Origin of the sequence: Pseudorhizobium flavum, from assembly GCF_044142885.1 — a bacterium.
GTDB lineage: Bacteria > Pseudomonadota > Alphaproteobacteria > Rhizobiales > Rhizobiaceae > Neorhizobium > Neorhizobium flavum.
In genome coordinates, this window is the sequence record NZ_JBIOKZ010000009.1 from 1 (window position 1) to 54,337 (window position 54,337).

The following is a 54,337-nucleotide window of genomic DNA, read 5'->3' on the forward strand; positions in this document are numbered from 1 at the left end:
TGAACCGCCCCGGGTTTGCCGGAGACCGTTTGGTTTAAGTTATGCGGCCATAGCTGGTGCGTCCAGCATGGCGTAGTATCGTCGTTCTGCCTCTGCTGGCGGTATATTCCCGATGGGTTCCAGAAGACGGCGGTGGTTGAACCAGTCGACCCATTCGAGCGTGGCGAACTCTACGGCTTCGAAGTTGCGCCATGGTCCTCGCCGATGAATGACCTCGGCCTTGTAAAGACCGTTGATCGTTTCGGCGAGAGCATTGTCGTAACTATCGCCGACGCTTCCGACAGACGGCTCGATGCCCGCCTCCGCCAGCCGTTCGGAAAAGCGAATGGACACGTATTGCGAGCCGCGGTCGGAATGATGAACCAGCCCGCCACGTTTGACGGGCCGCCGATCATGCAGTGCCTGGTCGAGAGCATCGAGGACGAATCCCGCGTGCGCCGTTCGACTGGCCCGCCAGCCGACGATGCGGCGGGCGAAGGCATCGATGACAAAGGCCACGTAGACGAAGCCCTGCCAGGTCGCGACATAGGTGAAATCGGATAACCACAGCATGTTCGGCGCGGGAGCCTTGAAGTGGCGGTTGACGCGGTCGAGCGGACACGGGGCAGACTTGTCCGATACAGTGGTTTTGATTGGCTTGCCACGAATGATGCCTTGAAGACCCATCATTCTCATCAGCCTTGCGACGGTGCAGCGAGCGATATCGAAGCCTTCTCGCTGCAACTGTCGCCACACTTTCCGCACGCCATAGACCTGGAAGTTCTCGTTGAACACCCGGCGTATCTCGACTTTCATGGCAATATCATTCCGTTCGCGGGCCGATAGGCGACCCACGTCCGTGCGCTTGGCGACGACCTCATAATAGGTGGACGGGGCAATCGGCAGCAGCCTGCAGATCGGCTCGACCCCGAGCACCGAACGGTGTTCGTCGATGAAGGAAATCATCGCTTCAGTGGGCGGTCGAGCTCCGCCTGGGCAAAATACGCCGAGGCTTTGCGTAGAATCTCATTCGCCTGACGAAGCTCCCGGTTCTCCCGTTCCAGAGCCTTCATCTTCTCAGCCACGTCGCTTGGCAGACCTGCACGCTTGCCGCTGTTGACCTCGGCCTTCTTCACCCATTCATGGAGGGTATGCGCCGAGCAGCCGATCTTGGTCGCTATCGATGATACCGCCGCCCAGCGCGATGAGTATTCGGCTTCATGTTCCGTCACCATCCGAACGGCGCGGGCGCGGACTTCAGGAGAAAATTTGTTCGTCGTTTTGCTTGTCATAGACCCTACTTCTCACGAGTTGGGGTCTCCGGCAAACCCGGGGCGGTTCAGACCCGCCGCTCAATGCTCTTCAGAATTCATCGCGATGCAAATCTCGTCGCCAGCTGGCAAACAGTATCTTGATGACAATGCCGTTGGTGTCACGATGAAGAACCTCAACCAATTTGTGTTGTCGGGCATGCCTTTTGTGATGCCTGACATTGAAAACCAACAGGCCATCATTGCAGAAATCGAAGCCGAGCAGGCCCTCGTCAATGGCAACCGCGATCTAGTCGCCCGCTTCGAGAAAAAGATCGAAGCTGCAATTGCTCGTGTATGGGGTGAGGCCAAGGCCGAGGAGGTTGCCTGATGGATGAGGCGCTCGAACTCGGGAGCTATTTGCCCCAATCATTCGCTAATGCCAGTGAGCAGTCATATCTCGATTTTCTGTGGTCCGCCTTTCAGACGAACTACGATGTTGAACGTTTCGAGTTTGCCAGTCTCGCCTTTCATTTGCTCGACATGAGCTTCGTAAGCTTCTCGGTTTGGCAGATAAGGCTAGCTCGTCCCGAGCAATTCGCAATGGCTATGGTTGGGTTTCGTTCGGACGAGGAAGGCAGTCTGATGGATTGCGAAAGTCCGTTCAAGTTTTACGACCGTCTGAAGGAAAGCCAGATTTTCCGGTTTCTCAAGCTGATTGGTTGCTCCAACCAGCAGGTTGGGGAGTTCGCCAAGTTCGTAAAGCGGCGGAACAAGATCGCACATCCGACAGGGACGGTGTTCTTCAACGATCGCGCGGCAATTGATGCTGAAATCGCTGACATGATGAGGGAGGTACGCAATATTGAAGCGCACATGGAGCCGGTTATCCAGGAACTCTATCGGCGATTTCTGATATCGAGCGCGGACGTAGAAGAGCGCCAGTATACGGATCCAGCGGACGAGATCGTGGCAAACTTGGTTCATGCGAATTATATGTCGTCCGCTGATATCACTATCTGTTCCGGCTTTGACGTCTCGGCGTTGGCTGGAGTGGCACACCACGACGAAATTCAGGCTTTGCACGCCAAATTGCTTGAACTCTACCCCTCAGAAGAGATGGAGGACGCCGCATGAGTTCGCTCTACTCCATCGTTGACGGCAAATTGAAGCCAGCCACGCGACGCGCCTTGCTGAAGGAAAGCCTGATCGAGGATTGGGTCGCGGCCGATCCCTCGCTGCTCGGCCTGGACGCGATGGTCATCGGCCGGCAGGTTCCAACGGACCACGGCAAATTCATCGACCTGCTGGCGCTGGACGCCTCAGGGGCTCTCATCATCATCGAACTGAAGAAGGACCGCACGCCGCGCGAAATCGTGGCGCAGGTGCTGGATTACGCCTCCTGGGTTCGCACGCTGACAACACCCCAGATATACGAGCGGGCTGAACGGTATCTTCAGACGCGCCTGGTGACCGCCTTCCGGGAGAAGTTCGGCGAAGCCATTCCCGAACAGCTCAACGGCAGCCACTCCATGCTGATCGTGGCAAGCGAACTCGACCCGGCGTCCCGGCGGATTGTCGAATATCTGTCGGAAGAGCATGGCGTTGCCATCAATACCGTATTTTTCAACGTCTTCGAGGCCAACGGCCAGGAATGGCTGACGACAGATTTCCTGCTCGATCAGGAAGAGGTGGAAGAGCGCTCCGAGCGCAAGGTCCGCCCGCCGTGGTCCGGCTACTACTTTGTCAATGCCGGCCTCGGCGAACACCGCTCCTGGACCGACATGAAGCGCTACGGCTTCGTGAGTGCCGGCGGCGGCGAATTCTACACCAAGCGCCTGGAGCAGCTTGCCGTTGGCGACGAGATATTCGTGTACGACAAGGGCAAGGGCTATATCGGCTATGGGACGGTTACCAGCGAAGCCCAGCTTGCCTCTGACTTTATGACTCCAGACGGGCTACTCTTCGAACAACCGCTTGCCGAACCTCGAATGAAGCGGATCGGCGAACCCATTGACCGGGCGGAATATGTCGTTGGCGTCGAATGGCGCAAGACGGTAGAACCGTCCCAAGCCAAATGGTTCAAGGGCGCCTTCGCCAACCAGAACATCGTCTGCAAGCTGCGGGATCAGGCGACCGTGGATTTTTTGGTCGCGGAATTTAGAATGCCCGGTTTCAATCAACTGCAGGATTAGAGATAAATTTCTTGGTTGCAACGGCCTCCCCAGCGCCATCGAAGGTGAAAGCGAAAATCGCTGAACGCGGCTACCCAGTAGCGGAGGTTTTGTAGCGGCTCGGGGTCAGCCAGCATCGCTCGAATCTTCATAATCGGGATCAATGTAGATCTCGTCAAAGTCGTCACTGGGTTCTAATTCGAACGGAGGAAGGTCCTCAACGTAGAAATACGCACCTGACGTTTTAGATCTGCCCAATCGTGCAGACTGCAATTGGCGGTAACCGACGCGTCAGACGCTTCAAGAACGATATACCTCCGCCCACTCCTCCGCTTCCCTAAGCCCCTTGAATGAGGGATGCCGAAGTGTCCCAGTATGGGTCCAAGCGCGGTACTCCACCTCAGCCAGTAGCGAAGGTGATGTCAGCACCAAATTCTTACCCGGCAGACGCACAGGAGGAACATTCGTCCTCAGCTTGTCGAGCTGCATCTTGAGCGATCTCGCCTGATTCTGGCTGAAGCCTGTCCCCACAGACCCTACATAGACGTAGTCGGGCCCCTTGAGTGCGGCCAGAAGCAGGCTGCCAAGTGCACCGGGGACGGCCTTGGATGGCTCGTAGCCGATGATGGCGAAGGTGTCTCTCTGAACGCACTTGATCTTCAGCCAGTCCCCGGTTCGACCAGATCGGTATGGGCGATCGCGATGCTTCGCTATGATGCCCTCCAGTTCGTGGACACATGCGTGCCGCAACAGTTCGTCCGGGTCTTCTTCGAACTCCTCCGACAAACGGATCGCGCCCGTCTTTTCCGCGAGCACATCCTCAAGAAGCCTTCGCCTGGCGCTGTACTCCATCCGCGTCAGGTCGTGGCCGTCCAGATAGAGAAGGTCGAAGGCAAGCAGCACCGAGTTCCGGGAAGGCAATTTTCCGCCCCTGCCCCCAAGCGAGTTCTGCAGCATTCCGAAATCCGGGATGCCCCTTTCATTGAACATTACCGCCTCTCCGTCGAGGATCATCGTTGACGGGGAGAACTGTTTCGCCTCCTCCTCGATGCCTGAAAAGCGATGCGTCCAGTCGTGACCGCCGCGCGTGATGATCCGCACCCGCCCGGGTTCGATATGGACCGCGAGACGATAGCCGTCCCACTTCAGTTCATACGACCACTGATCCCCATGAGGAGGCTTGGTGACCAGCTTTGCCAAGCAAGGCTCCACGCGCTCCGGCATGGGATCAAACGGAAACTCAGGCTGCTTCGGGTCACGCCTTCTGACGCGCCCGCTTTTCAGCGGCAGGTCCTGCTCGTGGAGCAGCGGCGCAGCAGGTCTGCGAGGGCGCTTGGTCATCGAGCCATTGCAGCAGGAAATGCTTAATAAGAAATCGCATTGACTCCGCGTCGCTACAGAACATAATGAGAACAGGAGCCGCATGGCGGCCGAGCTCCCATCACAACCGACCCAGCAGACGCGCTTCGGCGCGAAGGAGAACCCGTGTCCGCATTGCCTGTAGAGCCGCCAGTAGAAGAAGACGCCATCGATGAAGTCGAGGCTGCTCTTGCCTGGCACGATGGAGATGCTCGCGCGGCTATCGCCACGCTGATCGATGATTGCAGATACCTGCGACTGCAATTGGCCTTGACTGAAGCCGCCATGAGCCGGGGTTTTACACGCGGGTGAAGCCCTTCGCCGGAGAGAGGCGAAGCATGACGAGTGACGCTGCCGGGACACTCAAGGAGGCCATCAGGCATCGCATCGCATGCATCGACCGGGTGACGATCAACGCTTTCGCAGGAACCGGGAAATCAAGGCGACGCGAACACCAGGCCACCCACGCCATTGCCAGACAGATCGTCGAGCGGGGACTGCACCCATTCTCGTTCCACTGGGAACACGGCAACCGCGAGCCTGCTACCAGCCACGACGTTTACTTGACCGTTTTCACCGCGTTGTTCGATATTGACGATGAGGATGCCCGTCGGTGGAGCAGCAAGACCGAATGGAACGCAGCCAGGGCAGAAGCTACCCGCGACATCGTGCGGGCACTGACACGGAAGTTCGTGGTCGGAGAACGCAAGATCGTCTCTGTCCGGCCAGAGGACTATGTCGGTTCTCACAGTCTGAGCGCCAGCAGATATGAGGATGAGCTGTAGATGTGCAACCTCTACAATGTCACCACCAATCAGGAAGCCATCCGGGCGATTACCAAGGCGCTCGACCGCCTGGGCAACCTCCAGCCATCACTCGACATCTATCCCGACCAGATGGCACCCATCGTGCGCAACATCGACGGCATCCGTGAGATGACATGGGTGCGCTGGGGGATGCCAAGTTCGCAGCAGGCACTTTACCAAGCAGCGACGAGGCGGGCCGACAAGCTGCGGGCCAAGGGAAAGAATGTCGACTTCCAGGAACTGCTGAAGATGGAGCCGGATGGGGGCACGACCAACATCCGGAACACGACCAGCAAGCATTGGATGCGCTGGACTGGCATCGAGAACCGCTGCGTCGTCCCGTTCACGCGTTTCGCCGAACCTGATCCCTCGAGCAAGGTCGAAGGCGGCCGGACGCCAAACGCGTGGTTCGCCCGCGATGAACGCGAGCCGCTGATGTTCTTCGCTGGTCTCTGGGTGCGGGACTGGGAATGCGTCCGGAAGGTGAAGGAAGGACTCATACGCTGCGATCTCTTCGCCTTCCTCACCACGGAACCCAATGCGGTCGTGGCTCCCATACACCCGAAGGCGATGCCCGTGATCCTCAGCAATGAGGTTGAGGTGGAGAGATGGCTGTCGGCACCTTGGGAAGAGGCAAAAGGGCTGCAGCGCCCATTGTCAGACAGCGATCTGATCCTTCTCCCGCCTCGTAAGGTGGAACGAGGAGCCGCCTCCACTGTTCAAGAGTCACTGTTGTGATCAGTGCGGTCGCCCAAACGCGCAGCGCAAATGGATATCATGTGAGGCCCCAACTCTTACCCGCGTCGATGATGGCGCGGAATGAGCCGAAGTCTAGGCGCTCTCAAGATCTTGGTTATCCGACTCGGCGATCTGCATACTGACCGACCGCGCCGGTCCCTCCTCGTCTAGTGGAACCAAGGGAACGAAACGGTGGACCGGCAGTTTCATGGTCGGGCGGACCGCCCTTCATTACGTTGGTGAAACGGGTGGCGTCATTACGGCCCGAATTGCCATGTCCGAAAGCGAGGCCGGCAGGCAACAGCAGCCTGACGCTTGCAATGGTCCACCCTCACCCCCACCTGCCGGGGGTCATCCATTCAGACGATCACATTCCCTGGCCCCGGCCTCGGCGGGATAGCACGTCCGGCAGTGCCGAACTCTCCCCCAAGAACAATAACAAGGAGAATATCATGGAAGCCGCCAAGACCCTTCACGAGATGAGCTCATATGAGCGCCTCGACCTGATCGAGACAGTCGCGGATGCGCTTGAATACAAGGCAGAGGAAGCTCTCGATGCCGGCCGACAGAAAGTCGCCGCAAACAACTTTAACCTCGCTGCCGCAATCCGCGGACTGGCCACCCTCGACACGAGGGGTGATCTGGCCTCTGCCGAACTCCTCCTGCAGATCGGGATCAACTACTGCGTGGCCGCCGAGCCTGACCTGAGCAAGCACATCTACCACTAGGGAAACGGAGCCTTCGCCAGCCGCTCGAGGCGATTGGCAGCGAGGTCGCGGAGAACGCTGTCACGCTTCCAGTCGTTCTCCCGCAATGTCGCCGGTGGCCAAGTGCAGTGGCGTCTGCGCGTCGCCCGCGTCAACGAACACCCTGTTTCGTCCGGCAGCCTTGGCCGCATAGAGTGCCCGGTCCGCCCGCTCGAAGGCAGCCTCCAGTCGAGTGTCTTCGGCTCTCACGGAAGCGACGCCGCAGGAAACCGAGAATTGCTCGCTCACATCGAAGGCCACCCATGCCCTCTCCCCGAAAGCGCGCCGCAGTGAATGCGCCAGGTCACGCGCCTTGATGACGTCAACTCCCGGCAGGAACGCCACGAATTCCTCACCGCCGTAGCGCGCCATGCATCCATGGGGGCCGATCACCTGAAGGAGGTCTTCACCTAGCCCCCGGATGACCTCGTCGCCGAACCCGTGTCCGTAGCCATCATTGATGCGTTTGAAGTGATCGATGTCGCATATGATCAATGAGCCATGCCGGGGGACGCTGTTCCCCCGCTCGACCGCATGCCGAAATCCACGTCGGTTTAGAAGCCCGGTCAGTTCGTCCGTCTCCGCCGCCCGTCGGTAACGCTCGAGCGCAGTGTGCCCCACGGCCGCGAGCGCGCTGAACGGGAAGAACATGCACACGGTAATGGTCGTGAGATGAACTGCGAGATTGTAAGCTGAGTCCGCAAAATCGGCGAAGTCGTTGCTCGCCCCCGTGAAGAACGTGAAGTAGGTCGCGCGCGATACCGAATCCAGCACGACGATGCAGCTTGTCACGACCAGGGCCTTGTCGATCCCGCTTGCGGCCTGTCTCCGGACCCTGAGGATTGCCCAGCCAAGCAGGAAGGCGAATGCCATATCCGTGAGGAACAGTTGAGAGATCAGGCTCTTCTCTACGAACACGAGGTAAGTGAGCGCCAGCGTATACAGTGCGACGAAGGTCAGGCGCTGCACGGTCTGCATGGGCACCCTGAAGTGAGACAGGAGCCCGCTGCCGTAGCAATAGGACGCCCCCATGAAGATCAGCCCCGACGCGAAGGCGTCGAAGGTCGGCTGGATCGAGAAGGTCGAGATCACGAAACCGAGCGCCGTCTGCGCAAAACCCGCGCCCCAGTACCAGGTGTTGCTCAGCCCCAGACGCCTCAACAGGAAGAAGCATCCGGCCACCAGGCTGAACAGCACCGGCGGCACGTAAACGATCAGATTGCTCGTCTCCATCCAGTGCAGCCCCCCAGCCGCTGTAGGTTGTCGATCTCACCCGGATGTAATTCTTCCGAGTTTAACGGTTGCTGAATGTCTTCGGTCAAGCATCTGCCGCTGAAGCACCAGTGTCCCTCCCCTTGGGTCCGTCTTGCTTGCCGCTCCAGACGAGGAAATAATTTCCGCCTGTGGCCGCCGAAACCCCAGAATACAAGGCGTTCCGACGTAGATTGTTTGTCGCGGGACTGGCAACAGGAGAGAGGGCAGCGCCCCAGTTCTCACCGGAGCACGGTGTTTCTACCGGTATTTTTACCCTCCCGGATTGGGATCGCCGTTAACCATTCGTCAACGATAAGAATCGCCATCGCCTCGACGGCATCATGATGATTCCGCTGGCTTTTGTGGGGAGAGCGAGCGTCCGATGACCAGCATACTGACGAACAACTCAGCGATGGCGGCGCTGCAGACATTGCGTGCCGTGGCAAGCAGTCTGGGCGAGACTCAGCAGCGGGTCAGTACCGGTCTGCGCGTCGGCACCGCCACCGACAATGCCGCCTATTGGTCCATTTCGACGACCATGCGCTCGGACAACATGGCGCTGGCCGCTGTTTCCGACGCCTTGGGTCTGGGGGCTGCCAAACTTGATGTCGCCTATGTTGCAACTGACGCGATTGTCGGACTCCTGGAGGCGTTCAAATCGCGCCTTGCGACCGCTCATGAAGAGGGCGTCGACCGAAGCAAAGTACAAGAAGAACTTGACCAACTAAAGCAGCAAGCAGCCTCCATCGTGGCGGGTGCATCCTTCAACGGGGTGAACTACCTGAAGGGCACCGAGGAAGCTTCCCTTCTTGATCTCGACGCGCTTACCTCCTCAGTCACATCGTCGTTTGTGAGAGCGGCGGGGGGTACAGTGTCCGTGCAAAGGACGAGCGTCGACCTGAAATCGACCATAATGCTGAACGCCGGCGGGGGCGGCATCCTTCAGAAAGAAGTGACAGGTGACTACCCTGATCTGCAGCCTCTTGGCATCGTGTCGTACTTTCACGAAGGCCACGAAGATCATACCTTCTCAGGTCCAGTTACATTTTCCGCGTCCGACAGCATCACATTTGATCTCGTGCTTGATCGGAGCCCAGTTGCGGCAGGAAATTCCTATGCAATAACTATCGACAAGGCATTGGTGGACGCTGCGCTCGGAACTGGAGACGGGATTGTTCATGACGCTTCGGACGTCCGCAAAATTCTGCAGAAGGCGTTCGATGACGTAGCTGCCCCTGCTGACGCCTATAGGGGCGGAGATACCAGTCTCACAACGTACGATGTTGCAACGCTTGAAACCACGGGAAACGTCGGTTCAAGCATCTACTTTGAAAATCTGTCCTCTACTCTGGCGGGCGGCAGTGTGCTAGGTCTCGATAGCAGCTCCGCTATCGACCATGACAACATGTGTACGGTAGGCGGAACGACCTTCACCAAAGCCTTCACAATGCCAAAGGACTTGGCAATTTCATTCGACGTGCAGATCGCAGGTGGCCCTCTAAACACCGTAGTCATCGACCGAGATACCGTAAATAACGCGTTGGGCGTGACGAACGCGCGAGTGGAAACCGCCGACGAATTTGCCGACGTGGTCAGGTATGCATCTGCCGGCCTCGGCCTTGCTCTCAGTGTCTCCGGCTCTGCCATATCCTTCTTTGCTGACCAATCAGTGCATCCCGGTTATGGTAATCAAGCTGTGGACTTCGTTGTGAGCGACTTTCGGACAAACAAGAGTTGGAGCCTCCGCTTCGACCTTGAAGAAATCAATATCACCGAGCAAGAATTCACCATCGAAGAATACCTCACCGGTGTCGAGTACATGCTGCAACGGTCGATCTCGAGCGCGAGTGGCTTGGGTTCGCTTCTGTCTCGTGTAGGAATGCAGCTGGAATTCACGGAAAGCTTGATAGCCAACATCGACAAAGGCATTGGCAGACTCGTTGATGCGGACATGAACGAGGAGTCTAGCCGCCTCAAGGCGCTGCAGACGCAGGAGCAGCTGGCCATTCAATCGCTATCGATCGCCAATTCCAATGCCGAATCCATCATGCAGTTGTTTAGGTGAGGTTAGTTGTTGGTCCGGTCTAGATGGGTCGCCACCAGCATTGCAGCCAGATGCACGGTGTTGCGCGCCCCCATGCGATCCTTCATCCGGCTGAGGCGGTGCTCGACGGTGCGGTGAGAAAGTCCCAGGCTCGCTGCGATCTCCTTGGCCGTTGCCCCCTCGATCAGCAGCTGCGTAATCGCTTCATCGGCCACATCAAGATTCTCCTCCTGACGCGGTCGCGTGAGAAGGAATCGCGCATACGAGGATGAGATTATCCACTCGGGGCTGGCAACGTTCTTCTGTGGCATCAGGATACGATCGTATCCCAGACTGAGACCCAGCAACTTCGTCTTCACGAGCTCGATCCGCGGCTGCTGTGTTGAAATGACCTCCCGGAGCCGCGGGATCACCGCCTCCTCCATGTAACGGCGGTCTTTAAACTCACCGATCTTACAGTCGGCGAACAGCTGATTTATGTTGAGCACTCTGGATGTGAACCCTGAGTGTCGTATGGCCTTCATCTCCCAGTTCCACGGATCGTCACCGACCAGGCGGAACACCGTAAGACGCATCTTTATGGAGAGGAGATCGAGCGCCGGCGCAAAGATCGTCTCTGGCTGTACGGGCTTTTCTGCACTTGTTGTGAGCCACCGGTCGAGCAGAACTCGGGTGACGGCGGAGAACGGCGTTTCACTGGGCATTCAATTATCAACAAATAAAACAGGACGCGCCAATTCAACCTGACATTGTTCAACGTGCAATAGCAGCCACGACAGAACATGTTGAAAAAGTATGCGGTGGATCAGAAGCCTGACGACGGTGAGTTCTGGATCGCTGGCACGTACATGCGACGCTTGAAGTATAGGAAACAAGATCATGCCCGAACCACGCTCGCCTCGCCTTGCGGTCCTGATCGACGCCGACAACGCCTCAGCCAAGATCGTCGATGGTCTATTTGAAGAGATCGCGAAGATCGGAGAGGCGAGTGTTCGCCGAATATATGGCGACTTCTCCAGCGCCCGCTCCAAGGCATGGACGGACGTCCTCGCGAAGCATGCAATCATCCCGCAGCAGCAGTTCGCCTACACCACTGGCAAGAACGCGTCCGACATCACACTGGTGATCGATGCCATGGACCTGCTCCACAGTGGACGTTTCGATGGATTTTGTCTTGTCTCCTCCGACGGCGACTTCACGCGGCTTGCGTCGCGTATCCGGGAGCAAGGCGTCGATGTTTTCGGATTCGGGGAACAGAAGACGCCCGAGAGTTTCCGCCAGGCCTGCCGGAGGTTCATCTACACGGAGAACCTGCTGCCCCAGGAGCCGGGGAACGGTGGCGGCGAGGCACAACAGGCACCATCACTGCAGAAGCCGAGCGCGGCGACGCCGATCATCAAGAAGGTCATTGCTCAGATGGAAAGCGAAGACGGGTGGGTGCCCCTTGGGGCCGTCGGCACCCAGCTCGCAAACCTGGCATCGGATTTCGATCCCCGCACCTACGGTTCCCGCAAGCTCAGCGATCTCGTCAAGAAGACGAATGCCTTCGAGATCGACAATGCAGAAGGAAAGCCACTACGCATTCGGATGAAGCAACCGGCGAGCAAGGCAGGTTGAAGTCTGCGGGCGTCGACCCTCGGCCTAAACGAGCGTTCCGCTGGAAGCAGCCGCCGAACAAATTGGCAGAAGTTGCGGAATTGGACCGAGATCAGGAATAGCGACGCTGATCGCGTTCACGATCTTCGATCGCATGCCGCATCGCTTGTTCTCGGCCACACTCGTACTTCTGCATGTAATAGCTGACGAGGGACTGGCGACGAGGCTCATCCATGATCGCGAAGACGTTCCGGAAGTGACGATCTATGGCAGACAGATGCGGCTGCGTGGATCGTAACCTCGCCGCGACGTAGGTGAGAAGTCGGTAGACGATGAAGCCTACAGCTAACGCGATCAGCAGTCCGATCTCCCACTGGGGATCAGCAGCTTTTGTCCCAGTCTGAAGGGATATTATCGAACCGTCCATGCTCGCGCCTCCAGCAGCAGCATGGCGAGCAGGACACGATGCTTCAAGGGGATTTCGGGGGAATGGTTTGGAAGATGTTTATAGGTTGAAACTCGTGCCCGGATTAGACTTGCCTTTGACGCGATCCGGCACCTCCCCACCCATCCAAATTCTGGAGCCCCAGCTAACGCCTACGTGGGCCTTTGGGTGCGGGACTGGGAATGCGTCCGGAAGGTGAAGGAAGGACTCATACGCTGCGATCTCTTCGCCTTCCTCACCACGGAACCCAATGCGGTCGTGGCTCCCATACACCCGAAGGCGATGCCCGTGATCCTCAGCAATGAGGTTGAGGTGGAGAGATGGCTGTCGGCACCTTGGGAAGAGGCAAAAGGGCTGCAGCGCCCATTGTCAGACAGCGATCTGATCCTTCTCCCGCCTCGTAAGGTGGAACGAGGAGCCGCCTCCACTGTTCAAGAGTCACTGTTGTGATCAGTGCGGTCGTCCAGACGCGCAGCGCAAATGGATATCATGTGAGGCCCCAACTCTTACCCGCGTATGATGGCGCGGAATGAGCCGAAGTCTAAGCGCTCTCAAGATCTTGGTTATCCGACTCGGCGATCTGCATACTGACTGACGCTGCATTCCTGCCCCGGGCCCAGGATGTAGCAGGAAATGTAGCAGATCTCGCCACAAACGATCTAACACACTGTTTTAAGAAGAGAAAAACATAAATGATGGCGGAGAGGATGGGATTCGAACCCACGATACGCTTTTGACGTATACTCCCTTAGCAGGGGAGCGCCTTCGACCACTCGGCCACCTCTCCGGTGCGGCCTGATTATTTCGGATGCCGGGCGATTGCAAGGTCTTTTCGAACCCGCCGACGAATTGCCGGCGGAAGGGGCGTGTGTGCGGCCGGAGGCTCGGCTCAATAGCCCGAGGAGCCGCCTGCCGCCGGGGTGCCGCGGCCGTAGCGGGCGGCGAGGCTGCGCAATGCGCCGGCAAATTCCGCCACGTCTGAGCCGACGGCGACGAAGCGGGCACCGAGGTCGATGTAGCGCAGGTTCAGCGCCTCGTTGAAAGTGAGGATGCCGGCCGCCTTGCCGGCTGCGGTGATCGTGCCGATCGCCTTCTCGATCACCTCCTGGACCTCCGGCGCCTCGATGCGGCCGATATAGCCCATGTCGGCGGAAAGGTCGGCCGGGCCGATAAAGATGCCGTCAATGCCGTCGACGGCTGCGATGTTCTCGAGATCGGCGATTGCCGCGCGGGTCTCGGCCTGCACCAGCAGGCAGATCTCATCAGCGGCGGTGTCGGCATAGTCGGGAATGGTGTTGAACGCCGAAGCGCGAGCGACCGCCGCGCCCACGCCGCGAATGCCATGCGGGGGATAGCGGACGGCACGCACCAGTTCGCGGGCCTGTTCGGCCGAATCGACCATCGGCACCAGCAGGGTCCGAGCGCCGATATCGAGAAGCTGCTTGATCATCCATGTTTCGCCCATGGGCGGCCGGACCACCGCCTCGGCAGGAGAGGCGGACAGGGCCTGCAACTGCGTCATGATGCTGCGCAGGTCGTTCGGGCCATGCTCGCCGTCGATCACCAGCCAGTCGTAGCCGGCCGTGCCCGCAAGCTCGGCCAGGAGCGGCTCGCCGGTATTGAGCCAAAGGCCGATCTGCGGCCTGCCGCCCTGTCGAAGGGCTGCCTTGAACTGGTTCTTCGGTGCTGGCATTCGAATTGTCCTAGGAGAGAAGTTGCTTCAGATCTGCGGCCGCGTCGGCGAGAATGGTGCGGTCCGGCTCGATGCCCATGTCGAGGAGTTTCTTTCCGGTGACATAGGCTTTGGCATCGTTGATGGCGTCGACCGCGACGAAGCGCCCCTCCCGGAAATACCAGATGGAGACGCTGCCCTCGCGCATGCCCGGCCGCACGAGCGTTTCGTCATAGCCGAGATTGAAGCCGGCGATCTGCAGCTTGACGTCATACTGGTCGGACCAGAACCACGGCTTCGGCCGATAGGGTTCGGCTCCGCCGGCGAGCACCGCGACGATGGCCTCTGCCTGATCGACCGCGTTCTGGACCGATTCGAGGCGGATGCGCTCCCCCTTCCACGGCAGTTGCGTGCAATCGCCCGCCGCATAGATGGCCGGGTCGGAGGTGCGCCCGAAGGCGTCGACGATGATGCCGTTGCCAACCTCCAGCCCGCATTGCTGCGCAAGCCCGTCATTCGGCGCGACGCCAATGCCGATGATGGCGAAATCGACGTCGATGACGCTGCCGTCGGAAAGTTCGGCGCCGCAGATCCGGCCGTCGCGGCCGATCAGCCGCGTCAGGCCGGTGCGCTCGCGGATCGTCACCCCATGCTGCAGGTGGATCGTACGGATGACATCGGCAGTCTCAGGCGCGGCAACGCGGCAGAGAATCCGGTCGGCCACTTCGATCAGCACCACCTCGACGCCGCGGGCGCGTGCCACTGCGGCCGCCTCTAGCCCGATATAACCGCCGCCGATCACCAACAGGCGCCGTCCCGGACGCATTTCATGGGCCAGTTCGTCGGCGTCGCGCTTGTCGCGCATCAGGTGGACGCCTTCCAGGTCGCCGCCGATCGCCGCTGGCAAGGTCCGGGGCGCAGCGCCGGTCGCAAGCACCAGCGTCTCATAGCCGAGCCAGGAGCCGTCCTGCATCCGGACCCGCCTGCCGCTCCGATCGATCTGCTCGACATAGGTGGAAAGCTGGATCTCGACATCGTTCTCGGCGTACCAGTTCTCCGGACGGAAGGTCAGGCGATCGAACTCCATCTCGCCGAGCAGGTATTTCTTTGAAAGTGGCGGCCGCTGGTAGGGCAGCACATCCTCGGCTCCAATGAGGGTGATCGGACGCTCGTCCTTCAGGCTGCGCAGCTTTGCCGCCAGCGCGAAACCCGCCTGCCCCGCCCCGATGATCACCAGCCTGCCCGTCAAAGACCTGCCCTTCCTCTGCCGCACCGATCCTTCTGCCGGCAGGGGTAGCCGCGAGCCGTCCGCACGTCAACCGGATGTCCCGATCGTCGGCCCAAGGCTTCAGGGAGCGGGTGCATCCTTTTCACGCGCATATCTGCAATTGCCGGAGGATCGTTCAGGATGTGTTAGTTGAAAAAGGCTAAGATCGTGCCGTGAGGAGACAGAAGGAGGGTGTCATGCCCTTGAACATGGACCGCGACCCGAGACAGAACATTCCCCGCGACCAGGCCTTCGAGAAGTTCACGATCGATCGCCCGGGCAAGATCATCTTTGTCGGCCACCATCTCAGCACCAAGACGCACCTGCGCTGCCTGATCCGAACCATCTCGCTCTATGGAGCCGATCTGGAGGTCAGCCCGCATGTGCCGGTGCCGAGCAATTTTTTCCTTGAAATCCTCGGCATCCATGACGAGATCGGCTGCACCGTCATCCGTCGGGAAGAGGAGAAGGTGACGGTTGGCTTCAACATGCTGATCGACCCGGAATTCCTGCATCACGTCATCCGGCTCGGCTTCGAGACCAACTAGTTACCTTCCGGCCAGCGTTCTCCACTGGGTCCGGTCGATCTGCCGAGCTGTGCTGGCGCAGCAGAAGCGCGATCAGCGGAATCGCCCAGCGGAACGGCTGCCACTCGCCCGCATCGAGGGGATCGTCGAGGCGCGACGCCTTTCTGCTCCTCGCATTCTCACAAAGGGTCACCCAGGTCACGGTCCAGTTCAGAAGCATGGTCTTCATCTCCAGCGGAACACGGCTCTCAGCTAGCTCCTGCCGGGCATCGCTTGTAGACGCGCAAACGAAAGCCGTTTTTCACCGGTGAATGATGCGGTTTGCGACAAGCGCGCTAGAATAAGCCCCGATGACTGAACCGGACTGGGATGACCTGAAGCTCTTCCTGCATGTCGCGCTGACCGGCGGCCTCAGCGGCGCGTCCGAGCGTACCGGCATCAGCGCACCGACGATCGGGCGCCGGATGCTGGCACTGGAGCGGGCAACCGGGCGGACGCTGTTTGTGCACAGCCAGCGGGGCTACCGGCTGGCGCCGGATGGCGAGGTGCTGCTAGCCCATGTGCAGGCCATGCAGACATCGGCGGAGAAGATTGCGGATTGGCGGGGACAGGCCTTCACCCTGCCGATCGTCTCGATCGGCGCCGATGCCTGGCTCTCGGGCCTGATCGCCGACGAGACGCCGTCTCTTCGCGGAGCCACGGATTCTTTCCGCCTCTGCTGCCAGATGCGCCATGCCGGCATCGACTTCACCTATCGGGAGACGGATATCGGCCTCATGCGCGAGCCTCCACAGACCGGCAATCTCGCGCTGCGCAAATCGGTGCCAGTAGCGCATGCCGCCTACTGCGCCAAAGGCTCGTCCCGCACTCCCCTCCCCTGGGTCTCGCTCGGGACGCAGAGCGCACATTCGCCTGCGGACCGGTGGGTCTTCGAGCATCATGAGGCGGACATCATGACCTGGGCGAATTCGCCGGACCTGCTCTTGCGGCTGATCCGGGCCGGCAATGGCCGGGGTGTGCTTCCATGCTTCGCCGGGGATGCCGATCCTGAACTGGAGCGGGACGGGCCGATCCTGGAGGAGCTTACCTATACGCTGTGGATTGTCGCCAATGATGACGACCGGCACCGGCCGGAGATACGGCTTGGGATGGACCGCCTGACGGCGATGTTCCGGCGGCTGGCGGACCGCATGGCAGGCTGAACCGGTTGACGCTCTCACGTACTTGCGTGCGTGGGATTCGGCCCTATGGTGAGCCGATTCTAGTAGCAGGTCCGCTTTCCATGTCCACATTCTCCCGCTTCACACCGCTCATCCAGTCGCTCCCCGCAACCGTACCTTTCGTCGGGCCGGAGGCGATCGAGCGCAACCGGGGCCTGGAGGTCAAGGCACGCATTGGCGCAAACGAGAACGGCTTCGGTCCTGCCCCATCCGTGCTTCGGGCCATCACCGAAGCGGCACCGGAAACATGGAAGTACAATGATCCGGAAAACCATGCGCTGAAGCAGGCGCTTGCCGCGCATCTCGGCTGCCAGCCGCAAAACCTTGCGATCGGCGAGGGTATTGATTCGCTGCTCGGCCAGATCGTACGGCTGGTGATCGACCCGGGCATGCCGGTCGTCACCTCCTTCGGTGCCTATCCGACCTTCAATTTCCATGTGAACGGCTTCGGTGGCCGGCTCGTCACCGTGCCCTACGTGAACGACCGGGAAGACCTCGATGGACTTCTGGCTGCAGTGCGAAGGGAAAACCCGCCCCTCGTCTATTTCGCCAATCCCGACAATCCGATGGGAAGCTGGTGGGACGCCGACAGCGTTGTCGCATTTGCGCGGGCGCTACCGGAAACGACACTGCTGATCCTCGACGAAGCCTATTGCGAGACGGCCCCTGAGGGTTCGACGCCGGACATTGATGGGCTGATCGACCAGCCGAACGTCATTCGCACCCGCACCTTCTCCAAGGCTTACGGGCTCGCAGGCGCGCGTATTGGCTACGCGATCTCGACGCCGGGGACGGCCGCAGCCTTCGACAAGATCCGCAATCATTTCGGCATGGCGCGCATCAGCACTGCCGCGGCGCTGGCTGCCCTGGAGGACCAGGCCTATCTCGGAGAGGTCCTGGAAAACATCAGGCTGTCCCGGGAGCGCATCGGCGGCATTGCCCGTGAAAATAGGCTCTTGCCGCTCCCATCGGCCACCAATTTCGTCGCCATCGACTGTGCTCGAGACGGCGCCTATTCCAGGGCCATCGTCGACGGCCTGATGGAGCACGGCGTCTTCATCCGCATGCCGGGGGTCGCACCGCTCAACCGGTGCATCCGGATCAGTGCCGGGCCCGAAGCCGACATGGCGCTGCTCGAAGAGGCGCTACCCCAGGTCTTGAAGACCCTCTGAGGTGGCGCCGCCGCAACGGCGGCCACTCATCAGTGCATCGTCATCCATTCGCGAGCGGCACGCAGTGCTGCTGCGAGTTCGGCCTTGCTCATGGTCTGGGCCAGATCAGCCCGCAATTCGGCCGCACGGTCCGAGCCCTTGATGGCGGCGATGTTCAGCCACTTGTGAGCGGCGACGAGATCGACCGCGCATCCGCGGCCAGTCGCATACATCAACCCCATTTCGCAGAAGGTATCGGCGCGGGTCTCGCCACCCATCGTCGCATATCCGGAATTCTGAATTTCGAAGCGTGCCATTGTCTTTGTCCCTGTTTGAAGCTGTTGCCGTTGAACTTGCCCTGTTTCTTGCCCCTTTCGGGATCCTTCCGGAGGCACCGTCTTCGGCGGCTTGTCTCCGTCAGGCCGGCGGATTTTTCCGCTCGTTTGCTGAGGAGGACTATGCGGCAGATCTTCAAACAGTCGGCTAAAAGGCATGATTAATTGCTAGAAAACAAAATACAAATGCTTGGTAAAATTGGCTTTTCGTTAAACATCGTGATGCCTGCAGCGCTTGGCCTCGAGGCGAAATTTTACGCAAAGTTGAGATTTCGGTTTCAACCCTCTGCTAACCATCCGCAAGGCTCCGATGGAGCGGCAGGCGGAAAGGCTTGCGCAGAAAAAGCCGCTCGCCGGCGCATCGCAACGTTTACCTTTACGTGCGCGTAAGCTAATCTGATGCCTGCTCGCCTTCCGGGCGGGCTGGAGGATGTGACTGTCGGTCCGGCCGACACAGGGATGGAGAAATTGATCATGCGTCATGTACTACTTGCTGCCGCCTTCTTGTTGTCGGCAGGCTTTGCTCATGCAGCCGAGCCGCTGGAGGGCAACTGGAAGACGGCGAGCGGCGAAACCGCGACCATCGGCAAATGCGGCAATGCCTTCTGCGTTACGCTGAAGACAGGCAAGCACGCCGGCAAGCAGATCGGCAAGCTGTCCGGAACCGGCGGTACCTACAAGGGGGAGATCACCGACCCCGCCGCAGACAAGACCTACAGCGGCTCCGGCACGGTCAGCGGAAACTCTCTGAAGATGAAGGGCTGCGTCATGGCGGTGCTCTGCAAGACGCAGACCTGGACCCGCCTCTGATCGTTCGGGAGCGACATCACGCTCCCCCTTCGTGGCTAGATTTCATCGCCAACGAATACGACGCCGAAGCTGCCGCGGCTCCCCCAAACGGAGTTGCGGCAGCTTTTTGATGGCGTAAAAAACTTGTGAAGGTGTGTGAATCGCGTTTCTTGGACGAGGCGCGGCCAAGAGTTGCTTTTCCTGGATCGTGACAATCCTGCTACCTGCGGTCACATGCAGCTTCGCTGATATTCCAGAGCTCTTAATTTTCAGGCGACAGCACGGCAAAAGTGCATCCGTCGCGGGGCGCTAAACGCAGCCATCCGCATCCCTCTTTATCAACCCTGCGCTGCACTCCCCGGCAGTTCGGTTTGGATTGTCAACGACGCGTTGACAGCGGATTCCATTTTCTGACCTTCCGAACCGATCGTTTCGATCCGATATGGCAGTCAGCAAGCAGCACTGCTTCGCTCATGCCGAAAGGAATACGAAATGACCAAGTTCAATCTGTCCGTCTTTGCTGCCGCCCTCGCTGGCTCTGCCGCGTTCGGTGGCGCAGCCCTCGCTTCTGGCGATTACTACCCAGGTGCATCCTCCGAAGCTCCTGCCGCGGTGGATACCTTCCAGACCAGCAGCATCAACAATGGGCCCCTGCTCGCGAACGACCGTTCGACCGTAGAGGTCGCCTCCCAGTCGCCCGACCACGGTGACTACTATGAAGGCGCAAACCGCCCCAACTAAACCGCAGTTCATTCAAGACCCCGACTTGTCGTGCCCCAGGTCGCAAACTCTCGGCACGCCAGCCTGACCAAAGAAGGAAAACTCCAATGACCAAGTCTCTTACCTCGACCCTCGCCGCAGCCCTGATCGCTTCCGCTACCTTCGGTGGCGCAGCTCTCGCCGACGGCGACTACTATGAAGGTGCCTCCAAGACGACGGAAGCATCCCGGATCGACCGTGTCCAGACGGGCAGCATCGGCGACCGCGCCGGTTACGCTGATCAGGACGTCCGCCAGACGCCTGACCGCGGCGACTACTACGAAGGCGCAAACCGCCCCAACTGACGCAGTTCATTCGACACACCGGCTGGCCGTGCCTCAGGTCGCAAACTTTCCGCACGGCAGCCCTATCAAAGAAGGGAAATCCACCATGACCAAGTCAATCACCACCCTCGCCGCAGCTCTCATCGCCACCGCCGCCTTCGGTGGCGCAGCACTCGCAGCTGGCGATTATTACGAGGGCGCAGCCAAGGACGCCCCAAACAGCCGGATCGACCGTGTTCAGACCGGCAGCATCAGCGATCGCGCTGAATTCGTGTCTCAGGATGTACGCCAGGCCCCCGACCGTGGCGACTACTACGAAGGCGCACACCGCCCGCAGTAATCGCTTACCCCGCACGGCTCATTGATCCACCGCCTGCTACGAGCCGTACGAGGCCGAACCTCTTACGAATACCGAAAGACCAGCCGCTCTCGCGGCTGGTCTTTGCAGTTCATTCAAGACACCGGCTGGACGGCGGGTCGCAATCGCCCTCCACCTGACACGATGAAGAAGCCTGCGGCTCGCCATCGCTTGGCTATGATAGAACAGCTGGCGACGCGAATCAACGAAGACTGCGGTTCAAGCGAGCGCCGGCGATACACCGGGTTCGCCCCACCGACGCCTCAAATCCAGATCACGCAGAAGATAACATCCGCTTGATGTTGCTCGCATTCTTTGTGAACGTCGATAATCATCTTTTGCGGAACGATGTCCTGCCGAGTGGGTTTCTGTCCTGCAAGCCGCCACACGGCGCGCTGGCAAAGGATAACCCAAAGAAAGGACAGGACATGAAAACCTCCCTTACCACCGGTTTTGTTGCCGCTCTCATCGCTTCTTCTGCTATTGCGGGCTCGGCATTAGCCCAGTCGACGCAGTACGAGCCTTACGCAGAGTCCCCGCCGAGCCTCGATGATACCCAGGTTGATACCATGTCGACCGGCAGCATCAACGGTGACCGCAACTGGATGATCCGTGATCGCAACATGGCCAACACCGACATCGACGGTACCCAGGACCGCGGCGACTACTACGAAGGTGCGCTCCGTCCGACCAACTGATCGGTTCATTCAAGCCACCGTTCCCGCTCGGGTCGCACTCTTCGAGCGGAAATCGAAAAAGCCGGCGCAACGCCGGCTTTTTTGCGTCTCGGGTAGAAGTACCGTCGACGGAATCTCGAGCATTACTTCGCTGAACCCCAGATGAACCGCCGCCTCAGGCGGAGTTCAGCCGGCATTGGTACTCTCTGCTCCCAATAGGGCTTGGGGAAAAGAGAATGTCTGCACTTGTTCGCCACTTCATCATCGTCATGCTGATCTGCGTGAACTTCGCGATCCTCTTCGGTGCGCTAGTCGGGAATGCCGGAAACTGGGCAAGGCGCTCGGATCTCGGCTTCGCTGGCCGGTGCACCGGGTTGTCTCCCTTCTGCGGAGCCCTCCTATGAGGACAAGCGAACAACCCAAAAAAACGCGTTCCCCGCGCCTGGCGCCGACGCTGCTGCGCATGACGCTTGCGGCCCTCCTTCTCGTCGGCCCGCTGGCTGCCGTGACCATTCACGCGAAGGCCGATGGTCTGGCACCCAAGCAAGGCGCAGGCTTCGTGCTGTTCGTCAGCTTGCAGCGCCAGTCGATGTCTTGACGCCTGTCGACGGGATGACGTCTTTTGCTTGTCAACGACTTCATCCTATAATGGCCCATGAGCAAGCGAATCTTTTCTCTTTCCCCTCTCCCCTTCATCAGCCCCAGTTCCTACGAGACACGTGTCTTCGACGATCCGGCTGAAGCCGTGGACGCGCTCACAGAGCTTTATGAACGCAACACCCGCTTCCTGATCGATGCCTTTGGAGCTTTGGCCAATGGCAGTCCGGTGACCGGGCGGTACCGCGCCTGCTATCCCCAGGTCAGCATAGAGACGACGTCGTTCGGTCATGCAGACTCGCGCCTTTCCTATGGACACGTCACGTCGCCGGGGATCTACACGACGACGATCACGCGCCCGAAGCTTTTCCGTCACTACCTGAAGGAACAACTCGGGCTACTGATGAGGAACCACAATGTCCCGGTCACGGTTTCGGAATCCGCCACGCCGATTCCGTTGCACTTTGCCTTCGGCGAGGGTGCGCATGTGGAGGCGTCGGCGACCGCCGGGCTTGCCGATGTCTCGCTTCGCGATCTGTTCGATACGCCGGATCTCAACAACACCGACGACCTGATCGCCAATGGCGAATACGACCAGGTAACGGGCGAGCCGGCCCCGCTCGCGCCCTTCACGGCGCAGCGCATCGACTATTCACTGGCCCGCCTCAGCCATTATACGGCGACCAGCGCCGAGCATTTCCAGAACTTCGTGCTGTTCACAAACTACCAGTTCTATATCGACGAATTCGCCGCGTGGGCACGTGAGATGATGGCCAGGGGCGGCGAAGGCTATGATGCGTTCGTCGAGCCGGGCAATCTCGTTACCTATCCGGGAGAGCCGCGCGAGGAAACTGCCATTGTCGGGCGCCTGCCCCAGATGCCCGCCTATCACCTGAAGAAGAAGGGGCATGCCGGGATCACGCTGGTCAACATCGGCGTCGGCCCGTCAAACGCCAAGACCATCACCGACCATATCGCCGTCCTGCGTCCGCATGCCTGGCTGATGGTCGGCCACTGCGCCGGCCTGCGCAACAGCCAGCGGCTGGGTGATTACGTGCTCGCGCATGCCTATGTCCGCGAGGACCATGTGCTGGACGACGACCTGCCGGTATGGGTCCCAATCCCCGCTCTGGCCGAGGTCCAGCAGGCGCTCGAGGATGCGGTCGAGGAGGTGACGGGCTATGAGGGCTTCGAGCTCAAGCGCATCATGCGCACCGGAACGGTCGCAACCATCGACAACCGCAACTGGGAACTGCGCGACCAGCGGGGTCCGGTGAAGAGGCTGTCGCAGTCGCGCGCCATCGCGCTCGACATGGAATCGGCGACGATCGCGGCGAACGGCTTCCGCTTCCGCGTGCCGTACGGCACGCTGCTCTGCGTTTCCGACAAGCCGCTGCACGGTGAGTTGAAGCTGCCGGGCATGGCGACCGCCTTCTACCGCACCCAGGTCAGCCAGCACCTGCAGATCGGCATCCGCGCCGTGCAGAAGCTCGCCGCGATGCCGGTGGAACGCCTGCATTCGCGCAAGCTCAGAAGCTTCTACGAGACCGCGTTCCAGTAAACTCGACAGACGTCGAGACTACTCCCTGACCGTGTCCCGCAGGTGGTCGAGCGCGTTGCGCAGCTTGTCGACCACCTCGTCCACCTCCGAACGGCTGATGGTGAAGGCCGGCGAGGCGAGCATGCGGTCGCCGGTAGCCCGCATGATCAGGCCGTTTTCGACGCAGTGGTTGCGCACCAGCGTACCGATGTCGTCGGGCTTTGCATAGCGCCGGCGAGTTGACTTGTCGGCCGCCAGTTGCAAGCCACCCATCAGCCCCACGCTCTCGGCCTCACCCACCACCTCGTGGTCCTCCAGGCTTTTCCAGGCGGCGGCGAAATAGGGCCCGATGTCGTCGCGGATACGTTCGACCAGCCCCTCTTCCTCGATGATACACAGGTTTTCCAGTGCCGCCGCGGCACAGACCGGATGCCCGGAATAGGTGAAGCCGTGGTAGAAATCGCCAAGCTCTTCCACCATCACGTCCGCCACCCGGTCGCTCACCATCACGCCGCCGATGGGCAGGTAGCCGGAGGAGAGCCCCTTGGCAATCGGCGCAAGATCGGGCTCCACCCCGTAGTGCAGGTATCCGAACCAGGAGCCGAGCCGTCCGAAGCCGCAGATCACCTCGTCGGAGACGAGCAGGATGTCGCGTTCGCGGCAGATGCGGGCGACCTCGGGCCAGTAGGTCTCCGGAGGTATGATCACACCGCCGGCGCCCTGGATCGGTTCGGCGACGAAGGCGGCGACACGATCTTCCCCGAGTTCGTCGATCTTCTGCTCCAGCTCGCGGGCCACTTGCAGGCCGAACTCTGCGGGCGAAAGATCGCCGCCCTCCGCATACCAGTAGGGCTGACCGATGTGGTGAATCCCCTCGATCGGCAGGTTACCCTGCTCGTGCATCCACTTCATGCCACCGAGCGAGGCACCGGCGACCGTCGAGCCGTGATAGGCGTTGCGGCGGGCTATGACCTGCGTCTTCTCCAGCTTGCCAAGCGCCTTCCAATAGACCCGCGCAATGCGGAACCAGGTGTCGGAGGCTTCGGAGCCGGAATTGGTGAAGAAGACGCGGTTCAGCTTGCCGCCGGCATGCGAGGCGATCTTCTGGGCAAGCAGGGTCGTCGGCGGTGTCGTCGTCCCGAAGAAGCTGTTGTAATAGGGCAGCTCGCTCATCTGGCGATGAACCGCCTCGGCGATCTCTCGCCGCCCATAGCCGACATTGACACACCAGAGCCCGGCAAAGGCGTCGAGATATTTCTTGCCGGTGCTGTCGAAGATGTGCACGCCCTCGGCCCGCTCGATAACCCGCGTGCCTGCCGCATTGAGTTTCTTCATGTCCGAGAAGGGATGCAGGTGGTGGGCGGCATCGATGGCGCCGAGATTGGAGAGGACTGTGGCAGAGGTCATTGGGGTCTTCCGGAGGCGAGATTGTCTGCCCAAGTCTTATCGGCTACGAACGAAGCTTCGCAACTCCCTTCTGAAGACTCCCATGACAGCCGAGAATGCCCCTCCCCGCATCGAAATCCTGCTCGTCGGCATGAATGGCGACCTGCGTGGCAAGCAAATCCCGCTGGAGGCGGAAAAGAAGGTTTGGGAAGGTACTGTCCGGCTCCCCTCATCGACGCAGTCGCTCGACGTCTGGGGTGACGACAATGACGACATCACCGGGCTGTCCCTGTCGATCGGCGACCCCGATGGCGTCTGCATTCCGGACCGCCGCAGCCTCGCGCCCATGCCTTGGGCGCCGGACGGATCGTTGCAGGTTCTCTCCACGATGCACGAGCTCGATGGCAGCCCGAGCTTCATGGACCCGCGCGCCAGCCTTGCCGCCCTGCTTCAACGATATGAGGAACGCGGACTCACACCAGTGGTGGCCACCGAGCTGGAATTCTATGTGGTGGAGGACGACTGGCGCGAGACCGGACGGCCGCGCCCGCCGGAACGCCTTGCATTCCGCGGGGAGCCGAACGGCTTTCAGCTCTACGACATGAGTGCGGTCGATGCGCTGGACGGTTACCTGCAGACGGTGCGCGCCTGGGCGAAGGCGCAGGGCCTGCCTGCGGACGCCACCACAGCCGAGTTTGGCCCGGGCCAGTTCGAGATCAACCTCCTGCACCGGTCGGATGCCCTCGCCGCCGCCGACGATTGCATCTACCTCAAGCGGATTGCCGAACAGGCGGCGAAGCATCATGGCCTGAAGTCCACCTGCATGGCAAAGCCCTATGCCGACCATGCCGGCTCAGGCCTGCATGTCCATGCGAGCATCATCGACCGCGACGGAAACAACATTCTTGACGCCAAGGGCGGCGAGCCGGCGCTCCTCAAGTCCGTCTGCGCCGGGATGCTGGACACGATGCGCGACGCGCAGCTGATCTTCGCGCCATTTGCCAATTCCTACCGACGCTTCCAGCCGGGATCCTTCGCTCCCGTCGACATCGACTGGGGCTATGGCCATCGCGGAACGGCCGTGCGCATACCCGACAAGGACGGGCCGGCAGCGCGCATCGAGCACCGGGTCGCCGGCGCCGATTCCAATCCCTATCTGTTGCTGGCTGCCATATTGGGAGGAATGCTGCTTGGCGTCGAACAGACGCTCGACGCGGGCCTGCCGACCGAACCCGGCCAGCCGGCGCCGGGCAATCGCCGCCTGACTCATGACTTCCTGACCGCTGTCGAAGACTTCGCCGCATCCGCCTTCATTCGCGACGTCTTCGGCGAACGCTACCAGAGGCTATATGCGGATACGAAGCGGAAGGAGGCGCTCACCTACCTGCGCACGGTCTCCGATTTCGACTACCGCACTTATCTTCCGCGCATCTAAGGGATCAGATGCCGCTTCCCGAGTCTTCCTGCTTAAGCTCGTCGGGGTCGCGGGGCACAAGAACCTTGAGTTCACCGGCGTGGATGCGCAGCTTGACGTCGCGGTCCATGGGGAGCAGTTCGCCGTCGATGACGCAGCGGACATCCTTGCGTTCGCGCGGGAAGTGCAACTCGACCTCGGTGGTGGTCATTGCAGTGACCGACTCGTTCTCCTTCAGGCGACCCCGCAGGATGTCGTAGGCGAGTTGGGCCACGCCCGCTGGCGTCAGCGGGTCGGCAATGTAGAAGCCGAGATGGCCGCCCGTCACATCCGGCGCTACGAGCAGCGGGTCCTGGCCGAACTCGTTGTTCGACACGGAAATGGCGGAGACCTTGCGGTGCCCTAACTTCCCTTCGGCATTAAACTCCACCTCGAATTCCGGGGGATTGAACATCACCCCCAGCACGGCCCGCGTGCTGGCGCGGATCTTCCCGAGACGTGACCCAAACGTCATGGAATTCCGGTAACGGACCATGCGTGCGTGAAGGCCGGCGGAAAACTGGTGGATGAAGCTCCTGCCGTTGGCGCTGGCGATATCGACATTCTCGATCCTACCTTGCGCCAGGACGTCGAGGACGTCCCAGATATCGAGCGGCAGCTTGAGGGATCGCGCGAAGAGGTTCATCGTCCCGGCCGGAACGATGCCGAGTGTCAGGGCATTGCGCCAGGCAATGTCGGCTGCCGCGGAAATGGTGCCGTCGCCACCTCCGGCGATCAGCCCTTCCACCTCGGGGATTGCTGCGACCCGCTGCATCGTCGAAACGACATCCTTGCCGGAGACCACGTGGCACTGGATCTGATGACCGGCGTTCTTGAACGTCTCGGCCGCCCGGGCGCAATAGGCGTCCATCTCGGTGGTCTTGAAGGTTCCGCCATCGCGGTTGAAGACGGCAACAAGGTTCATCTGGCGCTTTCGCTCTGCCTGCAGGTCAGCCCGCCGAACAACGAGCCATGGCAAAAATGGTTGCTCTGCTGCTCCTTCGCCAGCAGATGCCGGCAGATTTTCCGGTGACTGAGGCGCTTCTGAGAGGGGCCGGACAACTCTTCGCTCAGGCAGCTGCCGGCTGGGTCGCCGGCTCCGGCTTCACGACTGTCTTCTCACCGTTGCGGCAGAGGACATGCCGCTTGCCCCAGGCATGCAGTGCCGCCACCACGGGCTCGAGGCTCTGCCCCAGCGGGGTCAGGGCGTAATCGACCCGCGGCGGCACCACCGGGAAGATGGTGCGGGTGATGAGCTCCGCCTCCTCCAGTTCCCGCAACTGCTTAGTCAGCATGCGCTGCGTGACCGAGGGAATGCGGCGGCGCAGCTCGTTGAACCGCAGCGTTCCGTCAGTGAGGAGGTGATAGAGGATCACGCCCTTCCACTTGCCGTCGAGGAAGCTCAGGGTCGATTCCACCGGACATCCGGGGAAGTTGCCGGTCAGCTTGGCGCGGGGACGGGACATCGACAGTATCCTTTTCGGTACTATGTGCCGGAAATGTGCATTCTTGCGGTTCGGGAGCATAGGCTGCAACTATGGAGCACGCAATCAACGAACAGGGAGAGCCGCATGCGCGCCGTCGCCTTCAACAAGCCCCAACCCATCGACGCGGATACCGCGCTCATCGACATCGAGCTGCCCATGCCGCAAGCCACCGGCCACGATCTCCTGGTCGAGATCAGGGCGGTTTCGGTCAACCCGGTGGATACGAAGGTCCGAGCCTCGGCGGCGGTGGAAGACGGGCAATACCGGGTGCTGGGGTATGACGCGGCGGGGGTGGTCAAGGCAGTCGGAAGCGAGGTCACCCTCTTCGAGCCCGGTGACGAGGTCTTCTATGCAGGTGCCGTCAATCGGCAGGGCACCAATGCGGAGTATCACCTCGTGGACGAGCGCATCGTCGGCAGGAAACCTGCGAGCCTCAGCTTCGAGGAGGCTGCCGCCCTGCCGCTTACCGCCATTACGGCCTATGAAGCCATGTTCCACCGCATGAAGGTGCAGGACCCGGTTCCTGGTGCGGCCAATGCGGTCCTGATCATCGGCGGCGCTGGCGGCGTGGGGTCCGTCGCGATCCAGCTCGCCCGTCGCCTGACCGATCTCACCATCATCGCGACCGGATCACGCCCGGAGACAAAGGCCTGGATCAGTGAGCTCGGGGCTCATCATGTGATCGACCACAGCCAGCCGCTGGCGCCCCAGGTGGAGGCATTGGGCATAGGTTTCCCCGCTTTCGTCTTCTCCACCACGCAGACGGAAAAGCATGTGGCCGACGTTCTGGAACTGATCGCGCCGCAGGGGCGGTTCTCGCTGATCGACGATCCGAAGGAGCCGATGGACCTGCGTAGGTTCAAGCGCAAGTCGCTCTCCATCCACTGGGAGATGATGTTCGCCCGTCCGGTCTGGCAGACGGCGGACATGATAGAGCAGCACAAGCTGCTGAACCGTGTGGCAGATATGGTGGATGCCGGCGATATCCGCACCACGCTGAACGAGACTTATGGCGCGATCAATGCCGCCAACCTGAAGCGCGCCCATTCGATGATCGAGAGCGGTCGGACGAAAGGCAAGATCGTCCTTTCCGGCTTCTAGCCCCGCTCACGGACCGGCGGCAGCTTCAGCGCACCGCCGGTCTTGACGGCCCGGATGGAGAAATTCGACTGGATGTCGGTGACCTGCGGCAGGACGAGCAGTTTCTCCGTCAAGAGCCGCTCATAGGCCGCAAGATTCTCGACCACGACCTCAGCCAGGAAATCCGACTGCCCGGAGATCATGTGGCAGGCAATCACTTCCGGAATGTCGATCAGCGCCTGCTCCAGCGCCTGCGCATTTTCGCGCGTATGGCGGATCACCTTGAAGGAGACGAAGACCGTCAGTTCCAACCCGATCGCCTGCCTGTCGATGTCGGCGCGGTAACCACGGATGATTCCGCCTTCCTCCAGCATGCGCGTCCGCCGCAGGCAGGGCGAAGGAGAGAGGTTCACGCGTTCGGCGACTTCTACATTGGTTGCCCGGGCGTCCTGCTGCAGGGCCTCGAGAATGCCGAGATCGAACTTATCAAGTTTTGGCATGTTCGTCCGTTCTACACCATCTTATTGGCGCATCATGCCAAATTCTTGTCCTTTCCGGCGCAATTTAGCAAGGACGGGTCTCCTCTAACGGAGCTATGATCCGCCGTCGTCGTTGCAGAGGAAGACCGTGATGGCAGTGATCGAACGCCCGCCTGCATCCACATCGACGATGCTCGGTGCGGCAGCAGCGCTGTCCGTCGTCGGCATCTGGGCGACCTGGCTGATTTCGATGCGCTACAGCAGGGGCGGCATGCTGACGCCGCTCGACCTCAGCCTGCTGCGCTTCGGCATCCCGGCGCTCGTGCTTTCGCCATTTCTCCGCCGCACCGGGCTCTGGCCCCGCAGTGCCGGCACCCTACCGCTGGTCCTGATGATCGTCGGCGCAGGCGCGCCCTTCTTCCAGGTTGCCGCATTCGGACTGCACGCCACTCCCGCCTCGGCCGCGGGGGTCCTGTTGCCGGGGACCATGCCGCTCGCCACCGCCCTGATCGGAATGCTGGTGCTGGGGGAACGGCCGGATCGCCTGCGCAAGATCGGCATGCTGGCGATCCTCGCGGGCGGGCTGATGCTTTTGATCGGGACGGCATCCGGCGCGGCACTCACCTGGCGAAGCTATCTCGTCCTGCCGTTCGGCGCGGTACTGTGGGCCATCTATACCCATGCCTTTCGCAGATCAGGACTGGGCGCCTTCGAGGCCGGGGCCCTGATCTGCTTCTGGTCGACGACGATCAACCTGCCGCTGATCCCCTTGATGGGCTCGAACCTCTTCGTCGCTCCTGTCTCGGAGATTGCGCTGCAGATCGTGCCGCAGGGCCTGCTCTCCGGTTTGCTCGCGACTGTCCTCTACGGGATCGGCGTGCGGATGCTCGGTGCGACGAAAGCGGCGGCCTATACCGCCGTCACGCCCGTCGCCGCGGCGATCGGTGGAGCCGTCTTGCTTGGCGAAGCAGTGGACGCGCTGACGATCGCAGCGACATTCGTCACCGGGCTCGGCGTCCTGCTGTCAACGGGATTGCTGTCGCGGCGGCGCACGTAAAGGCACGCCGCCTCTCATCAGGCTTGCAGCACGACGACCCGGTCACCGACCTTCACCCGTTCGTAGAGATCGATGACATCGTGGTTCATCATCCGAACGCATCCGCTCGACATGGCGTAGCCGATCGTCTGCGGCTGGTTTGTGCCGTGGATCCGGAAGTGCGTGTCGTTGCCGTTGCGGTAGAGATAGATGGCGCGTGCGCCAAGGGGGTTGTTCGGCCCGCCTGGGACGCCACCAGCGTATTTCAGGTTCTTTTCCGGGTCCCGGCGGATCATGTTCGGGGTCGGGGTCCAGCTTGGCCATTCCGCCTTGCGCCCAACATAGGCACTGCCGGAGAGGGCGAGGCCTGCTCTGCCGACGCCGACGCCGTAGCGCATCGCCTGCCCGTTCTCCATGACGTGGTAAAGACGGCGAGCGGGCGTATCAACCACGATCGTTCCCGGCTTGTAGCTGGTTTCATAGGCAACGACCTGGCGGCGAAGCTCGGGCTTGATCTTGTCCAGCGGGACGCGCTTCAGCGGGAAAGCCTCATCTGGCAGAGCCGCATAATTGGCCTGGTGATCCACGCCGCTGGAGGCGCATCCAGTGACGAAAAGCGGCAGTCCGAACAGAAACCCGCGGCGGGAGATCGACATGAATCGTGTCCTCAATGTGTCGGTTTGATGGCACGAAACTACGGAGTTTATGGTTAATGAAGCGTTATTGTCACGGCGAAGTGATACCGCCCACCGCCTGCGCGCACCCACGCGCAAGCAGCTTGTTGAGAGAACTGTCCGGCGAGCTCAGTTCCACTGTTCGCTACGCCATTCCCATGGCGTGACATTGCCGTCCTTGTCGGCGTCGGCGCTGTCGTAATGAGCCTTGGCATGGGCGATGAATTCCGCCTGTGTAACAGTGCCGTTACCATCGCTGTCCATCTGGCCGAAGCGTTCTTCCTTGGCAGTCTGACGCTCGGCCTGGCGCTGCTGGTTCCAGCCCATCTGCGGGCCCATGCGGACGCTCATGTACTCGTCCTTGGTCAGTTCGGCATTGTCGTCGGCATCCATGGCCGCGAACACGCCTTCGGCTGCGGAGGCAGCTTCTTCGGCGCTGATCGTGCCGTTATGGTCGGCGTCGATCATGGCGAAGCGGCCGCGGCCGGGCATCATCTGGCCACCGCCCCACCCCATGCCCATGCCCCAGCCCATTCCAGGTCCACTGCCCCAGCCGGAACCCATGCCGGGTCCGCCTCCCCAGCCCGGTCCGCCGAAGGGCTGAGCGGAGGCAGCACTCGCAAAGAGCGCCGCAGCAACGACCAGTGACAGCCTCACATGCTCTCTCATGTTCATTCCTCCCAGAAGGTTCGAAATCGTTGCGGAACCTGTCTCGCACCGCATGGAACATCCTAGGCGTTATCGGGAGAGGAACTTTGCTGCAGGTCAAACCGGCGCCGTCCGCCGCGAGGCTCACCCCGGCCAAAACAGAAGGCCCTCCGGTCGGACTGACCGGAGGGCCTTCATGTCGGATTCAACGCGGTCTCACATGCTCGGATAGACCGGTCCTTCACCGCCCTGCGGCGGCACCCAGTTGATGTTCTGGTTGGGATCCTTGATGTCGCAGGTCTTGCAGTGGACGCAGTTCTGCGCGTTGATCACATAGACCTCCTCGCCATCCTTCTCGACCCACTCATAGACGCCGGCCGGACAGTAGCGGGTCGACGGACCGGCATAGACGCCGAGCTCGGAGCGCTTCTGCAGGTCCATGTCCTTCACCTGGAGGTGAACCGGCTGGTCCTCCTCATGGTTCGTGTTGGACAGGAAGACGGAGGACAGGCGATCGAAGGTCAGGACCCCATCCGGCTTAGGATAGGTGATCGGCTTGTGCTGGGTAGCCGGTTCCAGGCTCTCGGCATCGGTCTTGCCGTGCTTCAGGGTCCCGAAGAAGGAAAAGCCGAAGATCTGATTGGTCCACATGTCGATGCCACCAAGCCCGACACCAAGCGCGGTGCCGAACTTCGACCACAGCGGCTTGACGTTGCGCACCCGCTTCAGGTCCTTGCCGATATCGCCGTCGCGCCATTCATTCTCGATCTCGACCACCTCGTCATTGGCGCGGCCGGCGGCGATCGCCGTTGCGATCTTCTCTGCCGCCAGCATGCCGGAGAGGACGGCGTTATGGCTGCCCTTGATGCGCGGCACGTTGACCATTCCGGCGGAGCAGCCGATCAGCGCGCCGCCCGGGAAGGAGAGCTTCGGCACCGACTGATAGCCACCCTCGGTGATCGCACGGGCGCCGTAGGAGATGCGCTTGGCGCCTTCAAAGGTACCGCGGATCGCCTCGTGCGTCTTGAAGCGCTGAAACTCCTCGAACGGGTAGAGATAGGGGTTCTTGTAGTTCAGGTGGACGACAAATCCGACCGCCACGAGATTATGGTGCAGGTGGTAGAGGAAGGAGCCACCACCGGTCTTGAGCCCAAGCGGCCAGCCGAAGGAATGCTGGACCAGACCGCGCTTGTGGTTCTCCGGCTTCACTTCCCAGAGTTCCTTCAGCCCGATGCCGTATTTCTGCGGCTCGCGATCCTTCTGGAGATCGAACTTCGCGATCAGTTGCTTGGCGAGCGATCCGCGTACACCCTCGCCGATCAGCACGTACTTGCCGTGCAGTTCCATGCCGCGGGTGAAGGCAGGGCCGGGCTCGCCGTTGCGCTCGATTCCCATGTCGCCGGTCGCCACGCCACGCACGGCGCCGTTCTCGTCGTAAAGCACTTCCGTTGCGGCGAACCCCGGATAAATCTCGACGCCGAGAGCTTCCGCCTTCTCCGCAAGCCAGCGACAGACAAGACCGAGCGAGACGATGTAGTTGCCGTGATTGTTCATCAGCGGCGGCATGAAGGCGTTCGGCAGGCGGATCGAGCCCGCCGGCCCCAGGAAGAGGAATTGGTCGTCGGTGACAGGCGTGGTGAAGGGATGCCCCTCCTCCTCGCGCCAGCCGGGCAGAAGCCTGTCGATGCCGATCGGATCGACCACGGCGCCGGACAGAATATGGGCGCCAACTTCCGCCCCCTTCTCGAGCACGACCACGGTGAGGTCCGGATTCACCTGCTTCAGGCGGATCGCCGCCGACAGCCCCGCCGGACCGGCACCGACGATCACCACGTCGAATTCCATGCTCTCGCGCTCGGGAAGTTCCATTTGCTCGCTCATCACCTACTCCGCTTTGCCGGCTCCACTCCGGCACCTCGTTGTCTGACAACTCCATTGGCAAAAGCCACAGACATTGTCGACCTCCAAAGCGATACGCCCCCGGATTTGCGAACGGGGCGCCGCTTACCTTTACGTGAACGTAAGAATAACAAGGAGCACCCGAAAATCAAGTTGTAGGCGCAGAGGCATTGATCCGAACTTGCCGAACGCCCCCGCGCTGCTAAGACGGCCCATTCGCCTCCAACGAAGTCGACAGAATGACCCTAGCACAGTCCACAACTCTGACACCCCTCGAACTCCACCGCCGCCTGAGCGAACTTCATCCGGAACTGACGGTCCTTTCCCCCCAAGATCTCCAGGGCCGGCATCCGGGCGAGCATTTTCGGAATTTCGGCGCCGGCGTGATGGTTCAGCCCGCGACGGTGGAGGGTGCAGTCGCACTCGTCGGCTGGTGCGCGGAAAACAACATCGCGATCGTCCCGCAGGGCGGTCTCACCGGGCTGGTGGGCGGCAATGTCAGCGTCGCGGGAGAGGTCATACTGTCTACCTCGCGTCTCAACCGCATCCTGTCCATCGAGCCTGAGGGGATGACCGCAACGGTCGAGGCGGGAGTGACGCTGGAGGCCCTGCAGCAGGCTGCGGCGGAACACGGCCTCACCACCGGCATCGATCTCGGCTCGCGTGGCACGGCGACGATCGGCGGTATGGTGTCGACGAATGCCGGCGGCATCCTCGCCTTCCGCAATGGCGTGATGCGCCATCAGGTGCTTGGACTTGAGGCAGTCCTGCCGTCTGGGGATATCTTCTCTGACCTGACGCGTGTCGTGAAGGTCTCGGCCGGGCCGGACCTGAAACAGCTCTTCATCGGCGGCGAAGGCGCCTTCGGCGTCGTCACCAAGGTGGTCCTGAAGCTGGAGCCGCAGCGCCCGTACCGGGCGACCGCGATGCTGGGCGCTGCCGATGCCCGCACTGCATTGTCGGTCATCCGCCATCTCCGGACCCTGCCGGGCGTCACCCTTGAGGCAGCCGAGATGATGTGGCCGCGCTACATTCGCGATCATGCACATCTCAAGGGTCTCGATCTGTCATGGCTCGAAGAGGACGCCTCGGCACTGCTGGTCGAGATATCGGCAGAAAGCGTCGATGCCGCCGCGGCCACCCTGGAGGATCAGCTTGCGGAGCTCTGGGAGCCGCTCGACCTCAAAGGCGGCATCGTCGCCAAGTCGCTCGACCAGGCGCGGCGCTTCTGGGACATCCGCGAGGATTCCGGCTTCTACTATGCCGAGATTCCCGAAGCCGCCTCCTTCGACGTCTCCGTTCCGCCGACCCGTCTCGACGCCTATGTCGCCCAGTTGGAGAGCCGGCTGAAGGCGATCGATCCCACCTATGCGGCCTATGTCTATGGGCACATCGCCGACGGCAACCTGCACCTGACGCTGATCAGGCGCGGACCGCTGCCGCAGGATGAATTGCGTGCCGTTGAAGATGCCGTATACACCGGCATCCGGGAAGCCGGTGGCAGCTTCTCCGCGGAACACGGGGTAGGGCTCGAAAAGCGCTACGGCTACGAGACCTTCACCTCACCCGCAAAGCGGGCTCTGGCCCGTACGCTCAAGCAGGCGCTCGACCCGAAGGGGCTGTTCAATCCCGGGAAGGTGCCCTTCTGAGGGCACCATTCACCGGGCGCGGTCGTTCCCCTTGCCGAACTTCTTTGGACCGCCACCCGCCTTGCCCTTCGAACCGAACGGCTTGCCCGCAGTATCCTTGCCGGAAGCCTTGCCCTTGAACCGCTTGTCGCCGAACGCCTTGCCGGCGCTCTTCTTCTGCGGATGCCCCGCCGTATCGCCGCCACGGGCAGGCTTGCCCTTGCCGAAGCTCGCCTTCGGCTTCGGCTCACCCCAGACTTCGTCGTCGACGCTGCGCATGTCGCGCGGCGCGTCAGCGGACCTGCCCTTCGGTTTCCAGTCCCGTGCAGGCGCCTCGCCGGAAGGTCTCTCGCGGAACGGCTTCTCCCGCCGGGGCCGCTCGGCGGCATCGCCATCACCGGACTTCTTGCCCTTCCACGGCTTGTCCATCCGCGGGCCATCGCGGCGCGGGGCCTCGTCGTCACCACCTCGGCTAAACTTGCTGAAGTCCGGCGCCTGGTCGAGGCGGGTAACGCGGATGCCGCGGTCCATCATCCGGTCCTTGCCGAGCTTCGCCATGAAGCGTTCGGCATGGTCGGCGGCAATCTCCACATAGGTCTCGTCCGCCTGCATCTTGATCGCGCCGATCTCGTTCTTGGAGAGATCGCCGTTGCGGCAGATGGTGGGGATCAACCAGCGGGGCTCGGCGCGCTGCTTTCGGCCGACCGACAGCGAGAACCAGACGGCGGGACCGAAATCGCCGCGGGGCGTAAGCGGCCGCGAGGCGGGATCCCCCTGGTTCGCATCGCGCGGCTTGCGCGGGCCGCCATCCAGCGAAACGGGCAGCAGGTCTTCCGGCGCGGCATTCTTTGCCCGGTGCAGGTTGACGAAAGCGGCAGCGAGCTTTTCGGCGCCATAGGTTTCCACCAGACGGGCAATCAGCTCCTGCTCTTCCTCGCGCGGCGCCTCGTCGAACACCGGGTCGGCCAGCAGGCGCTCCTGGTCGCGCGCAATCACCTCGTCGGCAGACGGAGGATGCGCCCAGGTCGGCGTCACATCGGCGCCTGCCAGCAGGCGCTCTGCCTTGCGACGCTGGTTGACCGGCACGATCAGCGCGCTCACACCCTTATTGCCGGCACGGCCCGTGCGGCCGGAGCGGTGCAGCAGCGTTTCGGAATTTGTCGGCAGGTCGGCGTGGATGACGAGGTCGAGGCCCGGCAGGTCGATCCCACGGGCGGCGACGTCGGTGGCGATGCAGACACGGGCGCGGCCGTCGCGCATGGCCTGCAGCGCGTGCGTGCGCTCGTTCTGCGTCAGCTCGCCGGAAAGCGCTACGACGTCGAAGTTACGGTTGTTGAAACGTGCCGTCAGGTGGTTCACCGCTGCGCGCGTAGAGCAGAACACAATCGCATTCTTCGCATCATAGAATCGCAGCGCGTTGATGATGGCGTTCTCGCGGTCGGACGGAGCGACGAGCAGTGCCCGATACTCGATGTCGGCGTGCTGCTTTTCCTCCGTCGTGGTCGAAATGCGCACCGCATCGCGCTGGTAGCGTTTCGCAAGCTTGGCGATCCCCGACGGCACCGTCGCGGAGAACATCAGCGTCCGCCGGCCCTCTGGTGCTGCGTCGAGGATGAATTCCAGGTCCTCGCGAAAGCCGAGGTCGAGCATCTCGTCCGCCTCGTCGAGCACCGCGACCCGAAGCTCCGACATGTCGAGTGCATTGCGGCGGATGTGATCGCAGATGCGGCCGGGCGTGCCGACGACGATATGGGCACCGCGCTCCAGCGCCCGCCGCTCGCTGCGGATGTCCATGCCGCCGACGCAGGAGGCGATCACCGCGCCGGTCATCTCGTAGAGCCAGGTGAGCTCGCGGTTCACCTGCATGGCGAGTTCCCGAGTCGGAGCGATCACCAAGGCCAGCGGCGCGCCTGCTCGGTCGAAGCGCTCGCCGTCGTCGAGCAGCGTCGGCGCCATGGCGATGCCGAAGGCGACCGTTTTGCCCGAGCCCGTCTGCGCCGAGACCAGCGCGTCGGAGGTCTGCAGCGCCGGGTCGAGCATGGCCTGCTGGACGGGGGTGAGCGTCGCATAGCAGCGCTTCGCCAATGCCTTGGCGATCGCCGGAACGGCGCCTTCGTGATCGGTCATCTTCTTGGTCTTTCGGAATGTTCGGGCGCCGTGGCGCGTAGCTGCAACTCTCGCAGCCAGACATGCCGCGTTTCCTAGTGGCAGAAACGGCAAATGTCAAAGACCGCCAAAGGAGTGCGCTACGCCTTAGGGGTGCCGCCGCACCAGCGATTGCGCCGTGTAGACGAGGATCGCCAGTCCGACCGCCCCCAGAACCGCAACTCCCAGCAGCACGATCATGTCGACCGGCCCGCCAATGTCGCGGAAGTGGGAGTCCGTGACCGCCTGGACAAACAGCACCGCGGCCACCGCCCCGATCGGCATGGAGAGCTGCGCCATCAGGAACTTGCGCATCGACAGCGCCCGGTCCCGCGCCAGCACGTAGAGGTAAAGGAGGGTGATGACGATGGCCGCCAGCACCAGGATCCAGAAAAGCACCGGGCCGAACATCTCCTGGAAGACCGCCAGCATGGTTTCAAGCGCATGTCCTGCATTGTCGCCTCCCCTCAAGCCTTGCCACGCAGCATGGCATTGTAGGTGGCCTTCAACGCCACCTCCTTCATCAGCCAGCTGATCCACAGCTCCTCCCCGTCACTCCTTGCCGGAAAACGGCGCGCACCATGCCCGCCGGTTCCAGCTTTGAACCTTCGCCTGCATCTATCGTGCCTCGGGAACATTTGCGCTTTGACCTGGATCGTTTTCGCAGCGCCGGGCCTTTTCGACGCCCGCTCGCATCGCTAAGTTCGCTGCGCATTCACAGCATTGGAAGGACATCACCATGGATCTCGGACTGGCCGGCAAGCGCGCGCTCGTTCTCGCCTCCTCACGCGGCCTCGGCCTCGGCATCGCCAGGGCACTTGCAGACGAAGGCGCGCATGTGCTCCTCTGCGGCCGCAGCGGCGACAAGCTGAAGGCCAACGCCGAGGCCATCAACGCCGCCGGCAAGGGCAAGGCCGACTGGGTCGAGGCGGACCTCGCCGATGCGCACTTCGTCGATGCGATGCTGAAAGCCGTCCACGAGAAGCTCGGCGGCATCGACATCCTCGTCAACAACACCGGCGGCCCGACGCCAGGCATGGCCGAGGAGATGGATGCGGAAAAGCTTTACAACTTCTTCCAGTCCATGGTCGTCCGCGTCATCACGCTGACTAACGCGCTCTTGCCGCTGATGAAGACGCAGGGCTTCGGCCGCGTCCTCACGGTCGCCTCCTCCGGCGTCTTCGAACCGATCCCGAACCTGGCGCTCTCCAACACGCTGCGCGGAGCCCTCGTCGGCTGGAACAAGACGCTGTCGGCCGAGGTCGCTTCCTATGGCGTCACCTCAAACATGATCCTGCCGGGCCGCATCCACACCGACCGCATCGACGAGCTCGACGGCGCCAATGCGAAGCGCCAGGGCAAGCCGATCGAGGAGATCCGCGCCGCTTCCGTCAAGTCGATCCCCGCAGGACGTCTGGGCAAGGTGGAGGAGTTCGCCGCAGCCGCGGCCTTCCTTTGCTCGGTCCCGGCGAGCTACGTCACCGGAACGATGCTGCGGGTGGATGGCGGCGCCTCCAAATCGATCTAGGGCTTCCCCAGTGCCGCGCAGGGTTTCCTACGCGGACTTGACAAATATCAAGGCCTTGCGAAATCCCTGGAATCCGGCCTCGTCTCTGCTAATGTGGGTGCGACAAATTGCTCCATGGGAGGGAAGCTTGGAGAAGATCAGGAACTGGATGGTCGCGGCAGGGCTTGCGATCATCATCGTCGGCCTCGCCTGGGTCGGCCACGGCACGGGCATCATCCAATTGCCGGCGACAGGCTTCATGAGCGAACTCAGCGTCTGGACGATCAACGGCTCGCTGGTGGTCGCCTTCGGCCTGATCGTGCTGATCGGCTCGTGGAAGCTCTTGCGCGACGAGCCGCATGGGCCGGGCTTCGGCGACGACCAGTTCCTCGGCGAATCCTGATCCGTCCTGCGGGAGGACGCCGCCCATGAAGCGTCTCGGCATCGTGATCGGCGCCCTCGCCATCCTCATGGGCCTCCTCTGGATGGCCCAGGGCAGCGGCATATTCCCCTACCCCCTCGAGCTTCATGATCGACCAGTCGCCGTGGATCCTCTACGGCGCGATCCTGGCGCTGGCGGGAATGGCGCTGATGTGGTGGGCGCGGCGGTAGGGGTCTTACTTGCGCAGATACGGAATTTCCGTATACTGGCTCTCACGTGACGCCACGGTTTGACCCTACGAAGGATGCCATCAACCGCGAGAAGCACGGCTTGTCTACAGCTTCGGCGACCGGATCCTTGAGGACATGAACCATCTCGTTCTGCCGTCGATCCGGGAGGTCGATGGCGAGGAGCGCTTCAAGGTCATCGGGCTGGTGGAGGAGAAGCTGTTCACCGGCATCTTCGTCTGGCGGGCCGAGTTCCTCGCTTCATCTCCGTGAGAAGGAGCAACACAGGTGAAGACCGAGCCTATCATTCTTCCGGCTGATCCGGCCGACCCCGAGGACTTCGACGTTACAGCCGAAGCATTGGAACGGGGTCAGCGAGCACGCCTCATCCGCCAGACGCGGACCGAGCTTGGCCTCTCCCAGTCGGCTTTCGCCACCCGATTTCGAGTCCCGGTCGGCACATTGCGTGATTGGGAACAGGCTCGCGTCACTCCTCCGGACTTCGCCATTGCCTATATCCGGGTGATCAGGCTGCACCCGGACATGGTCGCGACGACCGTCGCCTAGCAGATCGCCCGGCGTCGCTGGTTATCTATCTGCCACCAGTCCCGGCAGGTCCTCGATCAGCGAATCCCGTACCACGAAGCTGATCGGTTCGTCGTGCGGCTTTGCATCGACCAGAAGCCGCGCGAACACGAGCTCTCGCCCTTCCCTCTCCGCCCAGCCGACGAACCAGCCGATGGGACGGTCGCTCCTGGGCTTGCCGTTTGCGTAGCGCATCCGGCCGCTGCCGGTCTTGCCGTGGATCACCCAGCCGTCCGCCGCCTCGAAGCGCGGGGTGATCGCCTGCGTCATCGCCACCGCATGATCCGAGATCGGCAGTTCCCGTTTCAGGAAGCGGCGGAGGAAATCCACCTGCTCGTCCGGCGAGATCTTGAGCGACGACATCAGCCAGGACTCCGTCAATCCGTCCAGCTTCCCAGGCCCGCCGGAGACGTCCGCGTTGCCATAGGCGAAGGTCTTCACGTAGTCGCCGAACCGGTCTTCGCCGAGACGGCGGGTGATCTCCTGGGAATACCAGACGATCGATTCCCGCTCCCAGCCGGTCGGGTCGAAGGCCTTCTTCACCCGCGCCGGACCGCCGAACTTCGCCTGGTAGTCCCAGCGAGGCGTTTTTTCGTCGGTCAGAATGCCGGCGTCATAGCCCATCATGGCCAAGGGCAGCTTGAAGGTCGACATGGGATAGACGCGCTCATCGCAGGCTCCCTGCCGGTGGATCGCCTCGCCGCTTTCGGCGTCCACCACCACCGTGCAGCGGATGGGACCGGCGGCGGATGCCGGCCCTGTGGCAATAAATGCGGCAAGAACGCCGATGGCAGTGGCCAGAAGGCTTCGTCTTTCCAGGATCATGATATGTCTCCCTCGATGTGAACGCGCCATTTCTAGGGCCCGTTGCGGGAGCGCCGCAAACGATGATAACTGGCGGGAGCCATAAGAAAAACTGGGGCATTGCATGGTCCGGCCGCATCTTCCGCTGAACGCGCTGCGTGCCTTCGAGGCCGCCGCCCGGCATCTTTCGTTCACCCGCGCGGCGATCGAGCTCTGCGTCACGCAGGCCGCCGTCAGCCATCAGGTAAAGATCCTCGAACAGCGGCTGGGGGTAACGCTCTTCCGTCGCCTGCCGCGCGGGCTGATGATCACCGAAGAAGGCTTGGCACTCCTGCCGACGCTGAAGGACAGCTTCGACCGCATGGCCGACATGCTGGAGCGCTTCGAGGGCGGGCACATGCGCGAGGTGCTGACGCTCGGCGCCGTCGGCACCTTCGCCGTCGGCTGGCTCCTGCCGCGTCTTGGCGGCTTTCGCGCCCGCCATCCCTTCATCGACCTGCGCCTCTCCACCAACAACAACCGTGTCGACATCGCCGCCGAAGGCCTCGACTATGCGATCCGCTTCGGCAACGGCGCCTGGCACGATACGGAGGCGGAAGCGCTGTTCGAGGCACCGCTCTCGGCGCTGTGTGTACCAGCGATCGCAGCCAGTCTGAGACAGCCGGAGGATGTCGGGCGGGAAACACTGCTCCGCTCCTACCGCGCCGACGAATGGCCCGGCTGGTTCGAGGCCGCCGGCGCCCCTGCCCCGCCGATCACCGGGCCGGTGTTCGATTCCTCCGTGCTGATGGTGGAAACGGCCCTGCAGGGCACCGGCGTCGCCCTCGCCCCGCCGCTGATGTTTTCCCGCCACCTTGCCTCCGGTGCGCTGGAACAGCCTTTCCCCGTCTATGTCTGCAAGGGAAGCTACTGGCTGACGCGCCTCAAGTCCCGCACCCCGACCCCGGCAATGAAGGCATTTTCCGACTGGATGGCGGAGATGGCGGCGGAGACAAGGGCGGCGGGTTAGTCACTCCTCCCTTGCCATCCCGCCCGCCCTGTGCCATCAGGCGCGCTCGATTTCACCAGGGCGCGGCAGGCGCCCTTTGGCGTTCCGGGCTGATGCTCCGGGTTCAATAATCACGACTGGACGAGGAGCACCGCCATGGCACGGGCGCTGGGGCTGGATTTCGGCACGACCAACACCGTCATCGCACTGGCGGAAGGCGATGGCGCCACGCAGTCCATACCGTTCACGAGCAGTGCCGGCACCACCGACACGATGCGAACGGCGCTCTCCTTCATGAAGGACAGGCAACTCGGCGCGCAGGCGCTGAAGGTCGAGGCGGGACAGGCGGCGATCCGCGCCTTCATCGACAATCCCGGCGACTGCCGCTTCCTGCAGTCGATCAAGACCTTTGCGGCAAGCCCGCTCTTCCAGGGCACGCTGATCTTCGCGCGCCGCCACCAGTTCGAGGATCTGATGGAGATCTTCCTGCGGCGGCTTTCCGCCTATGCGGGCGAGGCCTGGCCGGCAGAGGTCTCGGGCATCGTCGTCGGCCGTCCGGTGCAGTTCGCCGGCGCCAGCGCCGACGCGGATCTGGCACTCGAGCGCTATAACACGGCGCTGACGCGGCTGGGCTTTCCGGAGATCGCCTACGTCTACGAGCCGGTCGCGGCGGCCCATTACTTCGCGCAGAACCTGCAGAAGGACGCCAATGTCCTGGTGGCGGATTTCGGCGGCGGCACGACCGACTATTCGCTGATCCGCTTCGAGCGCCATGCAGGCAGGCTCTCCGCCACCCCGATCGGCCATTCCGGCGTCGGCATTGCCGGCGACCAGTTCGACGCGCGCATGATCGAACACCTCGTCGCGCCGGAGATCGGCAAGGGCAGCCAGTTCAGGAGCTTCGACAAGGTGCTCGACGTGCCGAGCAACTACTACACGAGCTTCTCGCGCTGGAACCAGTTGTCGATCTTCAAGGGATCGAAGGAGTTTGGCGACCTGCAATCGCTGGTCCGCTCGGCACTGGAACCGGAAAAGCTCGAACTCTTCATCGATCTCGTCGAGCATGACGAGGGCTATCCGCTCTACCAGGCGGTGTCGGCGACGAAGATAGCGCTGTCGGGGACGGAAGAGGCGGAATTTAGCTTTGCGCCCCTCGGCAAGGCCGGCCGCAAGACCGTCCGGCGCCGCGACTTCGAGAGCTGGATCGCCGACGACCTGTCCCGCATCGAGGCTGCCCTCGACCAGGTCCTGGTCGAGACAAACACGGCGCCTGCGGCCATCGACAAGGTCTTCCTCACCGGCGGCACCTCCTTCGTGCCGGCCGTGCGCGACATCTTCAACCGGCGTTTCGATGCAGGCCGTATCGAAAGCGGCGGCGAGCTTCTGTCGATCGCCCACGGCCTGGCGCTGATCGGAGAGAGCGGCGAGATGGCACGGTGGGCCGCTTGATGCTTCCCCCGCCCCTTCCGCTTCGCTAGAGTGGTCTTATGATCCAGGCGAAAGACCTCCAGCCACAGGAACTCTCCGCACTTCTGCATTTCTATGCAGATAGCGGCGTGGAATGGCTGCTGGAGGATGCGCCGATTGACCGCGTTGCGGAATTTGCGGCGCAGAAGGTGGCCCACGAGCAGACCAGCGCTTCGCAGCTCGCTCCCCAGCAACGGGCCGACCGGCAACAGCCAGCACGCGCTGCCGCAGCGACCCAGCCGCTCAATCCGCCACCCGTCGCCATGCCGAACGTCGATGCGGTAGCCGCCGCGCAGCGGGCAGCGGAAAGTGCTTCCTCGCTTGCAGACCTGAAGGCGGCGATCGAGAGCTTCGACAGCTGCAACCTGAAGAACGGCGCCCGTTCCACCGTCTTCGCCAGCGGCGACCCCGCCACGCGGATCATGGTCATCGGCCCCATGCCGAATGCCGACGATGATCGCGATGGCCTGCCCTTTTCCGGCCGTACGGGCCAGTTGCTCGACCGGATGCTGGCAGCCATCGGACTGTCGCGGGAGGCGGTGCTGCTCACCAACATCATTCCGTGGCGCCCGCCGGGCAACCGCATGCCCTCGCCTGCCGAAACCGCGATCTGCAAGCCCTTCATCGACCGTCAGATCGCCTTGGCCGAACCCGATCACCTACTGCTGCTCGGGAATTTTCCTGCCCGCTTCTTCTTCGGGGAAACGGGCACGATCCACAGCCTGCGGGGCGAATGGCGGGAGGTGACGGTCGGCGGCCGCTCCGTCCGCGCACTGGCAACGCTGCATCCGCAGGACCTCTTGGGCGCCCCGGCCACGAAGGCGCTCGCATGGCGCGACCTGCTCATGTTTTCGCAGGCGATCACGCGCGGCTGATGCCGCGGGAATAATCAATGTTAACGGATTATGAAATCTGCCATGCAATTTGCGCATGGCAGCGCTCCTTTATGTCGCATTGCCGAATCGATGCTGCACCGCAATATTGGGATTGTCTTGGGAGGAACCACAGATTTAGGAACCAAGGCAATGATGACTCGTGCCCGCCCCATCCATTCCGGCTTCGAAAGCCTCCGCGCTGCCGGCATGCCGCAGCGCTCTTCGCAAGGCTACCATCGCTTCGGCTCCGCCACCAACGAGCAGCTGACGGCGCGCGCCATCGGCCGGATGGACAAGATCACTCGGCAGTCCGCAATCTTCACGGATTTCCGCGAGCGCTGAACCGAGCCGAGGAAGGACCCAGGATCATGAGCCAGCTTCACCCTATCCGCGCGTTGCGCGAAACGGTCGAGGGCATCAGCACCGCCGTCAGAGCCGCCCGCGAGTACCGCCATGCCGGTGCCGTCCGCCGCGGCGACGCGCGCCCTGCCAATACGGCGACGGCCTACATCCCGCTTTAACCGGCGATCAGCCGGGCGGCGCCGAAGCCTTGCGCGCCGCCTTGCGCTCCAGCCCGAGCCGCCGCTCCCGGTAGACGATGAAGATCCCGGCCGCCACCGTGATTGCCGTACCGATGATCATCGGTGCCGTCGGCACGTCGTCGAAGATGACGAAGGCGATGGCAATCCCCAGGATGAAGGACGTGTATTCGAACGGCGCCACCGCCGACACGTCCGCATGCCTGTAGCTCTCGGTCAGGAAGATCTGGGCGATCCCGCCGCAGATGCCGGCCCCGATCAGCAGCATTGCCTGTTCCCCCGTCAGCGCCGTCCAGCCGAAGGGCAGGCTCAGCAGCGACAGCAGCGCGCCTGACAGCGAGAAATAGAAGACGATGGTCGGCGTCCGCTCCGTCTTCACCAATTGGCGCACCTGCACCATGGCAAGTCCGCTCAGGACCGCGCCCGCCAGCACTGCCGCCGCACCGAGCGCCTGCGTGGAGCCGAAACCGCCCTCGCTGAACAGCGTCAGCTTCGGCCAGGACACGATCAGCACGCCCACCATACCGGCAACCACGGCGCTCCAGCGGTAAAGCCGCACCTGCTCACCCAGAAGCAGTGCCGCGAAGACCACCGCCATCAGCGGCGAGGCATAGCCGATCGCGATCGCCTCCGGCAGCGGCAGGTGGACAAGACCGTAAAAGCCGAAGACCATGGACATGACGCCGAACAGGCCGCGCTTGAAGTGCCCGAAGGGCTGATCCGTATGGACGGCGGTGCGCAGGTCGCGTCGCCAGGCAAGGTAGGCGATGATCGGAATCAGCGCGAAGGCGGAACGGTAGAAGGTGATCTGCCCGGCCGGGACGCCACTTCCGGCAGCCTTGATGCAGGTCTGCATCAGCACGAAGATCGCTACGGAAATGATCTTGAACATGATCCCGCGCAGGGAATTGCCCGCATCAACGGTCATCTGGCATTCTCGGGCATTGCAAACTCGACGGGGACATGGTGGCGGGTGCAACCGAAACTATCGGAGTACGGCTGAGATCAAAGCGAATAATGCCGAATTCCCATCAATGTTGCTGATGGGTGCTTACGCCGCTCCCAGTAAAGCCTCAGCCCCTGCGACGCATCTGTCTCCGACCGATCGGAAGGTGGCACGAACACTGCCCGAGTCGCTGCGGTCGCCGGGAACAAGGAACAAAGGCCTCTTCCTCGATGTTCGTCAGTCGGCAAAGGAGGATGAGCCATGAAAATGATTGTCTTGATGCCGGCAACTATCGCTTTGATAGCTGCCACCCACAGCCCCAGCTTCGCCGACTGCCCGGAAACGACCGGCTCGGTCAGCACGGAGCAGCAAGCGGGCATTGCAAAGGACGGAACCCATGCACCCCTGGAGGGCGATGCCGGCCAGGTGAAGACGGAATCTTCGACCGGTACGACGACTACCAGCAAAGAAGCTCTTCCGGAAACGGCGGCAAAGGACGGCAAGGACATGCCGATGGGAGAAAGCAGCTCTCTCGCCACGTCCGGGCAAGATGTCGCCGCCCAGCAGGAAGGCGAGAAAACTGCCGCTGCCACCGCGGCGCAGGAAGCCTGCGATTGATACGAATAGATTTCACCCGCCCCCAGACGAGGCGTCTGGCGGCGGGTTCATTCCAGCTGCCGAGCGTAGTTGGTCCCCCACCTCAAGTGCTGCCGGAACCTTCCGGTGGTAGAGAAAATCCTCACGACCATTTCCGGATAGACTTCGTCTCGGCACGCTTGCACTTCAAAGAAGCTGCAGCCGTTAGGATCGTGTTAGCAACCCATTGATATCGTGGCGCCGTCTCGCTCACCGAAGGACCCGCGCTTGCCCTATTCTGCAGACCTACCGAACCGCGCGGCGGAATCCTTTAGCGGTGAGGCTGGTTATGGGCTGGTTCAGGTTCGGTCGCGTTCGCAGGCCTGCGGCGCAGGCCTCTCGTTTTTCAAGCACGCATAGGAACCCTGTACTTATGGGTACATCCGATACCAAGACGGTTGAACTTGCCAACTACCGCCCGACCGATTTCGTCCTGGAACGCGTCGACCTCACCTTCGAACTCGACCCGACCAGCACAAAGGTCGATGCCAGGCTGATCTTCCATCGCCGCGATGGCGCCGATCCGGGCGCGCCTCTGGTGCTCGATGGCGACGAGCTGACGCTTTCGGGCCTGCTTCTGGACCAGAATGAGGTTCCGGCAGGTCAGTACGATGTCACGCCGCAGAGCCTGACGATCCGGAACCTGCCGGAAGCAGTGCCCTTCGAGATCACCGTCACCACCTTCATCAATCCCGAAGCCAATACCCAGTTGATGGGGCTTTATCGGACGAACGGCGTCTATTGCACGCAGTGCGAGGCTGAAGGCTTCCGCCGCATCACCTATTTCCCCGACCGCCCGGATGTGCTGGCGCCCTATACGATCACCATCATTGCCGACAAGGCCGCGAACCCGCTGCTGCTCTCGAACGGCAATTTCCTCGGCGGCGGCAACTATGACGAAGGCCGGCACTTCGCCGCCTGGTTCGATCCGCATCCGAAGCCCTCCTACCTCTTCGCGCTGGTCGCCGGTGATCTCGGTGTTGTCGAAGACACGTTCACCACCATGTCGGGGCGCGACGTGGCGCTGAAGATCTATGTGGAGCACGGCAAGGAGCCTCGCGCCGCCTATGCCATGGATGCGCTGAAGCGCTCGATGAAGTGGGATGAGGAGCGCTTCGGCCGAGAATACGACCTCGACATCTTCATGATCGTCGCCGTCTCCGACTTCAACATGGGAGCGATGGAGAACAAGGGTCTCAACGTCTTCAACGACAAGTACGTGCTTGCCGATCCGGAGACGGCCACCGACCAGGACTATGCCAATATCGAGGCGATCATCGCCCACGAGTACTTCCACAACTGGACCGGCAACCGCATCACCTGCCGCGACTGGTTCCAGCTGTGCCTGAAGGAGGGCCTGACGGTCTACCGGGACCATGAGTTCTCGGCCGACATGCGCTCGCGCGCAGTCAAGCGCATAGCCGAGGTGCGGCACCTGAAATCGGAGCAGTTCCCGGAGGATGCGGGACCGCTCGCCCATCCGGTGCGGCCGACCAAGTATCGCGAGATCAACAACTTCTACACGACGACAGTCTACGAGAAGGGCTCGGAAGTCACCCGCATGATCGCCACGCTTCTCGGAGCGGAAGGCTTCAAGAAGGGCATGGATCTCTATTTCGAGCGCCACGATGGCGACGCGGCCACCGTGGAAGACTTCGTCAAGTGCTTCGAGGACGCCAACGGCCGCGACCTGTCGCAGTTCTCGCTCTGGTACCACCAGGCGGGCACGCCCATGGTCTCCGCCTCGGGCGCCTATGACCCCGCGGCCGCCACGTTCACGCTGTCGCTCGAGCAGATGATCCCGGCAACACCGGGCCAATCCGCCAAGGAGCCGATGCACATTCCGCTCTCCTTCGCGCTGATCCTCGACAACGGGTCCACCGCCGCGCCCACCGCCGTGGCAGGCGGTGAAGTGACCGGCGACGTACTGCACCTGACCGAACGCAAGCAGACCTTCACCTTTTCGGGCATCTCCTCGCGGCCGGTCCTGTCGCTCAACCGTGGCTTCTCGGCGCCGATCAACCTGCATCTCGACCGCAGTAACGATGATCTGGTCCATATCGCACGCCACGACAGCGATCTCTTCGCCCGCTGGCAGGCGCTGAACGACCTGATCCTCCCCGTACTCATGGAGGGTGCCCGCGATGTTCGCGACGGCGGCACGGTCACCTGCCCGCCGGCCGTTATATCCGCGCTGATCGAGATTGTCGGAAACGACGCGCTGGAGCCTGCCTTCAGGGCCCAGGTCCTGGCGCTGCCGAGCGAGGCGGATATCGCCCGCGAACTCGGCAGCAACAATGATCCGGACGCCATCCATACGGCTCGCACCACCGTCCTGACCGCAGTCGCCGAGGCCGGAAGACCGGTGTTCCAGCACCTCTTCGACACGATGGAGAACGGTGCCGGCTTCAGCCCCGACTCTGCGAGCGCCGGCAGACGCGCGCTTCGCAACAGCGCACTCGGCTACCTGACCTATGCCGAACAGTCGCCGGTCCGGGCAGCCGAGGCCTTCGCATCGGCCGACAACATGACGGATCTCGTGCAGGCATTGTCCGTGCTGGCCCACCGTTTCCCAGACGCTGAGGAGGCCGACGCCGCGCTTGGCGCATTCGTGACGCGCTTCGACGACAACCCGCTCGTCATCGACAAGTGGCTTTCGGTGCAGGCGACCATACCGGGCGCCGGCGCGCTCGATCGGGTAAAGGCGCTGATGGAAAATCGTCACTTCGTCGCCAGCAATCCGAACCGCGTGCGCGCGCTCGTCGGCAGCTTCGCGTTCTCCAACCCGACCGGATTCAACCGGGCCGATGGCGAGGGCTACCGGTTCCTGGCGGAGCGGATCCTCGCAATCGACCCGAAGAACCCGCAGCTCGCGGCTCGCCTCCTCACATCCATGCGTTCATGGCGGTCCCTGGAGCCAGTGCGGGCCGACCACGCCCGGGCGGCTCTCTTGACAATCGACCGCAGCGTCCAGCTTTCCAGCGATGTCCGCGACATCGTTGACCGCATGCTGAAGGGTTGAACCTCTCCCCTCTACAACCTCTGATTCTGCCGGAGAATCCGGCCGAATCCAAGATTTAAAAATGTCTTAAACAACCTCTGGACACGGCGAATCACTCGTGATTCATTAGGTCAGATTCGGGCGAGCGGCGCGCCGGATTTCCATGAGGGGACTTATGAAAACGATGGCGGACGTGCGGCGGGACACCGCCGGCGATGGATGGTTGCGTCTCAAGATTCCGGGGCGTGATGGGGCATCCCGGCTCTTCTCGGGCCGGCCCAACCTGACGGTGACGCCGATATCGCGTCAGATGCCGCGCGTCGAACTGGTCCTGAAGCGCTCTATCCCGCTCCTCATCCTCGCCTTCCTGGCGGTGGTCGCAACCTCGCGCAGCCTCGGCCTGGTCTCCGAATACGAGCGGCTTCAGGAAGGGGCGCGGGACGCAACGGCACTGGTTGCCGCTACTGCCGTCGCGGCCTTTGCCGGACACGACGCCGCGCTGAGCGCCGGCGACCGCGCGGCTGCCGAGGCGCAGCTGGCGAAATTCCTGCCCGCCGACCGTCTTCATCCCGACGCCTTCCTTCTCCTGGTCGATCCCTCCGGTAAGATTTTCGGCGGTATTGCCGCCGGCTCCTATGTCGGGCGCCAGCTGACGTCACTTCTTCCAGAAACCGCGGCCCAGCGCCGGTTCGTCGGATCAGGCCTGATCGAGACCACCATAGGCGAGGACGCACACTATGCGGCGATCCAGCCGCTTGGCGACAATGGCGCGCTCATCGTCGTGGCCCGTTCGCTTGCTCCGATACAGTATTTCTGGCGGCACGAAGTGTCGCTCAACGTGACACTGTTCACCTGCATCTCCGTGATCCTGCTGGTCATCCTCTATGCCTATTACATGCAGGTGAAGCGCGCGCGGGAGGCGGACGAGACCTTCCTCGAGGCCAATCTGCGCATCGAGACCGCGCTGTCGCGCGGGCGCTGTGGTCTGTGGGATTTCGACGTCGCCAACCGCCGGCTGTTCTGGTCCGGTTCCATGTATGAAATGCTCGGCTATCCGCCCGCTGGCAATGTCATGTCCTTTGCGGATGCGGCGCGGATGATGCATCCGACCGACGGCAATCTCTATGCGCTCGCACGCGCCATCAGCCGCGGCAATGCCAAGCAGGTCGACCAGATCTTCCGCATGCGCCATGCCGCCGGCCACTATGTCTGGATGCGCGCCCGCGCGCAGGTGGTGCGGACCGCCGCCGGCCGCACCCATGTGATCGGCATTGCCATGGACGTGACCGAACAGCACCGGCTGGCACAGCGTTATGCGGAGGCCGACCAGCGGCTGGCCGATGCCATCGAATGCACCTCGGAGGCCTTCGTGCTTTGGGACAAGAACGACCGGCTGGTGATGTGCAATGCCCACTTCCAGCAGGCCTACGGGCTTCCGGACAAGGTGCTGGTTCCCGGCACCGAACGCTCCGTCGTCAAGGCCGCCGCAGCGCGACCGGTGATCGAGCGGCGAATTGCCGATGCGGACCAGAACGGGCTGTCGCGCACGACGGAAGTTCAGCTTGCCGACGATCGCTGGCTGCAGATCAACGAGCGTCGTACCCGCGACGGTGGCATGGTCTCGGTCGGCACCGACATCACCCTCATGAAGCGCCAGCAGGACCGTTTGCGCGATTCCGAACGCCGCCTGATGGCGACGGTCGGCGACCTTTCTGCCTCGCAGAAGAAGCTGGAGAAGCAGAAGGAAGAGCTGTCGATCGCCAATGCCAATTATCAGGCGGAGAAGGAGCGCGCCCAGGCGGCCAACAAGGCCAAGTCCGAGTTCCTTGCCAACATGAGCCACGAGCTGCGCACGCCGCTCAACGCCATCCTTGGATTCTCGGAAATCCTCGTCAACGAGATGTTCGGGCCGGTCGGCTCGCCGAAGTACAGCGAATATGCCCGCGACATCCATGACAGCGGCAAGCACTTGCTCAACCTGATCAGCGATATCCTCGACATGTCGAAGATCGAGGCCGGCCACATGAAGATCCAGTGCGAGGCGATTGACCTCGTGCCGCTCATCGAAGAGAGCCTTCGCCTCACCGCGATCTCCGCCCAGGAGAAGAAGATCACGATCGAGCAGTGCCTCTCGGACGATCTTGAAATGGTCGGCGATCGCCGTGCCATGAAGCAGGTTATGCTGAACCTGCTCTCCAACGCGGTGAAATTCACCGACGAGGGCGGCAGGATCATCGTGAGAGCCCGCCGTTCCGAATCCGGCTTCCTGCTGACGATCGCCGATACCGGCATCGGCATCCCGAAGACGGCACTTGCAAAGATCGGCCAGCCCTTCGAGCAGGTGCAGAGCCAGTATGCCAAGAGCAAGGGCGGTTCGGGGCTGGGGCTGGCGATCTCCCGCTCCCTGGTCGCCCTGCACGGCGGCAGCATGCGGATCCGATCCTGCGTCGGCAAGGGCACGGTGGTGTCGCTCAGCGTTCCGGAATGCGCGACTTTCGCAGTCCCCCGCCCGGCGATCAGCTGACGAGCTTGCGGAAGATCCCGCGAACCGCCTTCGACAGCCGCTTCACCTCTCCCTCCAGCGTCCGGATATCGGGGCAGTTCCCTGCCCTCGAAACCCGCTCCACCAGTCCGGCAGGCGCCTCCTTTGGGGAGAATGGCCCGTCGATGCAGAGCCGGATGATCTGCGAGAGTTCGGTAAAGAGGCGAAGCGCCTCTCGTACCGTCGCCAGGTCGTCGGGCGGCAGCATCTCGTTGCCGAGTGCCTCCAGCGCCTGCATCGTGCTCATCCCGTTGGTGTCGATCGTCAACCCGCGAGCCGGTGCAACCAGCCGCAGGTACTGGGCGATGAATTCGATATCGATGAGCCCGCCGGGGATCAGCTTCAGGTCCCAGATGTCGCGCGGCGGCTTTTCCTGTTCGATCAGGTCGCGCATTTCGCGCACATCCGTCGCGATCTTCTGTTCGTCACGTTGCCGCGAGAGCGTTTCGGCGACGACAGCGCAGGCTTCGTCCACCAGTCCGCGATCGCCGCAAACCATGCGGGCCCGGGTGAGCGCCATGTGCTCCCAGGTCCAGGCTTCCTCCTGCTGATACTTCCGGAAGGTCCGGATACGGGTTGCGACCGGTCCCTTGTTGCCGGACGGCCTCAGCCGCATGTCCACCTCGAAGAGCACGCCCTCGGCCATGGGTGCCGAGAGCGCCGCGATCAGGCGCTGTGTGAGACGTGTGAAGTACCGGCTGCTGTCGAGCGGCTTTGCTCCGTCGGATTCCCCGGCCTCGTCGTCGTAGTCGTAGAGCAGGATCAGGTCGACGTCGGAGGCTGCCGTCAGCTCGAAGCTGCCGAGCTTGCCCATGCCCATCAGCGCCACCCGGCCGCCCGGATAGCGGCCATGCGCCGCCTCGATCTCGCGCTCCACAGCAAGCAGCGCCTGCTCGATCAGCAGGTCGGCGAGATCGGTGAAGGTCCGCCCCGCCTGAATGCCGTCAATCGCCCCGGTGAGCAGGCGGATGCCGATCAGGAAGCGCTGCTCGGCCGCGAATATCCGCAGCCGGTCCAGCTGTTCCTCGTAGTGGCGGGCTGCCGTCAAAAAGGTGCGCAGGCGTTCGGAAAGATATTCTCGCGTCGGCAGTTCCGCCATCAGGCCGGGATCGAGCATGCCGTCGAAGACATGCGGGCGCGACGAGATGATGTCCGCCAGCCGCGGCGCCGAGGACATGACGGTGACGATCAGCGAGAGCAGCGCCGGATTGTTGCCGATCAGGGAAAAGAGCTGGATGCCGGCGGGCAGGCCGGAGAGGAAGCTGTCGAAGCGAAGCAGCGCCTCGTCGGCGCGGCTGCTTTCCCCGAACGCCTTCAGGAGATCCGGTGTCAGCTCCGTCAGCCGCTCGCGCGCCTCCACCGATTGGGTGGCGCGATAACGGCCATAATGCCAGGTGCGGATGACGCGGGAGATGTCCGCGGGCCGCTCGAAGCCGAGCGAGGCAAGCGTCTTCAGCGTCTCCGGATCGTCCTGCTGGCCGGTGAAGACGAGATTTCCCTCGACGCCAGAGAGCTTGGTTTCCTGCTCGAACAGCCGCGCATAGCGCTTCTCGACCGTCCGCAGCACCGTCTCCAGCCTTGCCGAGAAGGCCGCCGTATCGGCAAAGCCCAGCATGTAGGCGATGCGCTTCAGCTCTGCCTCGCTATCCGGCAGGCGGTGCGCCTGCTCGTCGCGCACCATCTGGATGCGATGCTCGACGTCGCGCAGGAACCAGTAGGCTTCGGTCAGTTCGGCAGCGATTGCCGGGGTGATCCAGTTCGCCTCCGCCAGCATCTCCAGCGCGACCTCGGTCTGCCGGGTCCTCAGCGGCGGCATGCGGCCGCCGGCAATCAGCTGCTGGGTCTGGGCGAAGAATTCGATCTCGCGAATGCCGCCGCGGCCGAGCTTGACGTCATGCCCCTTAACGGCGATCGCGCCGTGACCCTTGTGGACGTGGATCTGGCGCTTGATGGAATGGATATCGGCAATCGCCGCATAGTCGAGATATTTGCGGAAGACGAAGGGCACCAGCTGGCGCAGGAACCATTCGCCGGCCTCCAGGTCGCCCGCCATGGCGCGCGCCTTGATGAAGGCGGCGCGTTCCCAGTTCTGGCCGCGGCTCTCATAGTAGAGCAGCCCTGCCTCCACCGGCACGGCAAGGGGCGTCGAGCCCGGGTCGGGGCGCAGGCGAAGATCGGTGCGGAAGACATAACCGTCGGCGGTGCGCTCCTGCAGGATGCGCACCAGCCGGCGCATCATTCGGGCATAGATTTCCGAACCGTCCAGCGGGTCCGGCAGGATGCCGCTTTCCGGGTCGAAGAAGATGACGAGGTCGATATCGGAGGAATAGTTGAGCTCGTAGCCGCCGAGCTTGCC

Annotated in this window: 56 protein-coding genes, 1 tRNA gene, 1 pseudogene and 1 other annotated feature (1 of these 59 cut by a window edge); of the genes and pseudogenes, 37 read left to right on the forward strand and 21 right to left on the reverse strand. The window is 62.2% G+C overall.

What is annotated here, in order from left to right:
• Nucleotides 1–39 precede the first annotated feature (39 nt).
• Nucleotides 40–1,271 (reverse strand): IS3 family transposase gene (locus ACEPP2_RS16360; RefSeq protein ID WP_395517195.1). Its coding sequence is split into 2 segments (ribosomal slippage): nucleotides 40–980 and nucleotides 980–1,271, totalling 1,233 coding nucleotides; the frame shifts between segments, so codons are not numbered across the junction.
• Nucleotides 871–987 (reverse strand) — a sequence feature (AL1L pseudoknot). Its footprint overlaps the gene before it by 117 nt.
• 85 nt (nucleotides 1,272–1,356) lie before the next feature.
• Between ACEPP2_RS16360 and ACEPP2_RS16365 the strand changes: the two genes are divergently transcribed.
• The 3 genes from ACEPP2_RS16365 to ACEPP2_RS16375 are packed head-to-tail and all read left to right on the forward strand — an operon-like array spanning nucleotide 1,357 to nucleotide 3,424.
• The gene (locus ACEPP2_RS16365; RefSeq protein WP_395517205.1) at nucleotides 1,357–1,620 is read left to right on the forward strand and encodes a restriction endonuclease subunit S; all 264 of its coding nucleotides are present in this window, start codon (nucleotides 1,357–1,359) and stop codon (nucleotides 1,618–1,620) included.
• Nucleotides 1,620–2,366: a hypothetical protein gene (locus ACEPP2_RS16370; protein ID WP_395517206.1), complete on the forward strand. Its 747-nt coding sequence runs from the start codon at nucleotides 1,620–1,622 to the stop codon at nucleotides 2,364–2,366. The genes ACEPP2_RS16365 and ACEPP2_RS16370 overlap by 1 nt, the downstream gene beginning before the upstream one ends.
• Complete coding sequence (locus tag ACEPP2_RS16375; RefSeq protein WP_395517207.1) at nucleotides 2,363–3,424, forward strand: hypothetical protein; 1,062 nt, start codon at nucleotides 2,363–2,365, stop codon at nucleotides 3,422–3,424. Before ACEPP2_RS16370 ends, ACEPP2_RS16375 begins: the two co-directional genes overlap by 4 nt.
• A 279-nt stretch (nucleotides 3,425–3,703) precedes the next feature.
• Here ACEPP2_RS16375 and ligD read toward each other — a convergent pair whose 3' ends face one another.
• The gene (gene ligD / locus ACEPP2_RS16380) at nucleotides 3,704–4,744 is read right to left on the reverse strand and encodes a non-homologous end-joining DNA ligase (protein WP_395517208.1); all 1,041 of its coding nucleotides are present in this window, start codon (nucleotides 4,742–4,744) and stop codon (nucleotides 3,704–3,706) included.
• 144 nt (nucleotides 4,745–4,888) lie between these two features.
• Between ligD and ACEPP2_RS16385 the strand changes: the two genes are divergently transcribed.
• From ACEPP2_RS16385 to ACEPP2_RS16400, 4 genes are all read left to right on the forward strand, one after another.
• Complete coding sequence (locus ACEPP2_RS16385) at nucleotides 4,889–5,074, forward strand: hypothetical protein (protein ID WP_395517209.1); 186 nt, start codon at nucleotides 4,889–4,891, stop codon at nucleotides 5,072–5,074.
• A 26-nt stretch (nucleotides 5,075–5,100) separates the two neighbouring features.
• Nucleotides 5,101–5,547, forward strand: a complete 447-nt coding sequence (locus tag ACEPP2_RS16390; RefSeq protein ID WP_395517210.1) for a hypothetical protein — start codon at nucleotides 5,101–5,103, stop codon at nucleotides 5,545–5,547.
• Nucleotides 5,548–6,306: an SOS response-associated peptidase gene (locus ACEPP2_RS16395; protein ID WP_395517211.1), complete on the forward strand. Its 759-nt coding sequence runs from the start codon at nucleotides 5,548–5,550 to the stop codon at nucleotides 6,304–6,306.
• Nucleotides 6,307–6,758: 452 nt separating this feature from the next.
• On the forward strand, nucleotides 6,759–7,034 hold the full coding sequence (locus ACEPP2_RS16400; RefSeq protein WP_395517212.1) for a hypothetical protein: 276 nt from the start codon (nucleotides 6,759–6,761) through the stop codon (nucleotides 7,032–7,034).
• Nucleotides 7,035–7,094: 60 nt separating this feature from the next.
• Here ACEPP2_RS16400 and ACEPP2_RS16405 read toward each other — a convergent pair whose 3' ends face one another.
• Entirely contained in the window at nucleotides 7,095–8,285 is a 1,191-nt protein-coding gene (locus ACEPP2_RS16405) for a GGDEF domain-containing protein (protein WP_395517213.1), read from the reverse strand.
• A gap of 403 nt (nucleotides 8,286–8,688) precedes the next feature.
• Between ACEPP2_RS16405 and ACEPP2_RS16410 the strand changes: the two genes are divergently transcribed.
• Nucleotides 8,689–10,371 (forward strand): flagellin N-terminal helical domain-containing protein, encoded by a 1,683-nt coding sequence (locus ACEPP2_RS16410; RefSeq protein ID WP_395517214.1) that lies wholly within the window; start codon nucleotides 8,689–8,691, stop codon nucleotides 10,369–10,371.
• A 2-nt stretch (nucleotides 10,372–10,373) separates the two neighbouring features.
• Here the strand turns inward: ACEPP2_RS16410 and ACEPP2_RS16415 are convergent, their stop codons facing one another.
• Nucleotides 10,374–11,054 (reverse strand): response regulator transcription factor, encoded by a 681-nt coding sequence (locus ACEPP2_RS16415; RefSeq protein WP_395517215.1) that lies wholly within the window; start codon nucleotides 11,052–11,054, stop codon nucleotides 10,374–10,376.
• Between the two features lie 175 nt (nucleotides 11,055–11,229).
• Between ACEPP2_RS16415 and ACEPP2_RS16420 the strand changes: the two genes are divergently transcribed.
• Nucleotides 11,230–11,967, forward strand: coding sequence for an NYN domain-containing protein (locus tag ACEPP2_RS16420; RefSeq protein ID WP_395517216.1), 738 nt, complete (start codon nucleotides 11,230–11,232; stop codon nucleotides 11,965–11,967).
• Between the two features lie 91 nt (nucleotides 11,968–12,058).
• On the opposite strand, the gene ACEPP2_RS16425 is transcribed toward ACEPP2_RS16420, so the two are convergent.
• The 4 genes from ACEPP2_RS16425 to ACEPP2_RS16440 form a co-directional block, all read right to left on the reverse strand.
• A complete protein-coding gene (locus ACEPP2_RS16425) occupies nucleotides 12,059–12,373 on the reverse strand; it encodes a hypothetical protein (protein WP_395517217.1) in 315 nt (104 codons plus the stop codon).
• Nucleotides 12,374–13,087: 714 nt separating this feature from the next.
• Nucleotides 13,088–13,178: transfer RNA gene (locus ACEPP2_RS16430), tRNA-Ser, on the reverse strand.
• A gap of 102 nt (nucleotides 13,179–13,280) precedes the next feature.
• A complete protein-coding gene (locus ACEPP2_RS16435) occupies nucleotides 13,281–14,084 on the reverse strand; it encodes an aldolase/citrate lyase family protein (protein ID WP_395517218.1) in 804 nt (267 codons plus the stop codon).
• 10 nt (nucleotides 14,085–14,094) lie between these two features.
• Nucleotides 14,095–15,312, reverse strand: a complete 1,218-nt coding sequence (locus ACEPP2_RS16440) for an NAD(P)/FAD-dependent oxidoreductase (RefSeq protein WP_395517320.1) — start codon at nucleotides 15,310–15,312, stop codon at nucleotides 14,095–14,097.
• A 215-nt stretch (nucleotides 15,313–15,527) separates the two neighbouring features.
• Between ACEPP2_RS16440 and ACEPP2_RS16445 the strand changes: the two genes are divergently transcribed.
• From ACEPP2_RS16445 to ACEPP2_RS16455, 3 genes are all read left to right on the forward strand, one after another.
• Nucleotides 15,528–15,878 carry a hypothetical protein gene (locus ACEPP2_RS16445; RefSeq protein ID WP_395517219.1) on the forward strand — a complete coding sequence of 117 codons (351 nt, stop codon included), beginning with the start codon at nucleotides 15,528–15,530 and terminating at the stop codon, nucleotides 15,876–15,878.
• Between the two features lie 329 nt (nucleotides 15,879–16,207).
• Nucleotides 16,208–17,059 carry a LysR family transcriptional regulator gene (locus ACEPP2_RS16450; protein ID WP_395517220.1) on the forward strand — a complete coding sequence of 284 codons (852 nt, stop codon included), beginning with the start codon at nucleotides 16,208–16,210 and terminating at the stop codon, nucleotides 17,057–17,059.
• 80 nt (nucleotides 17,060–17,139) lie between these two features.
• Nucleotides 17,140–18,249, forward strand: a complete 1,110-nt coding sequence (locus ACEPP2_RS16455; RefSeq protein WP_395517221.1) for a pyridoxal phosphate-dependent aminotransferase — start codon at nucleotides 17,140–17,142, stop codon at nucleotides 18,247–18,249.
• 29 nt (nucleotides 18,250–18,278) lie between these two features.
• Here ACEPP2_RS16455 and ACEPP2_RS16460 read toward each other — a convergent pair whose 3' ends face one another.
• Entirely contained in the window at nucleotides 18,279–18,545 is a 267-nt protein-coding gene (locus tag ACEPP2_RS16460; protein ID WP_077547835.1) for a sel1 repeat family protein, read from the reverse strand.
• Nucleotides 18,546–19,037: 492 nt separating this feature from the next.
• Here ACEPP2_RS16460 and ACEPP2_RS16465 point away from each other — a divergent pair, with 492 nt between their 5' ends.
• The 8 genes from ACEPP2_RS16465 (at nucleotide 19,038) to ACEPP2_RS16500 (ending at nucleotide 23,588) form a co-directional block, all read left to right on the forward strand.
• Entirely contained in the window at nucleotides 19,038–19,373 is a 336-nt protein-coding gene (locus tag ACEPP2_RS16465) for a DUF2147 domain-containing protein (protein WP_210308260.1), read from the forward strand.
• Nucleotides 19,374–19,844: 471 nt separating this feature from the next.
• Entirely contained in the window at nucleotides 19,845–20,093 is a 249-nt protein-coding gene (locus ACEPP2_RS16470; RefSeq protein WP_395517222.1) for a hypothetical protein, read from the forward strand.
• 86 nt (nucleotides 20,094–20,179) lie between these two features.
• A complete protein-coding gene (locus ACEPP2_RS16475; protein WP_395517223.1) occupies nucleotides 20,180–20,416 on the forward strand; it encodes a hypothetical protein in 237 nt (78 codons plus the stop codon).
• Nucleotides 20,417–20,501: 85 nt separating this feature from the next.
• Nucleotides 20,502–20,735: a hypothetical protein gene (locus ACEPP2_RS16480; RefSeq protein ID WP_395517224.1), complete on the forward strand. Its 234-nt coding sequence runs from the start codon at nucleotides 20,502–20,504 to the stop codon at nucleotides 20,733–20,735.
• Nucleotides 20,736–21,052: 317 nt separating this feature from the next.
• On the forward strand, nucleotides 21,053–21,451 hold the full coding sequence (locus ACEPP2_RS16485) for a hypothetical protein (RefSeq protein WP_395517225.1): 399 nt from the start codon (nucleotides 21,053–21,055) through the stop codon (nucleotides 21,449–21,451).
• A gap of 215 nt (nucleotides 21,452–21,666) precedes the next feature.
• A complete protein-coding gene (locus tag ACEPP2_RS16490; RefSeq protein WP_395517226.1) occupies nucleotides 21,667–21,834 on the forward strand; it encodes a hypothetical protein in 168 nt (55 codons plus the stop codon).
• The gene (locus ACEPP2_RS16495) at nucleotides 21,831–22,028 is read left to right on the forward strand and encodes a hypothetical protein (protein WP_077547832.1); all 198 of its coding nucleotides are present in this window, start codon (nucleotides 21,831–21,833) and stop codon (nucleotides 22,026–22,028) included. Before ACEPP2_RS16490 ends, ACEPP2_RS16495 begins: the two co-directional genes overlap by 4 nt.
• 57 nt (nucleotides 22,029–22,085) lie before the next feature.
• Nucleotides 22,086–23,588, forward strand: coding sequence for an AMP nucleosidase (locus ACEPP2_RS16500; RefSeq protein ID WP_281977908.1), 1,503 nt, complete (start codon nucleotides 22,086–22,088; stop codon nucleotides 23,586–23,588).
• 18 nt (nucleotides 23,589–23,606) lie between these two features.
• Here the strand turns inward: ACEPP2_RS16500 and ACEPP2_RS16505 are convergent, their stop codons facing one another.
• Nucleotides 23,607–24,974: an aspartate aminotransferase family protein gene (locus ACEPP2_RS16505; protein WP_395517227.1), complete on the reverse strand. Its 1,368-nt coding sequence runs from the start codon at nucleotides 24,972–24,974 to the stop codon at nucleotides 23,607–23,609.
• 82 nt (nucleotides 24,975–25,056) lie between these two features.
• On the opposite strand from ACEPP2_RS16505, the gene ACEPP2_RS16510 reads away from it, so the two are divergent.
• The gene (locus tag ACEPP2_RS16510) at nucleotides 25,057–26,388 is read left to right on the forward strand and encodes a glutamine synthetase family protein (RefSeq protein WP_395517228.1); all 1,332 of its coding nucleotides are present in this window, start codon (nucleotides 25,057–25,059) and stop codon (nucleotides 26,386–26,388) included.
• A 4-nt stretch (nucleotides 26,389–26,392) separates the two neighbouring features.
• On the opposite strand, the gene ACEPP2_RS16515 is transcribed toward ACEPP2_RS16510, so the two are convergent.
• Nucleotides 26,393–27,331 carry a diacylglycerol/lipid kinase family protein gene (locus tag ACEPP2_RS16515; RefSeq protein ID WP_395517229.1) on the reverse strand — a complete coding sequence of 313 codons (939 nt, stop codon included), beginning with the start codon at nucleotides 27,329–27,331 and terminating at the stop codon, nucleotides 26,393–26,395.
• Nucleotides 27,332–27,476: 145 nt separating this feature from the next.
• Nucleotides 27,477–27,872: a winged helix-turn-helix transcriptional regulator gene (locus tag ACEPP2_RS16520; protein WP_052637647.1), complete on the reverse strand. Its 396-nt coding sequence runs from the start codon at nucleotides 27,870–27,872 to the stop codon at nucleotides 27,477–27,479.
• A gap of 105 nt (nucleotides 27,873–27,977) precedes the next feature.
• Here ACEPP2_RS16520 and ACEPP2_RS16525 point away from each other — a divergent pair, with 105 nt between their 5' ends.
• Nucleotides 27,978–28,994: a zinc-binding alcohol dehydrogenase family protein gene (locus tag ACEPP2_RS16525; RefSeq protein WP_395517230.1), complete on the forward strand. Its 1,017-nt coding sequence runs from the start codon at nucleotides 27,978–27,980 to the stop codon at nucleotides 28,992–28,994.
• Here the strand turns inward: ACEPP2_RS16525 and ACEPP2_RS16530 are convergent.
• Nucleotides 28,991–29,473: an Lrp/AsnC family transcriptional regulator gene (locus ACEPP2_RS16530; protein WP_281977913.1), complete on the reverse strand. Its 483-nt coding sequence runs from the start codon at nucleotides 29,471–29,473 to the stop codon at nucleotides 28,991–28,993. The genes ACEPP2_RS16525 and ACEPP2_RS16530 overlap by 4 nt on opposite strands.
• Before the next feature lie 130 nt (nucleotides 29,474–29,603).
• Here ACEPP2_RS16530 and ACEPP2_RS16535 point away from each other — a divergent pair, with 130 nt between their 5' ends.
• Nucleotides 29,604–30,509 carry a DMT family transporter gene (locus tag ACEPP2_RS16535; RefSeq protein WP_395517231.1) on the forward strand — a complete coding sequence of 302 codons (906 nt, stop codon included), beginning with the start codon at nucleotides 29,604–29,606 and terminating at the stop codon, nucleotides 30,507–30,509.
• Between the two features lie 17 nt (nucleotides 30,510–30,526).
• Here the strand turns inward: ACEPP2_RS16535 and ACEPP2_RS16540 are convergent, their stop codons facing one another.
• The 3 genes from ACEPP2_RS16540 to ACEPP2_RS16550 form a co-directional block, all read right to left on the reverse strand.
• Nucleotides 30,527–31,144 carry a L,D-transpeptidase gene (locus tag ACEPP2_RS16540; RefSeq protein WP_395517232.1) on the reverse strand — a complete coding sequence of 206 codons (618 nt, stop codon included), beginning with the start codon at nucleotides 31,142–31,144 and terminating at the stop codon, nucleotides 30,527–30,529.
• A gap of 147 nt (nucleotides 31,145–31,291) precedes the next feature.
• Entirely contained in the window at nucleotides 31,292–31,831 is a 540-nt protein-coding gene (locus tag ACEPP2_RS16545) for an EF-hand domain-containing protein (RefSeq protein WP_395517233.1), read from the reverse strand.
• Between the two features lie 195 nt (nucleotides 31,832–32,026).
• Nucleotides 32,027–33,691: an electron transfer flavoprotein-ubiquinone oxidoreductase gene (locus ACEPP2_RS16550; RefSeq protein ID WP_395517234.1), complete on the reverse strand. Its 1,665-nt coding sequence runs from the start codon at nucleotides 33,689–33,691 to the stop codon at nucleotides 32,027–32,029.
• A 257-nt stretch (nucleotides 33,692–33,948) separates the two neighbouring features.
• Between ACEPP2_RS16550 and ACEPP2_RS16555 the strand changes: the two genes are divergently transcribed.
• Nucleotides 33,949–35,358, forward strand: a complete 1,410-nt coding sequence (locus ACEPP2_RS16555) for an FAD-binding oxidoreductase (protein WP_142588814.1) — start codon at nucleotides 33,949–33,951, stop codon at nucleotides 35,356–35,358.
• A gap of 9 nt (nucleotides 35,359–35,367) precedes the next feature.
• On the opposite strand, the gene ACEPP2_RS16560 is transcribed toward ACEPP2_RS16555, so the two are convergent.
• Both ACEPP2_RS16560 and ACEPP2_RS16565 read right to left on the reverse strand, forming a co-directional pair.
• A complete protein-coding gene (locus tag ACEPP2_RS16560) occupies nucleotides 35,368–37,464 on the reverse strand; it encodes a DEAD/DEAH box helicase (RefSeq protein WP_395517235.1) in 2,097 nt (698 codons plus the stop codon).
• A gap of 126 nt (nucleotides 37,465–37,590) precedes the next feature.
• Entirely contained in the window at nucleotides 37,591–37,914 is a 324-nt protein-coding gene (locus ACEPP2_RS16565; RefSeq protein ID WP_142588881.1) for a DUF5368 domain-containing protein, read from the reverse strand.
• A gap of 307 nt (nucleotides 37,915–38,221) precedes the next feature.
• Here ACEPP2_RS16565 and ACEPP2_RS16570 point away from each other — a divergent pair, with 307 nt between their 5' ends.
• The 5 genes and pseudogenes from ACEPP2_RS16570 (at nucleotide 38,222) to ACEPP2_RS16590 (ending at nucleotide 40,165) form a co-directional block, all read left to right on the forward strand.
• Nucleotides 38,222–39,010, forward strand: a complete 789-nt coding sequence (locus ACEPP2_RS16570) for an SDR family oxidoreductase (protein ID WP_142588812.1) — start codon at nucleotides 38,222–38,224, stop codon at nucleotides 39,008–39,010.
• A 127-nt stretch (nucleotides 39,011–39,137) separates the two neighbouring features.
• A complete protein-coding gene (locus tag ACEPP2_RS16575) occupies nucleotides 39,138–39,392 on the forward strand; it encodes a hypothetical protein (protein WP_142588811.1) in 255 nt (84 codons plus the stop codon).
• Between the two features lie 25 nt (nucleotides 39,393–39,417).
• A pseudogene (locus ACEPP2_RS16580) lies at nucleotides 39,418–39,601 on the forward strand (hypothetical protein).
• Between the two features lie 135 nt (nucleotides 39,602–39,736).
• Complete coding sequence (locus ACEPP2_RS16585) at nucleotides 39,737–39,871, forward strand: BrnT family toxin (protein ID WP_280514332.1); 135 nt, start codon at nucleotides 39,737–39,739, stop codon at nucleotides 39,869–39,871.
• A gap of 15 nt (nucleotides 39,872–39,886) precedes the next feature.
• Nucleotides 39,887–40,165: a helix-turn-helix domain-containing protein gene (locus tag ACEPP2_RS16590; RefSeq protein ID WP_142588810.1), complete on the forward strand. Its 279-nt coding sequence runs from the start codon at nucleotides 39,887–39,889 to the stop codon at nucleotides 40,163–40,165.
• A 21-nt stretch (nucleotides 40,166–40,186) separates the two neighbouring features.
• Here ACEPP2_RS16590 and blaOXA read toward each other — a convergent pair whose 3' ends face one another.
• The gene (gene blaOXA, locus ACEPP2_RS16595) at nucleotides 40,187–41,008 is read right to left on the reverse strand and encodes a class D beta-lactamase (RefSeq protein ID WP_183949934.1); all 822 of its coding nucleotides are present in this window, start codon (nucleotides 41,006–41,008) and stop codon (nucleotides 40,187–40,189) included.
• 103 nt (nucleotides 41,009–41,111) lie between these two features.
• Between blaOXA and ACEPP2_RS16600 the strand changes: the two genes are divergently transcribed.
• From ACEPP2_RS16600 to ACEPP2_RS16620, 5 genes are all read left to right on the forward strand, one after another.
• The gene (locus tag ACEPP2_RS16600; protein WP_395517236.1) at nucleotides 41,112–41,996 is read left to right on the forward strand and encodes a LysR substrate-binding domain-containing protein; all 885 of its coding nucleotides are present in this window, start codon (nucleotides 41,112–41,114) and stop codon (nucleotides 41,994–41,996) included.
• A 135-nt stretch (nucleotides 41,997–42,131) separates the two neighbouring features.
• The gene (locus tag ACEPP2_RS16605) at nucleotides 42,132–43,424 is read left to right on the forward strand and encodes an Hsp70 family protein (protein ID WP_395517237.1); all 1,293 of its coding nucleotides are present in this window, start codon (nucleotides 42,132–42,134) and stop codon (nucleotides 43,422–43,424) included.
• A 38-nt stretch (nucleotides 43,425–43,462) separates the two neighbouring features.
• Nucleotides 43,463–44,317 carry a uracil-DNA glycosylase gene (locus ACEPP2_RS16610; RefSeq protein WP_395517238.1) on the forward strand — a complete coding sequence of 285 codons (855 nt, stop codon included), beginning with the start codon at nucleotides 43,463–43,465 and terminating at the stop codon, nucleotides 44,315–44,317.
• A gap of 150 nt (nucleotides 44,318–44,467) precedes the next feature.
• On the forward strand, nucleotides 44,468–44,659 hold the full coding sequence (locus tag ACEPP2_RS16615) for a hypothetical protein (protein ID WP_077547803.1): 192 nt from the start codon (nucleotides 44,468–44,470) through the stop codon (nucleotides 44,657–44,659).
• A gap of 26 nt (nucleotides 44,660–44,685) precedes the next feature.
• A complete protein-coding gene (locus tag ACEPP2_RS16620; RefSeq protein WP_281977927.1) occupies nucleotides 44,686–44,838 on the forward strand; it encodes a hypothetical protein in 153 nt (50 codons plus the stop codon).
• 7 nt (nucleotides 44,839–44,845) lie between these two features.
• On the opposite strand, the gene ACEPP2_RS16625 is transcribed toward ACEPP2_RS16620, so the two are convergent.
• Nucleotides 44,846–45,784 carry a DMT family transporter gene (locus tag ACEPP2_RS16625; RefSeq protein WP_077547802.1) on the reverse strand — a complete coding sequence of 313 codons (939 nt, stop codon included), beginning with the start codon at nucleotides 45,782–45,784 and terminating at the stop codon, nucleotides 44,846–44,848.
• Between the two features lie 279 nt (nucleotides 45,785–46,063).
• Here ACEPP2_RS16625 and ACEPP2_RS16630 point away from each other — a divergent pair, with 279 nt between their 5' ends.
• The 3 genes from ACEPP2_RS16630 to ACEPP2_RS16640 all read left to right on the forward strand — a co-directional run bounded on the left by ACEPP2_RS16630 (nucleotide 46,064) and on the right by ACEPP2_RS16640 (nucleotide 51,963).
• Nucleotides 46,064–46,420 carry a hypothetical protein gene (locus tag ACEPP2_RS16630; protein WP_281977929.1) on the forward strand — a complete coding sequence of 119 codons (357 nt, stop codon included), beginning with the start codon at nucleotides 46,064–46,066 and terminating at the stop codon, nucleotides 46,418–46,420.
• A 391-nt stretch (nucleotides 46,421–46,811) separates the two neighbouring features.
• Complete coding sequence (gene pepN / locus ACEPP2_RS16635) at nucleotides 46,812–49,460, forward strand: aminopeptidase N (protein WP_395517239.1); 2,649 nt, start codon at nucleotides 46,812–46,814, stop codon at nucleotides 49,458–49,460.
• A 163-nt stretch (nucleotides 49,461–49,623) separates the two neighbouring features.
• Entirely contained in the window at nucleotides 49,624–51,963 is a 2,340-nt protein-coding gene (locus ACEPP2_RS16640) for a PAS domain-containing sensor histidine kinase (RefSeq protein WP_395517321.1), read from the forward strand.
• Here ACEPP2_RS16640 and ACEPP2_RS16645 read toward each other — a convergent pair.
• Nucleotides 51,956–54,337, reverse strand: partial view of a bifunctional [glutamine synthetase] adenylyltransferase/[glutamine synthetase]-adenylyl-L-tyrosine phosphorylase gene (locus ACEPP2_RS16645; protein ID WP_395517240.1) — the 3' portion only. 567 nt of this gene lie beyond the right edge of the window; the window shows 2,382 of its 2,949 coding nt (coding positions 568–2,949); its start codon lies off the right edge, out of view; the stop codon is at nucleotides 51,956–51,958. The two genes, ACEPP2_RS16640 and ACEPP2_RS16645, sit on opposite strands and share 8 nt — an antisense overlap.

Bases quoted from the DNA above. Each gene is read 5' to 3' on its own strand.
- ACEPP2_RS16365 (WP_395517205.1), top strand. From the start codon at position 1,357: ATGCAAATCTCGTCGCCAGCTGGCAAACAGTATCTTGATGACAATGCC.
- ACEPP2_RS16370 (WP_395517206.1), top strand. From the start codon at position 1,620: ATGGATGAGGCGCTCGAACTCGGGAGCTATTTGCCCCAATCATTCGCT.
- ACEPP2_RS16375 (WP_395517207.1), top strand. From the start codon at position 2,363: ATGAGTTCGCTCTACTCCATCGTTGACGGCAAATTGAAGCCAGCCACG.
- ligD (WP_395517208.1), bottom strand. From the start codon at position 4,744: ATGACCAAGCGCCCTCGCAGACCTGCTGCGCCGCTGCTCCACGAGCAG.
- ACEPP2_RS16390 (WP_395517210.1), top strand. From the start codon at position 5,101: ATGACGAGTGACGCTGCCGGGACACTCAAGGAGGCCATCAGGCATCGC.
- ACEPP2_RS16395 (WP_395517211.1), top strand. From the start codon at position 5,548: ATGTGCAACCTCTACAATGTCACCACCAATCAGGAAGCCATCCGGGCG.
- ACEPP2_RS16400 (WP_395517212.1), top strand. From the start codon at position 6,759: ATGGAAGCCGCCAAGACCCTTCACGAGATGAGCTCATATGAGCGCCTC.
- ACEPP2_RS16405 (WP_395517213.1), bottom strand. From the start codon at position 8,285: ATGGAGACGAGCAATCTGATCGTTTACGTGCCGCCGGTGCTGTTCAGC.
- ACEPP2_RS16410 (WP_395517214.1), top strand. From the start codon at position 8,689: ATGACCAGCATACTGACGAACAACTCAGCGATGGCGGCGCTGCAGACA.
- ACEPP2_RS16415 (WP_395517215.1), bottom strand. From the start codon at position 11,054: ATGCCCAGTGAAACGCCGTTCTCCGCCGTCACCCGAGTTCTGCTCGAC.
- ACEPP2_RS16420 (WP_395517216.1), top strand. From the start codon at position 11,230: ATGCCCGAACCACGCTCGCCTCGCCTTGCGGTCCTGATCGACGCCGAC.
- ACEPP2_RS16425 (WP_395517217.1), bottom strand. From the start codon at position 12,373: ATGGACGGTTCGATAATATCCCTTCAGACTGGGACAAAAGCTGCTGAT.
- ACEPP2_RS16435 (WP_395517218.1), bottom strand. From the start codon at position 14,084: ATGCCAGCACCGAAGAACCAGTTCAAGGCAGCCCTTCGACAGGGCGGC.
- ACEPP2_RS16445 (WP_395517219.1), top strand. From the start codon at position 15,528: ATGCCCTTGAACATGGACCGCGACCCGAGACAGAACATTCCCCGCGAC.
- ACEPP2_RS16450 (WP_395517220.1), top strand. From the start codon at position 16,208: ATGACTGAACCGGACTGGGATGACCTGAAGCTCTTCCTGCATGTCGCG.
- ACEPP2_RS16455 (WP_395517221.1), top strand. From the start codon at position 17,140: ATGTCCACATTCTCCCGCTTCACACCGCTCATCCAGTCGCTCCCCGCA.
- ACEPP2_RS16460 (WP_077547835.1), bottom strand. From the start codon at position 18,545: ATGGCACGCTTCGAAATTCAGAATTCCGGATATGCGACGATGGGTGGC.
- ACEPP2_RS16465 (WP_210308260.1), top strand. From the start codon at position 19,038: ATGCGTCATGTACTACTTGCTGCCGCCTTCTTGTTGTCGGCAGGCTTT.
- ACEPP2_RS16470 (WP_395517222.1), top strand. From the start codon at position 19,845: ATGACCAAGTTCAATCTGTCCGTCTTTGCTGCCGCCCTCGCTGGCTCT.
- ACEPP2_RS16475 (WP_395517223.1), top strand. From the start codon at position 20,180: ATGACCAAGTCTCTTACCTCGACCCTCGCCGCAGCCCTGATCGCTTCC.
- ACEPP2_RS16480 (WP_395517224.1), top strand. From the start codon at position 20,502: ATGACCAAGTCAATCACCACCCTCGCCGCAGCTCTCATCGCCACCGCC.
- ACEPP2_RS16485 (WP_395517225.1), top strand. From the start codon at position 21,053: ATGTTGCTCGCATTCTTTGTGAACGTCGATAATCATCTTTTGCGGAAC.
- ACEPP2_RS16490 (WP_395517226.1), top strand. From the start codon at position 21,667: ATGTCTGCACTTGTTCGCCACTTCATCATCGTCATGCTGATCTGCGTG.
- ACEPP2_RS16495 (WP_077547832.1), top strand. From the start codon at position 21,831: ATGAGGACAAGCGAACAACCCAAAAAAACGCGTTCCCCGCGCCTGGCG.
- ACEPP2_RS16500 (WP_281977908.1), top strand. From the start codon at position 22,086: ATGAGCAAGCGAATCTTTTCTCTTTCCCCTCTCCCCTTCATCAGCCCC.
- ACEPP2_RS16505 (WP_395517227.1), bottom strand. From the start codon at position 24,974: ATGACCTCTGCCACAGTCCTCTCCAATCTCGGCGCCATCGATGCCGCC.
- ACEPP2_RS16510 (WP_395517228.1), top strand. From the start codon at position 25,057: ATGACAGCCGAGAATGCCCCTCCCCGCATCGAAATCCTGCTCGTCGGC.
- ACEPP2_RS16515 (WP_395517229.1), bottom strand. From the start codon at position 27,331: ATGAACCTTGTTGCCGTCTTCAACCGCGATGGCGGAACCTTCAAGACC.
- ACEPP2_RS16520 (WP_052637647.1), bottom strand. From the start codon at position 27,872: ATGTCCCGTCCCCGCGCCAAGCTGACCGGCAACTTCCCCGGATGTCCG.
- ACEPP2_RS16525 (WP_395517230.1), top strand. From the start codon at position 27,978: ATGCGCGCCGTCGCCTTCAACAAGCCCCAACCCATCGACGCGGATACC.
- ACEPP2_RS16530 (WP_281977913.1), bottom strand. From the start codon at position 29,473: ATGCCAAAACTTGATAAGTTCGATCTCGGCATTCTCGAGGCCCTGCAG.
- ACEPP2_RS16535 (WP_395517231.1), top strand. From the start codon at position 29,604: ATGGCAGTGATCGAACGCCCGCCTGCATCCACATCGACGATGCTCGGT.
- ACEPP2_RS16540 (WP_395517232.1), bottom strand. From the start codon at position 31,144: ATGTCGATCTCCCGCCGCGGGTTTCTGTTCGGACTGCCGCTTTTCGTC.
- ACEPP2_RS16545 (WP_395517233.1), bottom strand. From the start codon at position 31,831: ATGAGAGAGCATGTGAGGCTGTCACTGGTCGTTGCTGCGGCGCTCTTT.
- ACEPP2_RS16550 (WP_395517234.1), bottom strand. From the start codon at position 33,691: ATGAGCGAGCAAATGGAACTTCCCGAGCGCGAGAGCATGGAATTCGAC.
- ACEPP2_RS16555 (WP_142588814.1), top strand. From the start codon at position 33,949: ATGACCCTAGCACAGTCCACAACTCTGACACCCCTCGAACTCCACCGC.
- ACEPP2_RS16560 (WP_395517235.1), bottom strand. From the start codon at position 37,464: ATGACCGATCACGAAGGCGCCGTTCCGGCGATCGCCAAGGCATTGGCG.
- ACEPP2_RS16565 (WP_142588881.1), bottom strand. From the start codon at position 37,914: ATGCTGGCGGTCTTCCAGGAGATGTTCGGCCCGGTGCTTTTCTGGATC.
- ACEPP2_RS16570 (WP_142588812.1), top strand. From the start codon at position 38,222: ATGGATCTCGGACTGGCCGGCAAGCGCGCGCTCGTTCTCGCCTCCTCA.
- ACEPP2_RS16585 (WP_280514332.1), top strand. From the start codon at position 39,737: ATGAACCATCTCGTTCTGCCGTCGATCCGGGAGGTCGATGGCGAGGAG.
- blaOXA (WP_183949934.1), bottom strand. From the start codon at position 41,008: ATGATCCTGGAAAGACGAAGCCTTCTGGCCACTGCCATCGGCGTTCTT.
- ACEPP2_RS16600 (WP_395517236.1), top strand. From the start codon at position 41,112: ATGGTCCGGCCGCATCTTCCGCTGAACGCGCTGCGTGCCTTCGAGGCC.
- ACEPP2_RS16605 (WP_395517237.1), top strand. From the start codon at position 42,132: ATGGCACGGGCGCTGGGGCTGGATTTCGGCACGACCAACACCGTCATC.
- ACEPP2_RS16610 (WP_395517238.1), top strand. From the start codon at position 43,463: ATGATCCAGGCGAAAGACCTCCAGCCACAGGAACTCTCCGCACTTCTG.
- ACEPP2_RS16615 (WP_077547803.1), top strand. From the start codon at position 44,468: ATGATGACTCGTGCCCGCCCCATCCATTCCGGCTTCGAAAGCCTCCGC.
- ACEPP2_RS16620 (WP_281977927.1), top strand. From the start codon at position 44,686: ATGAGCCAGCTTCACCCTATCCGCGCGTTGCGCGAAACGGTCGAGGGC.
- ACEPP2_RS16625 (WP_077547802.1), bottom strand. From the start codon at position 45,784: ATGACCGTTGATGCGGGCAATTCCCTGCGCGGGATCATGTTCAAGATC.
- ACEPP2_RS16630 (WP_281977929.1), top strand. From the start codon at position 46,064: ATGAAAATGATTGTCTTGATGCCGGCAACTATCGCTTTGATAGCTGCC.
- pepN (WP_395517239.1), top strand. From the start codon at position 46,812: ATGGGTACATCCGATACCAAGACGGTTGAACTTGCCAACTACCGCCCG.
- ACEPP2_RS16640 (WP_395517321.1), top strand. From the start codon at position 49,624: ATGGCGGACGTGCGGCGGGACACCGCCGGCGATGGATGGTTGCGTCTC.